The organism is Acetivibrio cellulolyticus CD2 (genome assembly GCF_000179595.2).
Classification (GTDB): Bacteria; Bacillota; Clostridia; order Acetivibrionales; family Acetivibrionaceae; genus Acetivibrio; species Acetivibrio cellulolyticus.
Window position 1 is genome coordinate 496 of record NZ_JH556651.1, and the last position, 57,671, is coordinate 58,166.

A 57,671-nucleotide genomic window follows, 5' to 3' on the forward strand; every position below is an offset into this window, starting at 1 on the left:
AATAATGATAAAATAAAAATTCAGTTACAATATGCATCACCTACGAAAGTTACAGAAACAGAAGTAAAACAGTTTTTACAATCAATCCTTGAGAGTAAAAACCTTCGTAATTACGCCTTGATGGTATTTCTTGCTTATACAGGTCTGCGAATATCAGAAGCATTAAATATAAAAATGGATGATTTCGATTTAGATGGTAAGGAATGCATTATCCGGACTGGAAAAGGAGACAAACAACGCTCAGTAATGCTCAATAGTAAAGTTATTACAGCGGTCAAAGAATATTTAAAAGTCAGAAGTAATATTTCTACGGCTAATGGTTCTAATTATTTATTTGTAAGTAGAAAAAACAAAAAGCTTGATAGAACTACCGTAAATAGAATCTTTAAAAAATATAGTAATAGTATTACACCTCACCAACTAAGACACTTTTTTTGTACTAATGCACTTGAAAAAGGTATGTTGGCTCATGAGGTTGCAAATCAGGCAGGACATTCAAATATTCATACCACTCTTCTATACACAAATCCAGATAAAAAGAAACTAATAGATAAAATGGAACGACTATGATTGTGAAATATTACCATTTACTTTGCCCCTGGTGACACGGATGCTCCCACTACCCCAACAAAGAAGGGTAAATACAAGGTTAGAGATGGACTGGATGCTTTAGAAGGCAGATTAGCGCCAAAATCCTTCTTCAGATGCCACAGAAGTTACCTGGTTAACTTAAATTACATAAGCAAAATAATGCCTTGGATAGGACAGAACAGTCACGTTTCTGTAATTGATGGTTTCCCTTATGAAATACCTATTAGTCGTAATAAGATCAAAGATATGAAAGATACTTTAGGAATATAGTTCACTCGGCACGTTTGGTACTTATGAAAAATCAAAGGGATGTATCAGATTGTGATTCTTCAACATCCCTCTGAATATGTTTTATGCAATTCGGGAATAATAAATTAACTCTCTACCGGATATTTTATTATTAAGCCTAATAACCGGCTTCTAAATAACGCAAAGTCAATAGAATTTATGGAATTATCACCATTTAAATCAGCAGCAGTTTTAAATTGCGCTGCTGTCTCTGGGTCTGAAGGGAAGTGTACCGTTCCAAGCAAATAACCTCTCATTAAAGCAAAGTCTATTGAATTTGCTTGACCGTCAAGATTTAAATCACCAAGTATTACTTCTGGTGTTGATGTTGGTGTTGGCGTAGGTGCCTTGGTGTTAGTTGGGGTTGGTGTTGTTTCAGGTTCACCAGGCTCTTTTCCAAAAACCTTGATATTGCCTTCATAAAGTGCAACATTTTCTGCTCTGACAGTTTTTGAACCAAGTCCTTGGGCAGACCAATCGTTAGTTGAGTCCATTTTATTGCTGGTGTCATTTATGGATAAATATATTGTTTTAGAATAGGAATTATATCCTCCGGGGCACAAAGGTACGCCCGTTAAGTCTATCAATATATAATACACATTTCCGGAATAGGGGAACGGACCTTTAATAGTTCCGCCAAAATCGCTATTGGAGGACTTAACTTGAATATTACTTATAGAGTCACTGTCTAGTGTAAAGAAATATTTTGCAGTAAGGTTTGAAGTTATACGAGGAGGCCATGAAGTTTTATTGACAATTGTAATTGTTGGCTGGTAACCCCAAGTTCCGCCAGTGCCAGTTACTCCTTCCACATATAACTCAAGGTCATCCCTTTTTTCAGGCTGTGGAAATACACTATCGTCTAAAGGTGTTCCTCCAAAATCCATTGTAAGTCGAGCTAAGTCTCCTGTAAAAGCAGCGTTGTAATCACATGCTACTTCGCTAGTTACATAGTCCTCGCGAGAATCTGTATACGCATCGTCAGAACCAGGTCCGCCAACCAATGCGCCGGTTAATGTATGACGGCTTGCAGCAGGAATTTGTATTGAAGCTGTCCATGAGCCGTGTGCACCTCTATGGTGAGGACTTTGAGGCCACTTGTTCCCAAATCCGATAAGATAGCTCATTTTCCCCGGGTTATCTCCAAGAATATAATTTATCTGGGATACTGCAAAACTATGATAACGTTCTTTTAACGTGGAATCACTTATATAGTCACTGTATACAAATGCCAAAAAAGATGCGGTTGCTGAATAACGCAAAGATCCCCATTTATCTAAAACTGCAAGACCGCCAGGACTATAGGTGATTTTTTCGCCATTAGTTCCAACTGACCACCAATCAAGGTTCTTTTGAGCATATTTATTATACAGGTCTTTACCTGTTTCTCTTGCAAGAAGTACAGAAAGCCCAAAATACTTATCATTCCAATTGTGTGTCCACTTATACTCACGGTGTTCAGGAGTTGTTCCGAGAAGTTTGATATATTCAGAGTAGAAAGCCTCAGATTTGGTTAAATATGATGAACCGCTTCCTGACTCTTTGTTTTCCAGTGCCTTATAAATCCAATATGCGCCCCAGCCCAGATCATCTATGTAACCGTTATAAGAGTGGTAGAATGCATTGGCATCGGTAATTGACTTGTCATATTCACCACGGTATTTGTCAGCAAAGTCATATAATATTTTTGCGTTAGTAAGCAAGGTGTTGGAATAATCTTCATCATACGGTTTGAAAACTATAGATGATGCAGCCATTGCAGCAGCTGTTTCTGCCGCCAATTCTGAACCGGGTTTCTCAGGTGAAATTGAATATGCAGGACGTGGCATAGTCATAACCTCGGGTGATCCCCAGAATGAATGGTCATCCGAACCTTTGCCGACTTGGCCGTAAAATTGTGCTGTTGCACCATTTTTAATAACGTGACATTTAATAAAATAGTCATTAACATAACGTAGGTTGTTAAGAAGGCTCTCCATCTGATTGCTTTTTACATAGCCATCCTTATATTCAATTGCTCCCCATGCAAGCATTGTAGTTGATGCAGCCATTGGAAATCCGAATTTAACATGGTCTCCTGCGTCAAACCATCCGCCTGTAAGGTCCAGTCCAACATCGGCACCATCTTCCAAAGCGGCATCTCCACGCCATTCAACTCTGTTCCATTCAGGCAGCTTGCCGGATTGTTGCGCTTCATAGAACATAATAGACTTTTGCAGTGCTTCCGCATAGTTATAGCTGGCCGAATATACCGGTATTTCAGGCATTACAAGAGCGGCCAACAAAACTGATGTCAAAATTGTACTTATAATTCTTTTCATACTTTGCCTCCCCTTTTGATTAAGTTACTGTTTTCTATTTATATTTATAATTATATCGCTTTTTATGGCAGCACGTCTATGATTATGTATTGTATAACTAAAAAAGTTGCAAGGGTAATTCTGGCTTGATATAGCAATCTATTTTGTACTAAGCAATAAGTATTACTATTCACATAAAATCTCCTATCTGCATATCTTAATAATAGGTTTTAAATATCGGTGAGGATATAGTCTCAATGGAGGGATTTTTATGTCAAAAGGTAAAATAAGACACATGTTTCCGGGTGGAAATACATCACAGGGTTTTTTCAGCTATTACGATTACATATTGAGTCAGGAAGAAGCAACCAGGATAATTTGTATTAAAGGTGGACCGGGTGTAGGTAAGTCTACATTTATGAAAAAAATTGGAGTAGAGATGCAAGATAGAGGTTATGATGTTGAATATATGCATTGTTCAAGTGATAATAACAGCCTTGATGGAGTAGTAATTCCGGCTATAAAGGTAGCTCTTTTAGATGGTACGGCTCCACATGAAGGGATTTCTTATAAACAATAAATCCATCAATACCTTGCAAAATATTATTGTGGAGTATTGTATTGAGATATTTTTAAATATATAATTAATTGGATTTTTATTTGAGGATTTTTACGGAGGGAAATAAAGTAGATATGCCCATAATGTATAATTTTATTGATATCATAATTGCATTTATAATTGACCTTATGGTAGGAGACCCATACTGGATGCCGCACCCGGTAAGATATATCGGTTGGGTTATCAAAAAAACCGAAAGTATCTTAAGACGAATTGTTCAAAAGGGACATCCCGAACATATGGGAAGAAACGAAAGAATTACAGGTGGAATTCTGACAATAGTTACCGTATCTGCGACTTTTCTACCGGTTTTCTTTTTACTGAAAATAGCTTATTTCATCAATCCGATATTGTTTCATATTTTAAATATTTACTTCATTTACTCGGCTTTTGCAACGAAATGTCTTGCAATTGAGGCAAATAAGGTTTACTCTTCGCTTGCCGGAGGTGATTTGCATGAATCGAGAAGGCGACTTTCAATGCTGGTGGGACGCCAGACTGAACATCTTAACAAAAAGGAAATTGTCAGGGGTGTTGTCGAAACAACTGCAGAAAATACAGTTGATGGGATTATATCACCGATGTTTTATGCAATTATCGGCTCTTTCTTCGGATTGGGTGCACCTCTGGTCTGGATTTTTAAAGCTATCAGTACAATGGACTCTATGGTAGGCTATATGAACGAAAAATATATCAACTTCGGCAAAATATCGGCAAGAACAGATGATGCAGCAAATTACCTGCCTGCAAGGCTTTCAGGTGTGATTATACCAACCGCAGCCTTTTTATTAGGGCTTGATTATATAAAGAGTTTTGTTATTATGATAAGAGACAGGCATAACCATAAAAGCCCTAACTGTGCATGGCCTGAAGCTGCATTTGCAGGTGCTATGGGAATAAAGATCGGAGGTAGTAATGTCTACTTCGGTCAGCTTGTAGAAAAACCGACAATTGGTGATTCGGTAAAGGAAATAAGTGAAGATGATATTTTGAAAGCTATCAGGTTGATGTATACAACAGCAGTTATTTCACTTGTATTGGGCCTGGGAATCGCTGCGACAATTCTTTTTATATGCTAGGAGAGTATTTATAGTGAGTATAGACATACACGGCGGCAATATTTATGAAACCGCCAGGCAATATGGTTTTGATCAAAGAGAACTTATTGATTTCAGCGCAAATATTAATCCGTTGGGAATATCACGGTATTTAAAGGAACTTCTGACTGCAGGTATTGAAGACTTGGTCAATTATCCCGATATGGAATGCAATGAACTTAGAAATGAATTATCAAGATATCTTGGAGTTCCGAAAGATCTGATTATAACCGGCAATGGAGCTGCTGAAATTATCCGGCTTTTATTTGAGGTTCTTAAGCCTGAAAAACTATTCATGCCTGCTCCTTGTTTTGCGGAATATGAAAGGGCAGCGGAAAGTTCTGATACCTTAATCATATATCATGAATTGCGTGAAGAGGATGAATTCAGACTGGATATAGACAGGTTTATCCGGGATATTCCGCATAATGTGGATACAATACTGATGTGCAACCCCAATAATCCAACATCAAAGTTGATTCCAAAATCTGATTTAAAGAAATTGATTGAGTATGCATGCAATAGAAACATCAACGTGATCATAGATGAAGCATTTATAGAGTTGACTGTTGGAGGAAATGATAATTCAGTTGTAGGTTGGCTTGAACAGTATAACAATCTGTTTGTAATAAGGTCGCTGACAAAAATATTGGCGGTGCCTGGTTTGAGAATTGGGTATGCATTAGGAGATTGCTCTATAATACAAAAAATGTTGCAATGCAAGATTCCGTGGTCTGTAAATTCTTTAGCGTGCAGTATGGGCAGGGCGCTTAATGAAGATAGGGCTTATTTTGAAGCAACTTCAGAGTGGCTGCTCTCGGAAAAAGAGTGGTTTTACAGCAAATTAGCTAATATTAATAGTTTTAAAGTGTTCAAGCCAGACACCAATTTCATATTGATAAAGATATTGGATGAAAGACTTTCAGCAGCTACGCTTAGGAAATTATTGATAAAGAAGGGCATTATGATAAGGGATGCAAGTAATTTCAGGTTCCTCAATGAGAAATTTATAAGATTAGCTATTAAAGACAGGGAAGCTAATTGCAAGATTTTATCGGCTTTATCAGAAATATTATGTTGAAATTTGCACTATCAAAAGACCTAATTTAGCAATGTTAATAAGCATTAGCCGTATTTAGAAATTGCAAATTCCAGAAATGCTTAAAGAGCTTACCTTAGTGGCAAGTTCTTTTTTTATAACTATTGTTAACATTTTGAAGATGTGCAGCATAAAATGAATCAAAAAAATATCGGAGTTGATTTTAGTGTTTGTAATAGAAGAAGTGTTTCAAAGTATGGATGAAAAATGCAAGAAAAAGCAGCTTGAGGACAAACTGATAAACATAATTAAGAACACACAAAATCAACGGAAACAAAATTGTACCTATTATGCTGTAAATTTAATGGGGCAAAATAGGTAGTTGTACTTTTTTTGGGGGGTGCGGCTATCATGAACATTGCAGCAATATATTGCAGATTATCCGACGAAGATAGAAATAAACTAAATAAAGCGGACGATTCAGAAAGCATTTTGAATCAAAAAATTCTTCTTACTAAATACGCAAAGGATAATGGATGGACTGTTTATAAAATTTATAGTGATGATGACTACTCCGGTCTTGATTCAGACCGACCCGGGTTTAATCAGCTAATTGCAGATGCAAAGGCAGGAAAATTCGATATAGTATTATGCAAGAGTCAGTCACGCTTTACAAGGGATATGGAAATGGTTGAAAAATATCTTCACAATAAGTTTATTGAGTGGGGTATTAGATTTGTTGGACTTACCGATAATGCTGACACTCTTGAAAAAGGAAATAAAAAATCAAGACAAATTAACGGTCTGGTTAATGAATGGTATTGTGAAGACATTTCGGAAAATATTAAAGCAGTTTTTGATGTAAAACGAAAAAGCGGTGAGTTTATTGGATCGTTTGCTCCTTATGGCTACAGAAAAGATCCTTCAAATAAAAATAAATTACTGGTTGATCAGGGTGCAGCGCAGGTAATTAAGATGATCTATGGTTGGTATCTTGAAGGCTATGGAGTACAGCATATAGCTTTTATGTTAAACGAAAAAGGTATTCCAAACCCAACCAAATATAAAGAGTGCAGCGGATTAAATTATAAGAATTCATTTAAAACAGACGATTATGGGCTTTGGAACAAAACCACGATTAAAAGAATTTTGAGTAACGAAACATATATAGGACATATGGTTCAGGCAAAACGAAAAAAAATAAGTTACAAATCAAAGAAGATGATAGCCACTCCAAGCGATAGATGGGTAAAGGTTGAAAATACTCATGATCCCATAATCGACCTTACTACTTTCATAGACGTGCAGCATAGAATTTCAGGCAGGGTTAAAACTGCAGGAGACGGTAAAACTCATTTGTTTGCGACAAAAGTAAAGTGCATGGATTGTGGAAATACTATGTTGAAAGTAACTTCCGGCAAATATACATATCTTCGATGTAAATTGTATGCTGCAGCCCCAGGTAAAAGCTTATGTACAAGTCATTCGACACGGCTGGACGAATTGACAGACTGCATATCAAGCAGAATAAAAGAGCTTCTAAACCGCTATATTGACGTTGATAGTGCTGCAATGAGATTAGAGCGTGAACAAGAGACAGAGTACGATCATAGGACATTTTACAAAGAACTTGAGAAGGTTAAGAAGGACATAATGGAAAAGGACTGTATAATCAGAAATCTATATGTTGATAAAACCAGAGGACTGATTAATGAAGAACAGTTCATTGAGCTTAACAACGGCTTTATAGATGAAAGGAGAAAGCTTGTTGATAGGCAAAATAGCCTCCAAAAGGAGATTGAATTAATAGAGTTAAATCAAGGAGCCAAGGAGAATTATAGTGATATAATAAAGGAGTCTCTCAACTTTAAAGAATTAACGCATACAATAGTAAATGGAATGATTGACTACATAGAAATCGGAGAAAAGACTGAAGAAGGGCAAAAAATAAAGATTCATTGGCTGTTTTAAAGGCAAAAAATAAAAACAGACTTGCTTTTAAGACAAATCTGCTTTTTGGAGATTTGCAAATTTTGTTATGCAGTCCAACCGATTGGAACTACCTTGTAGCTAATAACACTACTAACGGAGTCCGGGATGTTTTTGATAGTAAAGACAACTATTGCAAACGTCTGGCCAATGAACAATGGGGCTCCGGCGGCTCCGGACAAAATAAATTCTACTCCTTCACCTGCATCAGTATCAATCTCATGCCTGTGGCTTACTAGTAATTTTCTTACCTTGCCACCTTTTAATGATTTGTATAATTCATCTTTTCCGTTTTTATCCTCCATACCGTCTTTCCATTTATCTGTTTTTGGAGGGATATGAATACTTACAAAGCAATTACGGTGTGCATTTTGTAATGTATTGTTTAAAAAACTAATTTCATCTGGAAGTAAGGTTCTAAGAGTTGGCCATACATTATTTAACGAAATAAAGGTTAGATGGTAAGGGTCGTTAGCGACGTTGATTGCATACCGTAAATCCCCGATGATTTTTTTGTAGTTATCTACAAAATATTTTTTATTCTGGTTGTCGTACACATCATGATTTCCGATTGTCACGAAAACAGGTGTATCACCGGCGTAAGCCTGCACTGCAGTTTTAAAGCTTGTAAGTTGTTCTTCAGTACCGTTAAACACTGCATCGCCTCCGTGAATAATGCACAGTGGATTGTATTTTTTTGCTTCAGTCATGGCCACATGTAATATTTCAGATCCTGTTGTACTTGGGTTTGCAAGCTCTCTTTGTGGGCTTTGTCCTGCCCCTACGCCTGGACTAAACCAGCTATCTCCCATAAAAACTATATTGTATTCAGATGAAGGTATTTTTTGATTTTGAACTATATCAAGATAAAGATTAGTTGAGTCTTCTAATAACGTTGCCATAATAATTGACCTCCATTAATTAATTCAGATAAATTGGATCAAGTATGTGAATGCGGTTTTATAGTTGTTTCATGTTGTTTGATTTAATATATAAACATAGAGCGTACCATTCAATCTTGCTATCTTTTCATCTGAAGAAATGCTGATATCCTCTGCATTTTGGAAATATGCTACTAATCCGTAATTGATATCAGGAGTGCAATCAATTGTGGAATATGCGATAGTGCTATCAATACAAACTGAAGTCTCTCCACAAACGACAGTAGTGTCATCGTATGGATGATGGGCAGAAGGGTTGCCGTCGGGTCCTAATGGCCTGCCGGTAATAAACGTATACAATCTTATCAGCACACCTCCTTTGACTTTTATTTGCCTGATTTTTACCGGGTAAGACAAATTGCAGCCATTACAATTGCAGTCTTCAGGTACGCTTATTTTTGAATTTGGATTCCATATAACAGTTTTGACAAGAGAGGTACAATCTTTGAGAATTGTAGTATTTCCTCCTTCTTCTTCATAATCAAGTTCATACCCCCGTGGAATAGTAACAATACATGAGAATGGTATTGGAGCTACATTGCACTCTACATATTCTGATTCGGAGCAAGGGCAGTCTTTTCTTTTCTTATAAATATCAGCAGATTTTAGATTGGCGTTTGAATCCTTGTATTTCTTTTGAGTTCCCATAAACTCCCTACGCTTTAGGTCAACCTCATAAAAATCACACATGGCAGGTAACATCTCCCTAAGTTAACATAATTGGCAATGGATTAGTATATCTTATGATTAAGAAGTGTTTTATGTTACCTGAAAAATTGGAATAGTAGAAAATGCCATTCAGTCATAAGATTCTGATCCCATGCTCCAACTTGCTTTGAATCTGAAGCACAGGTAGTTGTATCTTCTCCCATATTTCCTGTAACCTGATTTTAAAAATATTATTTGCAACTCTAGTTATACCGCTTCTCAGATTGTCATTTCAAATAGTATATGATAAACTAAATTTTAGAAAGAATTACCTTAAATTTAAAAAAGAACAAATTATACAGAAGTGAGGGGAGTAAATTATGTATAATAACACTAATTTTATCAGATTTTATAAGAAGATGACGATCTTTGCGGTTGTTCTGGCGATGTGTTCGACCTTGATACAGGGAGTTACGGTGTCGGCAGAGGACATCTTGTTTAACTTATCTGGCGGAGCGATAAGAATTGAAAGTGGAACAAGCCCAAATACTATTAAGGTTATACAAGGCGACGTGACAAAAGATAACCTTTCTGAAGAAACACAAGTCACTATAACTGGAACCTATTCTGGCACTACAAGTAGCGAAGATGTGATTTATATCGCCCCGAATGTTACAACAAGTATCAAGCTAAATAATATAAATATTAGTTTTTACTACACCTGTTATTTCAGTTCCGCTTTCAATATAGACGGAGGAAATGTTACTCTTGAACTGATTGGTGAAAACGTCCTTCAAAGCGGTGTATATGCGGCTGGCTTGCGCGTTTCAGAAACCGCATCGTTGGTAATCAATGGCAGCGGTAGTCTTGTCGCTTCCGGAGGCGACGGCGGTGCCGCAGGTATTGGTGGCAATAGTTACAACCATAAAAGTCGTAGCGACAATTGCGGTACAATCACGATAAACAGCGGTACGATAACTGCACAAGGAGGTTCTCATAGCAGTGCAGGCATAGGCGGCGGTTATAGAGGTTCTGGCGGTAATATTATTATTAATGGCGGTACCGTCAAAGCACTGGGAAACAGCGGTAGCAACAGCAAAGGTATCGGTAACGGAGGTATCAGCGGAGATAATCTTAGTGGAGGCACTCTTACCATGAACGGAAATGCAGTTGTGTTCGCCACATCTATAAGCGATGATTCTCCAAAAACTCAGGGAATATTATTTAATGGTGATAACGGCGTGATGTACGGAAATGTTACGGTAGAACATGACGTAACTATATCGAACAACATGACGCTTGCGTTATACAAAGGAGATCTCACTATTGCCAAGGGAGCTGCCCTTACTAATAACGGAACTATAATTCTCGGAGAAGGCACTTCGGTTCTATACGGCGGTGATACATACGGAATATTAACTGGCAGCGGACAAACAGGAAACATGGTAACCATAGCAGAGATATTGGGCGTAGCGGCGCCAGTGGCAGGAGCGACTCCGGCTACTACTATTACGGAGACCTCGCAATACACAGGCACGGTGAAATGGTTGCCTGCTCACAATGTATTTCAGAAGGGAACCAGCTATACCGCAACCATAACCCTAACCGCAAAACCTGGCTTTGTATTAACCGGTGTACCGGCGAACTTCTTTACAGTTACAGGTGCTACTGCAGTCAATAGTGCGAGTTCAGGCGTAATAACGGCGGTATTTTCGGCGACTAATGTGAGTAACAGTATTTTTGATATAACAGGAGGGGCAATCAGAATCGAAAAAGGCACAAATACAGATACTTTTAAAGTTTTGTGCGGAGGTAGTTTAGTCAAGGACAACATCTCGAAAGAAACACAAGTCACTATAACAGGGAGCTGTTCAAACCTCTCTGGTGACGGAATATATGTTGCACCTGGAGTAACAGTGAATATTATGTTGTGCGATGCAAATATTAATTCTTCCTGTGCTTTTAATATGTCCGGAGCGATTGTAAATCTTGAATTGGCTGGTGAAAATACGCTTATAAGTAATGATTATGATTCAGCAGGGCTACGTGTGCCGGCAGGTGCGTCGATAACAACATTAGGAGAAGGAATCCTCACTACGAGAGGCGGTGCATGGGGGGCGGGCTTCGGTGGTAATAATGCTGAATCAGCTGGCAATATCACCATAAATGGCGGCACAATTATAGCATACAGCAGTTCCTTTGGAGCAGGTATCGGCGGTGGTGCTTACGGCGGGGCAGGTGGCAACATCACCATAAATAGCGGCAAAATTACCACATATGGCGATCAAGGCGCGGGAATTGGCGGGGGATTATCAGGTTTGCCCGGTAAAATAATCATAAACGGCGGCACAATTATAGCAAGCGGAGGGTCGTATGCAGCGGGTATCGGCGGTGGTTATAACAGTAGCACTAACATAGACGGCAGTATAACTATCAATGGCGGTACAATTACCGCCACAGGCAGCTATGGAGCAGCTATCGGAAGTGGAGGCTACGACGGACTAAGCTGCCCTATTGCTATAAATGGTGGAATGGTTAATGCAAACAGCATTGGTGGAACTGGATCCTATAGAAATTCCCCTGATAACGGTGCTTTTACAATGAATGGCAACGCTATAGTATTTGCCTCATCGGTCAGTGACAGCTCACCCAAAACCAAAGGAATACTTTTTAATGGTAATAACGGCGTGATGTACGGAAATGTTACGGTGGAACATGACGTAACTATATCGAATAACATGACGCTTGCGTTATACAAGGGAGATCTCACTATTGCCAAGGGAGTTGCCCTTACTAATAACGGAACTATAATTCTCGGAGAAGGCACTTCGGTTCTATACGGCGGCGATACATACGGAATATTAACTGGCATCGGACAAACACGAAACATGGTAACCATAGCAGAGATATTGGGCGTAGCGGCGCCAGTGGCAGGAGCGACTCCGGCTACTACTATTACGGAGACCTCGCAATACACAGGCACGGTGAAATGGTTGCCTGCTCACAATGTATTTCAGAAGGGAACCAGCTATACCGCAACCATAACCCTAACTGCAAAACCTGGCTTTGTATTAACCGGTGTACCGGCAAACTTCTTTACAGTTACAGGTGCTACTGCAGTCAATAGTGCGAGTTCAGGCGTAATAACGGCGGTATTTTCGGCGACTAATGTGAGTAACAGTATTTTTGATATAACAGGAGGGGCAATCAGAATCGAAAAAGGCACAAATACAGATACTTTTAAAGTTTTGTGCGGAGGTAGTTTAGTCAAGGACAACATCTCGAAAGAAACACAAGTGACTATAACAGGGAGCTGTTCAAACAACTCTGGTGACGGAATATATGTTGCACCTGGAGTAACAGCGAATATTATGTTGTGCAATGCAAATATTAATTCTTCCTGTGCTTTTAATATGTCTGGAGCGATTGTAAATCTTGAATTGGCTGGTGAAAATTCGCTTAGAAGTAATGATTCTGATTCAGCAGGGCTACGTGTGCCAGTAGGTGCATCGGTGACAGTCTACGGAGAAGGAAAACTCACAGTAAATGGAAGTGGTTGGGGCGCAGGTATCGGCGGTAATTCTGGCGAATCCGGCGGAAATATTACATTAAACAGCGGTATGATTACTGTGTACGGTGGTTCTTTTGGAGCAGGCATTGGCGGCGGCGATAATGGCTCGGGAGGTAATATAACGATAAACAACGGAACGATTTCCGCAACCAGTGGCAACACTGCTGCAGGCATTGGCGGTGGCGATGACGGCACAGCTGGGACTATAATCATAAACGGAGGAATTATCACAGCAAACGGCGGAAGTTACGGGCCTGGAATAGGTAACGATTTTTATGGAACTGGTAAGGATGTTGGCAGCGTCACTATAAATGGTGGTATGATTAGTGCAAATAGTATCGGTAATGGTGACTACAATGGACCGGTCTGTTCTATCGCTGTTAACGGTGGAACTGTTTCTGCATCGAGCATAGGTGGTGCTGGTGGGAGTGGCAGTTCCTCTGATAACGGCGCTTTTACAATGAATGGCAACGCGGTTGTAATTGCTTCTTCTGTTAGTGACAATTCACCAAAAGCTAAAGGAATACTCTTTATTGGCAACAGCGGAGTGATGTATGGGAATGTTACAGTTGAACAGGACTTAACTATACCCAATAATAGGATCCTTGCATTACGCGCTGGAACCCTTACCATAGCTAAGGGCGTCACCCTCACCAATAACGGGATTATCATCCTTGGCGAAGGTTCCTCAATTCTTAATGGTGGCGATATATACGGCACATTAACCGGTGCTGGAAAAACACAAAACATGGTTAGCATACCTGAAATAAATGGTGTCCCTGCTCCTGTGCCGGGGGAGGTTCCTGTTACGATTGTCAAGGAATCTTCACATTATACCGGCACAGTGCAATGGTCGCCTGCACACAAAGTGTTTCAAGCAGGCGTCGGCTACACAGCGACAATTACCCTTACTGCAAAACCTTACTTTGTATTTACTGGCGTACCAGCGAATTTCTTTACCCTCATGGGCGCAAGCTCTGTAAAAAATAACGCTGATTCAGGCGTTGTGACTGCAGTGTTTTCGGCAACAGATGCTAAAAATAATTGCTTTGACTTATCTGACGGACCCATCAGAGTTGAAAACGGCTCATCTTTTAATACTATGAAAATTAAATACGGCAGAGGGTTAGTCAAGGATTACCTTTCGCCAAATACGCTAATCACTATTACAGGCAATTATTTGGGCGATTCAAACAGCACTGTTGATGCTATTTACGTTTCTCAAGCAGCAAACATAAAAATGAACAATGTCAATATAAGCGTTAACGCCAGCAACCGCAGCGCGTTTAACATAGACGGCGGAAGCGTGACACTGGAATTGATAGGTGAAAACATTCTTAAAAGTGGGAGTAGCGCGGCAGGTTTACGTGTACCGGCGGAGTCATCACTAACAATCAACGGGAACGGAAGCCTTACTTCAACTGGGAATTCGGGTGGCGCTGGCATTGGAGGTAACTCATCAGAAGCTTGTGGAGCGGTCACAATCAACGGTGGTGTGATTACGACTAAAGGCGGCAGCAATGCTATGGGTATCGGCAGTGGCAGCGGAAGCAGCAACGGTGGAACACTTACCATGAACGGCGACGCTATAGTGTTTGCTTCATCGCTAAGCGATAATTCACCCAAAACAAAGGGAATACTTTTCAACGGCAACAGTGGAATGATGTACGGCGATGTTACGGTCGAACATGACGTAACTATATCGAATAACATGAGGCTTGTGTTAAATACGGGAACTCTTACTATTGCCGCGGGGAATACCATTACTAACAATGGAATAATACTTCTCGGAGAGGGCACTTCGGTTTTATTCGGCGGTGATAAATATGGCACATTAACTGGCAGTGGACAAACGCAAAATATGGTAACCATAGCAGAAATATTAGGAGTAGATGCACCCGTGCCAGGAGCGGTTCCGGTTACAACTATTACCGAAACCTCGCAATATACGGGTACGGTGAAATGGTTGCCTGCTCACAATGTATTTCAGAAGGGAACCAGCTATACCGCGACAATAACCCTGACACCTAAATCCGGTTTTGTATTTAACGCTGTACCGGCAAACTTCTTTAAAGTCACAGGTGCTACTGCACTCAATAGTGCGGGTTCAGGTGTAGTAACTGCTTTGTACTTAGCGACCGATGTACCAAATAATATTTTTGATATAACCGAGGGAGTAATTAAAGTAGAACATGGTACAAATGCTAATACGGTCAAAGTTACATACGGCAACGGAGCAACAAAAGACAATATACCAAGAAACTCGCAAATCATTATAACTGGGAATTATACAAGCATTTCAGGCTATGGGGATAACGCGGTTTATGTCGCTTCGGGTGTAACTGCAAATATTTGTTTGGTTAATGTAAATATTAATTTGTCCAATTCGTACAGTAGTGCATTCAATATAGACGGAGGACATGTTAATTTGGAATTATGCGGTGAAAATGTTATAAGATCCGGTTGGCCCGAAGTAGGCATGAGTGTTCCAGAAGGTGCATCTGTTACAATTTCGGGTAGTGGCAGTCTTGATATTGCCGGTAATGCAAGATCAGCTATTGGTACAGATAGAGGACAAAACGTTGGCAATATTACAATCAACAGCGGCACAATTATTGCAAGAGGCGGTACTAACAGTGCGGGCATTAGCAGCACAGGCGGAACTGTCACTATAAACGGTGGTATGGTTACGGCAACTAACGGCGGTGGCTCTCCTTCTGGTGCAGGTATTGGAGGAGACGCACATAATTCAGCCGGAAATCTTATCGTAACCGGCGGTATTGTAAACGCCACCGGCTCTGCAGGCATTGGCAGCTGCCAATATGCAGCAAGTATGGGTACATTTACACTCAACGGCAATGGAATTGTTTTTACAAATTCTGTAAGGACTGATATTGAAGGCATAAAAGGCATACTTTTTATCGGTAACAGCGGTACTGTATACGGCAATGTTACCCTTGAGGAAAATACAACGATACCAAGCAGCAAAACGTTGACAATACCAAATAGTGCATCTTTGCTCATACCCGAAGACGTAACGCTCACAAATAACGGAACAGTAACACCTTCAAATGGCTCCACAATGACAGTTTTCGGCTTGGTTTCAGGCAAAAAAATAGATGGCGTAAATGTAACTGCACTTTCAGCAAATAGAATAACCCATAATAGTGTTACGTTAAATGCGGTAGACCTGTTGGCGGCGACAGGTCAAAGCGTTGAATACGCTTTTAGCACGAGCAATTTCGTTCCTTCAAGTGGCTGGCAGAACACGCCATATTTTACTGCACTTAATCCGGGCACAACCTATTACTTCTTTGCCCGCTCAAGAGAAGACACTAATTTCCGTGCGGGAATGACTGGTAGCTTGCCAGTTATAGTAAATACAGATAAATTGCCTATTGGTGATGTTGATGGAAGTGGTACTGTGAACAGTGTTGATTTTGCGTATATGAGGATGCATTTGTTGGGAATGATAAAAGACTTTGAGCCAGACGATGATATTTGGGTATCAGATGTTAATGGTGATGGAACCTTCAACAGCATTGACTTTGGTTTTATGAGACAGTTCCTGCTTGGTAAAATAGAAAAGTTTCCAAAGTAAAAACCTCTTTATGTTGAGGAAAATGGAGACACTAAGGATTCTGCAATCGTAATAGAAGCAGGTGATAAAATCAGTGGTAAAATTGATCATGTAGGAGATTTTGATTATTTTAGCTTTACACCATCAAAAACTGCGATTTATGATTAAATTTTAAAAAGCCCTTCGTCTGAAAAACAGCTCTTATGGTCGGTTTCAGACGAAGGGCTTTTTATCTATCCCTTTACAGGTAACTCTTTTGTCATACCTAACACATATTTTCTTAAAATTGCAAAATCTATTGCATTAATGCTTCCATCAAGGTTTAAATCCACTACAGCTGCCTTGTCGTCTGTAAGCATATTAAATCCCAAAAGATGCATTCTCAACATTGCTAAGTCGATTGAATCGATACTTCTATCTCTGTTTAAATCCCCATAATTAATGGTATTAGGTATCAAATGCATCATGCGTAAACAGGTAAATATAATTTATAAGAAGATGCGAGATAAAACAGAATACCGGGATAAATGACTGTTTAAATATTGACACATTTCATAAAATTAGGCATGGTATAATGTGACTCGAAGCTCAAAATTATGAAAATATTGGAGAAATGTGTTTAATTGGTTAGAAAATGATATTTAATAAATTTGTAACAATTATGCTATTGTATATCATGGGAATAAGTGCTAAAATATCGCACATAATGCATAAAATTTATGTAAAAATAAGCAGCTAATGTTAAAGGAGGTATTTCTTTATGAAGTGTAAGGACTGTAAGAGTAAAATGGTCAAAAGGACTAATACAGTTAATTACGAGTTTAAAGGTCAGTTATTCACTGTATATAACACACCAGTTTTATTCTGTGAGCAATGTGGTACAGAGTTAATTGAAAAAGGTACAAAAGCAAATTTGGATAGATATTGTGCAGCTTCAAAAATAAATACTATTAATTATGCGAAGCTTAAAGAACAAGACGATGCTGCTTCGGTTGCTGCTTCTTCATCAATGCTGATGTAGCGTTTGATTTACTAATATCGGTAATATTTATCTCATTGTTGATTGCCTTTATCAGAAAGATTTTTTAAAAAAATCTAATGGCGCAATTCCTGAAACAAATATATTCTTGCATGATGGAAAAGAATACTTAATAGAAAGATTTCTGTGTCTTTTGGAGGAACCACAGTCAGATGATATCAACGGTTGGTACGATATAGAGGTAGTCTTGTCTCAGATAGACACACGTTTAACTGATAATGAAGATTTAGTAGGTGCCAATGTTATACCATTTGCAGCATTATTTACAGGTGATTTTGTTTGTCTGGATTTTAGTAATGGTAACAATTCTTCTGTCATTGTATGGTTCCATGAAGAGTCAGACGATTTTAACCCTGTAACAGTAAAAGTAGCCAACAATTTAAATGATTTTTTTGGTATGCTTAAAGATTAATTGTTGCATAAAATTACTTACTTAGGAATGCTAAAATATAACTTCGGCTAGGATATCACTTCAGGCCTTATTTGACCCAAATAGACCACATGAAAAATACTAAGTAATATTTCAGCTATTACTTAGTATTGAAGGTTAATGCGATTTATAGCTTTTTTATTCTCTTATTACTATATAACGACTTGTCAGCTTGTATCATCAGCTGTTCGAGGGTAATATCAGAATGATTATTATACATAGATACTCCTAAACTAATGGAAAGTTTATACTGTTTGTTTGAGCTATTATTGAATAAATCACAAAAATAATTAATTCTGTTTTGGACAGTTTCTATTAATTCCTCATCGGTATCTGAAGTAAAAACTGCAAATTCGTCCCCACCGATTCTTGCCACGATATCTCCCTTTCTAAAAGAATATTTTAAGATTTTTGCCATTTCTTTAATAGCAATATCACCTTCGTCATGACCAAATATATCATTTATTTTTTTTAGCCCATCCATATCAGCAAAGAAAATAACTCCAGGTTTATCCCCTTATTTTGTGAGTTTAAGTAATTGCTGAGATAAATTCAAGAATCCTTTCCTATTATACAGTTCTGTTATTGATTCGAAATATAAACTTTTTTATGTTGGGAATTCAAAAAATTATGAAAACTTTTTTTATTCATCAAACTCCCAACTTAAAAAAATTTAAAACTACGAATTGATAGTTTAGAAAACATACATATCACTATAGAAACATTTTTTATTTTAACAAAAGAAAAAGTGAATATAATTTGTAGTCAACCAATAAGAAAATCAGGGGGGTTAAGTATGGTGAATATAAGAAAACAAAAAAGAGGCTTTGGATCAAAAAAAGTTCTGGTTGTTCTGCTGGTTTTGTGTATGCTCTTTTCCCAAATGGGTTTGGTACATGCCTGGCAATCGGATAATGGAGACGGTACATTTAATAATCCGCCTTTGTTTGCTGATTATCCGGATCCAAGTATGATTAGGGTTGGCAACTATTTTTATCTTGCTTCATCCACTTTTGCTGGTGTGCCAGGTCTTGTAATCTGCAGATCTGAAGATATGGTTAATTGGGAAATAGCAGGTCATTGCATAGCATCATATACAGGTAACAATGCTTATAACCTGCAAGGAGGCACAAAATATGGTAACGGCTGTTTTGCACCTTCCATAGCTTATAAGGATGGTACGTTTTATGTAGCGGTTACTCTTAATGGTGAAAGAACCCGCATTTATTACGCTAAAGACGTTGCTGGTCCATGGAATTACAGTCTTTTAGGAGGTAGCTATTTTGATCCTTGTTTGTTTATAGAGGATAATGGTACTGCTTATTTGGCCTATGGCGGGGCTTGGCAGAATGAAATTAGCATGATCCAGTTGAATTCTAGCTTAAGTGCTACAACAGGTTCTTCACAAGTTATTCTTAAATATAACAATGTTGAAGGTACACATTTAACTAAAGCTAATGGCAAATATTATTTGTTTAACGCTGTTCCGGCTCGAAGCTTAGTGTGTTCTCGTGCGAATAATGTCTGGGGACCTTATGGCGAAACTACTACACTTTGCACTGCTGGAAAAGGCGGACATCAAGGTGGTATTGTCGATTTGCCTGATGGTAGTTACTGGGGCTATCTTCACCAAGATGAGGGTGCAATCGGGCGTCCGACCAAAATTTGTCCAATTACTTGGGAGAATGGCTGGCCTAGATTTGGCAGATCGGGATTTTTAGGACAGGTAGAATCAAAATATACCAAGCCGATTCAGAATAAGTCTATAAAAGTACCAGCAGCTTCAGATGAATTTAACGGTAGTTCTTTAGGACTTCAGTGGATGTGGAATCATAATCCGGATAATACAAAATGGTCGTTGACTGGGTCAGCTTTGAGGTTAAAATCTACTACAGCAAAGGATTTCTGGAATGCGAGAAACAGTCTGACGCAAAAAGGTCAGGGCTTAATAAGTACGGGAACCATTAAAATTGATTGCAGTGCCATGCAGCCTGGGGATATATGTGGGTTAGGAATGTTGGGTGATCCACGTGGTTATATAGCTGTAACAAAGGATCCGAAGCGAATAATAATGACAGAAGAAGAAACAGTAAAGGCGACAGTTGATAATATAACTTCAAATATTTTATACTTCAGGATCGAAATGAATTTTAGTAATAAGCAGGCCAAGTTCTATTGGAAAGATGACAGCAGGGATTGGCAGCAACTCGGAACCTATATAACCATGGGCTTTGATTGGCAGTACGGCACCTTCCAAGGTGAGCAGTATGCTATTTTGAATTTTAATCCTTCAGAAAGTTCCGGATATATGGATGTTGACTGGTTCCGCTTGAATGATGTACCGGGTGACAACGTAAATCAGACACCAGCACCAAGCCCGACATCTACTGGAATTAAAGGTGATTTGAATGGTGATGGAAATATAAATTCAATAGACTTTGCAGCCTTAAGATTACATTTGCTTGGCAACGCACCGCTTACAGGGACAAGTCTTTCCAATGCTGATGTTAATGGAGACGGCAATACAAACTCTATTGACTTTGCATTGATGAGACAGTATTTATTGGGTATGGTATCCAGTTTTAGTTGATTTCAAGGTGGACTATTTATCAAATATATAGAAAATAGTATTAGGGTGGGGGATTTTAAGTGAATTTAATTGGGACATGGGTATTACGTTTTGCATTTGGATGTGGTCTTATATCATTATTACTATTAGTATTTAAAAGGGAAACAGAAGTGAGAAAGAACCTGGGAATTTTGACAGGTCTCGTATCTTGTGTGGGAGTATTGATCTCTTCAATTCTTTTGATTTATTCACTGGTAATGGGAGTATTCTCAGTTGAATATGTTTATAACAATACTGAAAAAACACTTCCGCTAATATACAAGATTTCGGCATTTTGGTCGGGAAGCTCAGGATCGATGTTATTTTGGACTTCGGTATTTGCAGTTTTACTTATTGTAGTTTATTTCAAAAACATCAACAAGGGATCTACTAGAACAGTATTTGGTGTAATTATTTTTGTTATGATACTTTTTATGTTTGTTGTTAGCTTTATTAACAATCCATTTAAACACGTATCGCAGCAAACTGATGGTTTTGGTCTTAATCCCTCACTTCAAAGCCTTGGAATGGTAATCCATCCTCCGATTGTTATAGTGGCATTTTCATTTTTCTTTTTAGCCTTTTGTTATCAGCTTTTTGATTTTAGAGAAAAAACCTCATCTAATAGTTTGGTTATATGGAAATGGGCAATATGGGGCTGGATACTGCTAACTGCCGGAATTGTTACAGGAGGTTTATGGGCATATACTGAGCTTGGCTGGGGAGGTTATTGGGCATGGGATCCTATTGAGAATTCATCTTTGGTTAATTGGCTGTTTGCTACAGCTTTTTTGCATAGCATAAGTAGCAAAAATCCTGGGTTTAGTAGAAAAAGAGTAAATTTCATACTGATAACCATGACAGTGTTTACTATACTTGTGGGAACATTTTTTGCAAGGAGTGGATTGCTAGAATCGGTACATGCGTATAGCAGTAAAAGTGTAACTGTGGTTTTCGGGATAGTTCTTATAATTATGATTGTATTAATTATATTAACATATTACAGGATTAAAAAGTTATATAAAGATGACCTTAGAAATGAAACTGGGGAGAAGAGATTATTTAGAAAAGAAATATTTCAGACATTGTTTAAGCCCGAAAATTTGCTCATAGCCCTATATGTAATTACAGCTGTTCTGATTTTTGGAGGAACTACTTATCCTTTGTTTGGAGGGATGCTTTTCAAGGGGGCTTCGGTGACAACGGTTGCGTTTTATGAGTATGTATTTGGAATATTTGGACTAATTATGCTTTTAGTCCTGGCATTTTGTCCGGTCTTGTTTACGTGCAGGAAGATGCTAATGATCCCAGGTGCGGTTTCAGGATTGATTACTTTAATAATAATGCTCGTGTTTTTTAATTACGGATATCTTACAAAGTTGGCTTTATCTATTTGTGTAATGCTTGTGGTAAACCTTGCTATTTTAATTATAACAAATCATAAAAAAATTCTATCTAGTCCCATGTATATATCATTTCTAATTTTACATATTTCACTAATCCTTATAACTATGGGATTTGCAGGGTCTCGAGGAATGGCTTACAGCACTGAAACAATGCTTAAGAAAGGTAATGAAATGAGCATCAATGCTTATAACATAAAATACAGGAATTTGTACTGGAAAGAGGAAGAAGGAAAGACATCAGCTGTTGCAGTAATCGGTATCAGTGGACCTAAAGATAAACTTCAACTAAAGCCTGAGCTTACATATTATGAAAAAAGGAAGATAACTCATTCTCGAGCAGTTGTTAAAGCAGGGTTGCGGGAAGATCTTTATATAATTTTCCAAGGTATAGATGAAAATGACAATATCTCTATAAAAGTTATGGTTTTAAGGTGGGTTAGTCTTGTGTGGATTGGAAGCCTTTTAATGATTGTAGGTGTAATACTTCAGTATATTTTTAAGCAGCAAGAAAACAAGTTACAAATTTAATAGAATGTTGTTGAAATATTATAAGATAGGAGTGTTATGTATGAGAAAAGTATCAAAAGTACTCTCTAAGGTTGTTGCTTTATTACTGATAGTTGGAGTTTCTATGACTGCTCTTACTTTTTCAGCTATGTCTGCAAGTGTTGATTTTACTAAATCTGAATTTGCATTTGACAAAATACTTTTTACAAAGCATCAGCCGTATACAGGTCCTGAGAATCACATGATTGATGGAAACTTTGGATTTCTAGGAGTAAAAGGTGGTGGATTGTATATACTGAATGATGCGTTTTCCGGCAGACCAACAGTAACGGATGTTTTGCAGAATTCAGTTTGTACAAATGGGCGTTACGCAGGAAGGAAGCTTGTTGGAGGAGCTTTTTATTCCTTTGATTTAAGCTACGACGCAAAGCAGATAGTATTTGCTTATACAGATGCACAAAATTCGTATGACGTATGGAACCAGAATACTACATATCATATTTTTAAGGTGAATGTAGATGGGACAAATCTTACTCAGTTGACAGACGGAAATTATAACGATTTTGATCCCCGCTGGTTACCTGACGGAAGAATCGTTTTCATATCGGAAAGAAGGGGTGGATATGGACGTTGTCACCAGAGAGTTGTTCCTACCTTTAATCTTCATACAATGAATGCTGATGGCAGCGATATAAGATGCATTAGTTACCATGAAACAAATGAATGGAGTCCGAGTGTTGACAACAACGGTATGATTATATACACCCGTTGGGACTATGTGGATAGAGGTGCTAATCACCCGCACTCTGCATGGATCACTACTCCTGATGGTCTTGATGCAAGAGCTGTTGTTTTGAATTATCCAAACTCGGGTTCGGAATGGTGGAGAAATGTGCCGCTCATGCAGAATTCATTAAGAGCTATCCCAAATTCCAACAAGTATGTGGCAACTGCGGCTCCCCATCACGCTCAGAATTACGGACCTCTGATTGTTATAGACCCCGATGTTGAAGATGATGACAACCTGTCTACCATTACGAAAATTACACCCGATGCCAAGTACCCGGAATCTGAAGTTGGTACAACCACCGACCAAAAATATGGAACTCCATATCCTCTTAGTGAGGACTATTTCTTGTGTGTATATGATCCAAATGCCAATACAAATGGTGCTAACAAACGCTATGGCATATATGCAATAGACACAAAGGGAAACAAATCGTTATTATATAGTGATCCGAATTTTTCCTGCTATGGACCTATGCCGCTCTGTCCTCGTCGGGTGCCAAATGCTATCCCAGGCTCAAAAAAGCCAACCGAACCTGCTCAAGATGGTGTCGTATCGGTAATGGATGTTTACAATACACTCCTTCCCTTCCCAGCGGGTACAAAGATAAAAGAGCTGCGTATATGGCAGGTTTATCCGAAGACCACAACCCTTGCAACCGATCCTATGGTAAGTTATGAAAGCACAGAGAGTGTATGGGCAGGAAGAAACACCCGTGGTCTTTTAGGTACGGTACCTGTTGAGGAAGACGGAAGTGCGTCGTTTTACCTGCCAGCTGGAAGACCTGTCTTCATGCAAGCTATTGACCAGGATGGTACAGCTGTTCAGACTATGAGATCAGATACCTATATTGTACCTGGGCAAACACGCTTACTTTGTCAGGGGTGTCATGAACCAGCCCGTCAGGCTGCACCAAATCCTGAAAGTGTTCCACTTGCACTAAGAAGAGAACCCTCCGAGATAACACCTGATCCTTCACAGGGGGCACGGCCTATGAGTTTTCCAAGACTTATACAGCCGATACTAGACAAAAAATGTATTTCATGTCATAACGGTTCTCAGCAACCTGACCTTAGAAAGGGTGCTACAGATCCACAGTCGAAATGGTTTGCCTCATATAAAAACTTGAGACCTTATGTTGCTTTATTTGACTCTATATACCCGGGAGCAGACTGGAATAAAGTCTATCCAAGATCAGAACCCGGAAAATTTGGAGCAAGAGCATCGAAACTTTATCAAAAATTGAAGACCGGACATGGAAATCTTTCAGAGAGTGAGCTTCACTCCTTTATAATCTGGCTGGATTCTGGAGTCGCACCATTCTTCGGAGACTACAAAAATATTGATGCTCAGTTAAGTGGAGAACAGGTAGAGCCGTCTCTGAATTAACTTAAGATGCTTAAATAAATGTAAAGTTAGGGGTGTTTATAATGAGACAAAACGTTTTTATAAAGTTGATATTGATGGTTCTTTGTATTGCTATAATTGTAACTTTGGGGAGTTTCGTATTTCCGGAAAGCATGAGTGGATATTCGGCTGATAATGAGTACTTTTCGCCGTTTGATACTGCGTATTCGCCTGATGGCAGCATGATTGCAGTGTCTGATACTACAAAGTCCCAATTGGAAATAATTAAAGCAGCAGATGGTCAAATACAAAAGATTATTCCCTTGGATGGTCAGCCGAAAGCTCTTGCTTGGAACGGGAACCAATATGTGTATGTTTGTGAGTACGGAGCTGGGACTGTTGCGGAGGTGGATCCTGTTGGAGGATCTGTAACAAGAAGATTTACAACTGGTTCAAAGCCGGTGGGAGTTGCAGTGGTAGAAGATAAACTTGTTGTATCCGATTTTGGCTTGAAAAAAGTATCTGTTGTTGATTTGTCCTCAGGTAATGTGGAAGAGGACATTTCAGTCCGGGACTACCCGTATTTATTGGACGGTACGGTAGATGGAAAATATGCGATAGTTGGGCATGCATTACCATCGGGAGATGCATTTGTTCCAAAGTATGCTGCATCAGTTACGTTTGTTGATATGAGCACAATGCAGGAGGATGTTAATATCTTGCTTCCTCAGGGTTCATCCAATGTCAGGGGAGTAAAATGTTCTCCAGACGGGAAGTGGGCATATGTCCTTCACACTTTTGGAAAGACCTCACTTCCTACAACTCAGATAACAAGAGGCTGGGTTATGACAAATGCTGTTACAATAATTGATATAGCAAAGAAAAATATATATACTACTTTTATTCTGGACAGAATGATGGAAGGGGCTGCAGATCCATGGGGGCTGACAATATCTTCTGATAGTAAAACAATGTGGGTAAGTGTATCAGGTGCTCATCAGGTGCTTAAAATCGATCTATATACTCTGCATCAGCTTTTAATAGGAAATATAAACGGTGCATCGGGTGGAGATGATACAAAAATCGACCCCAACGTCTATTATAAGATCATAAACAGTAAAAGCGGAAAAGCAGTAGATGTACCGGGCGGTAATACTGCAAACAACGTACAATTGGTACAATGGAATGATGTGGGTAATAATAACCAACAGTTTCAAATCATTGCTAATAGTGATGGTTATTATACCATAGTCAACAGAGGTACAAATAAGGCAATGGATAATGCCGGTTCAACTGCTGACAATTCTCGTGTAGTTCAATGGGATCTATCTTCTTCTGATAATCAGAAATGGAAAATAATAGATGCGGGAGACGGCAACTACAAGCTTCAGGTAAAATCCAGTCAGAAATATATGGATGTGCAGGATGCTTCAAATAATAACGATGCTGGTATTGTGACCAATAGCAGCAGCACAAGCCTGAGCCAACAATGGAAAATATTAAAGGGAGGAGCTTCTGGTACATCAGGCAATTATTCTTTGCTATTCCGTTCAAAAGCAGGTTTTGACAAGCCTTATTCCGACATATGGTTTCAGATAAAAGCAGACCCTTCTAAAAAGGATATGTTGAAATATGACCTTGGGGCATTGTGGGGAGCAGGCATTCTTAAAAAGATGGATTTACCAGGACAAGGTCCAAGAGGAATTTCTATTTCTCCTGATGGTAAAAAGATAGCAGTAGGAGCATATTTTGCCGGGGAAGTTTATTTTATAGATGCAGTAGGAGATACACTTAAAAGTACAGTGAAACTTGGAAATCAGCCTCAGGAAGATCAGTTAAGAAGGGGTGAACGCATATTCTACGATGCATCAACCACCACTCAGAAGTGGCTGAGCTGTGCTTCCTGCCATCCTGAGGGAAGATCAGACGGTCTTGATTGGGATATGCCTAATGACGGTATAGGTAACACCAAAAATACAAAATCAATGCTAAAAGTTTTTGATACACCTCCAGCTATGTGGCGTGGTATAAGAGACAATGCACATGTTGGAATAGTAGCCGGCTTTAGGTATATTAAGTTTAGAGAACCTACTCAACAGGAACTTGATGATGTTGCGGCGTATGTTAAAAATTTGGAACCTGAACAGGATCCCTATTCAAACAAGGATGGAACAATGACAGCAGATGCTGTTGCAGGAAAGGCGATTTTCGAAAGCAGTGAAACTCGTTGTGCATACTGCCATTCAGGTCCATTGTATACCAATTTGAAAGCACACGATGTGGGGACAAAAGACATTCTTGATAAAGACGGAATGTATTATACTCCAACACTTCTTGAAATTTGGAGGACAGCTCCTTATCTGCATGACGGATCTGCAGCAACACTTCATGATGTACTAACAACAAAAAACGTAGGTGACAAGCATGGAAAGACATCTCATCTTACCAGCAAACAGTTAGACCAATTGGAGGCATATGTGCTTCAAATCGGTGCTACAGATGGAAGTAACGGTGATGAAAAAAAAGGTGATGCGAATGGCGATGGAAATGTCAATTCGTTAGACTTTGCATTATTAAGACTTCATTTACTTGGAGTTAGTCCGCTTACAGGAAAGAATTATTCAAATGCTGACGTTAATGGTGATGGAAATGTAAACTCTATTGATTTTGCATTGGTGAGACAGTATTTACTTGGTATTATTTCTTCTTTTTCTGAGTAAGGCTAAGTACCAACGCTTAGATCCACAGTAGTAAATATACCGGGAAGTTTGCTAGGTTATGGAAATTCTTTGATTTATGATAACAATAATAATCCAAGGTACAGGATGGGCACAACATAGTGCCAATGACCAGAAAAAACCAAATCCAGAGGGGGATAATGAAAATGAGAAAAAAAGTATTTTTTATGTTGTTAATTATGTTGAATATAGTTTTTGAAAGTGCAATATGTTTTGCGGACAATCCAGTCGTACAGACTATTTATACTGCTGATCCGGCTCCTATGGTGCATGAAGGGATTTGTTACCTTTATACTACCCATGATGAGGACACAGTAGTTAATAACTTTTATACTATGAATGAATGGAGATGCTATTCCTCCAAAGATATGGTAAATTGGACAGACCATGGTTCCCCGTTGGCATACAATACATTCAGTTGGGCACAAGGCGATGCTTGGGCCGGTCAAGTTGTTTACAGGGACGGGAAGTTTTATTTCTATGTTCCAATGACCAGAAAAAATGCCGGAGGTGCAAGAGTAATCGGTGTAGCGGTATCTGATAGCCCGACTGGACCCTTTAAAGATGCTATTGGAAAGCCTTTAATAACAAATAACGGAGCCCAGGATATCGATCCTACAGTATTCATCGATGATAATGGGCAGGCATATCTCTATTGGGGAAACAGTGAGCTTTATTATGTGAAGTTAAATGAGGATATGATTTCTTATTCAGGAAGCGTTGTCAAGGTATCTCCAAAACCTACGAACTTTGTTGAAGGTCCATGGTTCTACAAGCGTAATAATTTATATTACATGGTGTATGCGGGGATGGGTTCAGCAGGCGAAGATATACGCTATGCTACAAGCACTAGTCCTACAGGACCCTGGAACTTTAAGGGTGTTATTATGCCTTCTCAAAACAGCTATACAAACCATCCGGGAGTTATTGATTATGAGGGTAATTCCTACATGTTTTATCATACAGGTAATTTACAGGGTGGCGGAAGTTATCACCGTTCAGTTGGCTTAGAACAATTTAATTACAGTTCCGATGGTTCAATTCCTAGTATTCCAATTACCAAAAGCGGTCCTTCCCAGATTGGAAAAATGGATCCATATATCCAAACTGAGGCAGAAACTATCTGTTGGGAATCAGGTGTTGAAACAGAAAAATGTAGTGAAGGCGGAATGAATGTAGGCAATATAGAAAACGGAGATTATATAAAGGTAAAGGGTGTTGATTTCGGTTCGGGTGCCGTATCCTTTGATGCAAGAGTAGCATCAGCAACAAGTGGAGGAAACATTGAGCTAAGGCTTGACAGTCCGACAGGCACTCTTGTTGGAACATGCGCTGTTTCTGGTACGGGTGGCTGGCAAACATGGACGACCAAATCCTGTGAAATAAGTGGTGCAACCGGAATACATGACTTGTATTTAAAATTTACAGGCGGAAGCGGATACCTGTTAAATGTGAATTGGTGGAAGTTTGAAGGAGGAACTATATTGCCGGTAGGAACCTTGGGCGATCTAAATAGTGATGGATTAATTAACTCTTTAGACTTCGCAAAATTTAGAATGCACTTACTTGGTATAACTACGCTTGAAGAGACCGTTCTTTCAAATGCTGATGTAAATAAAGATGGAAATGTAAACTCTATTGACTTTGCATTGATGAGACAGTATTTACTTGGTATTATAAAATCTTTTGATTGATAAAGAAAGCTCAGCTCAATTTGTGCTAGACAAATTGAAGCTGTAGTTAAAACCAATTATTATTAAGGAGTGAGGTTATGCTAAAAAGAACTGCTTTTAAAAGGCACATAATTATTCTGATGGCGATACTTTTCATGATATCCTTATTTGCAACTGACACATTATTCATACCTACAGTAGAGGCAGCTACCCAAGCGACCTATTATGTATCACCTACAGGAAGCGACAGCAATCCAGGTACTTTAAATGAGCCTTTTAAGACAATTACTAAGGCTAGGGATGTAGTACGCACCATAAACAGCGACATGACAGGGGATATATGTGTATTTCTCAGAGGTGGTACCTATAATATTACCGATACCATTACTTTTGACCCGCAAGATTCGGGAACAAATGGATACAGAATTTATTATCAGTCGTATCAGGATGAAACACCAGTATTAAATGGTGCAACAAAAGTTACAGGATGGACGCAACATAGTGGCAATATTTATAAAGCTACTTTGAATCGTTCGACCAAATTAAGGAACCTATATGTAAATGATGCAAGGGCTTCGATGACCAGCAAAAGAGTTACAGCCAGAGGAGGGTATGGGACTTATTCAGTTACTGCGGGACAGGCGTCTTGGGCTTGGACAAGCGGCAGTAAGAGTGATGGTGTTCAGTATTATCTAGAAGATGTACCTGCTATTACTAGTAACAAGGATGATCTTGAGATAGTAAACGGCACTACATGGAACGAGAATATTGTTTGTACCAGAGATGTGATTACATCTGGAAATTACAGGGTGCTTCTATTACAGCAACCTTATGGAGCTATAGCGCAGACACCGGGTTGGGGTGCAGCTTTTTCTCCTTCCGGGACGCATACCATTTATAATGCTTTTGAATTCTTGAATTCCCCGGGACAATTCTATTTTGACAAAACCACAAAAACCCTTTACTACTATATCCGCTCTGGTGAAAATATGGATACTGCCGATGTTCAGGCTCCCGTAGTTGAAAAACTGATTGACATCTCAGGAATGTCGACTTCAAACAGAGTTAAGAATATAACCTTCCAAGGCATCACCTTTGCAAATACAGATTATAACCTTGTAAATATTGCAGGCTCACATGGCAAATCAACATGTCAGGCTTCACAGGCATTTATAGCTTTTTATAATGACAATTGGCATAACACAAAGTATGATCTTGTTGATACCTTGCCTGGAATGATAAACTTAAACAATAGTGATTCCATTGATTTTATAAAAAATATAGTAAAGCACAGCGGCAGTGATGGAATTTCAATGGTAAACGATGTCATAAACTCCAATATTATTGGAAACTATATAACTGATATCACATCAAGCGGAATAACGGTAGGTCATCCACAGCATGTTTATATTGGAGACGGTGGAAGTCGTGCAAAATATGCCATTGGTGTTGAGGGTATCTGTAAGAGCAATACCATTTCTAATAACATGTTGTACGATATTAGTACTGCACCTGGGTTTGGCGGATGTGCTGCAATAACAGCGTATTTTGCAGATACTCTTAAAATTACCTATAATCATGTTCAGAAGACAGCTTATAATGGGATACATTTGGGTTGGGGATGGTGTAATTTCACAAACTCAACTACGTGTAAGAACAACACGATAAGTTATAACAGAGTTATTGATACCTTAACCAGGCTTCATGACAGCGGAGCAATATATACGATAGGTCAGATGCCCGGTACGAACATTAATAATAACTATGTAAGGGGTATTCCTCCGGCAACATCCGGGCCTACTTATGGTCTGCATAATGATGAAGGAACTGCATATATAAATGAAAATGATAATGTGCTCGATATTGATCCTGGGGTAAAATATACCATCAACTGCGAAGATTTTGGAGCAAAACACGATCTAACAATCCTAAGGACTTATGCAACAGTGAATAAAATGGGTAAGAATCCTCCAAACAGCATAATTGATACCCCGGTTGTAGTTTCAGACAATGTATGGCCTTTAGAACAGTATAATACATGTTTAAATTCAGGAATACAGGAAGAGTATAGAAGTATTATACCTAGTAAATTGCTTTCCCCACAGGATTATGTATTCCCAGCAAGTTGTGCTATATCAGCTGGAACCAGTGTAAGTATAAGGAGTAGCGGAAACGCATCAAATACTGTATGGTTTGCTCCTTCAGGAACAACAAATTTTGTTGAAGGACTCACAATGATAAAGGCAGCAGGGAATGCAACATCTATTTCTGCTCCGTATACGGAAGGTACATACAAGTTGTTTGTAGTAAATTCACAAGGTGATAAGGTGGGTGAATCAGTTGCAAAGCTACGAGTAAGCGGATCTGCAGTTCCTACACCTACTGCCGGTCCTCGATCCGCTTTCAAGCAGAACGAAGCAGAAAGCTTCAATAGCCAGTTTGGAGTTCAGACTGAAGATTGCAGCGAAGGCGGCGAAAATGTCGGATACATTGAAGATGGAGACTATGCTGTCTACAATAAGGTCGATTTTGGAAGTGGAGCTTCTAGTTTTCAAGTCAGAGTAGCCAGTGGGACAAGCGGAGGTAACATTGAGCTAAGGCTTGACAGTATTACCGCCCCTTTAATAGGCACATGCGAGGTTACAGGGACAAGTGGTTGGCAGACATGGACTACTGTAAAGTGTGATATAAGCGAGGCAAAAGGTACTCATGATCTTTATTTGAAATTTACAGGCGGTAGCGGTTATCTATACAATGTGAACTGGTGGGAGTTTAGTGCTGCTTCGAGTACAACTACCCCAAACCCTACTGGAATTAAAGGTGATTTAAATGGTGATGGAAATGTAAATTCAATTGATTTTGCATTATTAAGACTACATTTACTAGGTACAACTCCTCTTACCGGGAGCAATCTCTCTAATGCGGATGTTAATAGTGATGGCAATACAAACTCCATAGACTTTGCATTTATGAGACAATACTTATTAAGTATCATAACAGCTTTCCCGGTTTAAGGAAGCTAATTTTCCTGGAGTATAGTTGCTCACTGTAGTAAAAAAATTTCTTTTTGACTACAGTGAGCAATTTTCTTAAGATATTCTTTATTTCCCAACTTAAAAATATATTTATTGCGAATTAATAAATTGAATTAGAAAATGAACAACTAAGAGTGTTAGAAAATATAATTGAATTTATTGGGGGATGGGAATTGATGAAAGATATTGTGAAAAGAAGTTTGGTATTTATTATTGTATTGGTTTTATTGCCGACATTTTCAGGGGTAGTATATGCTGCAGCGTTCATTGATTATTTTACAGATACACCAATTTTAGAGCCATTGTCCTCGTCTTGTTGGGGTGTACCGGAAGTGGGCCCTCGAGATCAATCAAATGGTTTGGAAGACAAAACCATGACAAAGTATTGTTACTGGGATGGTGGGATCATTAAAGGTTCAGATGGTAAGTATCATATGTTTGCAAGTCGCTGGGACCAGAATGCTGGGCACAACGGATGGTTTGGCTCAGTGGCTGTTCATGCAACAAGCTCCAACCTCTATGGACCTTATGTTGACGAGGGAGTCTGCTGGCCAAATAATCAGGGTGGTAAAGGGCACAATGTTTTTCCATTTCAACTAAAGGATGGACGTTATGCTATTATTGTGAGCGATACCAGGCCAGGGGATATATTTGTTTCAGATTCCTTGGATGGGCCGTGGGAATATATGGGGAAATTATCGGTCACAGGTGCTTATGCAACAAGCTTTACAATGTATAATGTTTGTATTATGCTTCGGCCAGATGGACGTTATGAGGCAATTCAAAGAAATGGCGTAATTGGTATTTCCGATAACGTCCTTGGTCCTTACACCGTATCAAAACCTGCTGTTTGGCCGCAAGTCTACGGCTTGCCAAAAGACTGGCTAGAAGATCCGGTTATGTGGTACAGTGGTGATCTTTATCATGTTGTTGTCAATAAGTGGGATACACGTAAGGCTTATCACCTCACTTCCAAAGACGGTATCAACAATTGGCAGTTAGAACCAGGGCTTGCCTATGACCCAACAGCGAACTTTATACGCTATACGAACGGTACAGTTAATCATTGGAATAAATTGGAGCGCCCCAATGTTTATATGGAGAACGGACACGTAGTTGCTATGTTACTTTCAGCGATCAACGTTGCTAAAGATAAGGATCTTGGGAATGATAGGCATGGCAGCAAGGTTATTGTTATTCCGTTTGATGGTGCCAGACTTGATGCTGCCGGTGCTCCGCCAACTCCAGCTCCTCGCTCAGCTTATACACAGATTGAAGCTGAAAACTTTTACACCCAGTTTGGGATACAGAGTGAGGAATGCACAGAAGGTGGAGAGGATGTCGGATATATTGAAAATGGGGACTATACGGTCTACAAGGGGATTGAATTCGGAAGCGGTGCGGGAAGCTTTCAGGCCAGAGTAGCCAGTGCATCCAGTGGAGGTAATATTGAGCTAAGGCTTGACAGTATTGATGGTGAATTAATTGGGACTTGTCCGGTTACTGCAACCGGTGACTGGCAGACTTGGGTTACTTCAACGTGTAGTGTCAGCGGCGTAAGCGGTACTCATGACCTTTATATAAAATTTACCGGTGGTAGCGGTTACCTCTTTAATCTGAATTGGTGGAAGTTTATCACTGCTCCTGTTACGCCTACTCTAACGCCTTCTCCAACCTCTACTGGAACTAAGGGTGATTTGAATGGCGATGGAAATGTAAATTCAATAGACTTTGCAGTATTAAGATTGCATTTACTAGGATCGACTCCGCTAACAGGAACATATCTTTCCAATGCGGATGTCAATAGAGACGGCAGTGTGAATTCTATAGACTTTGCATTTATGAGACAGTATTTATTAGGTATGATATTTTCCTTCAACTAATTACAGTATGTTTTTCAAATATGGCCTTAACCATTGGAGCAGGCGATATTTGAATGATTTGAACTTTTGTTTGGTATGTTCATATAATTCAACAAGAATTATAAAAGGGGATTAAAAATGAGAAGAGTAAAAAGGGGTTTATCAATTCTTATTGCAATTACCATGGTTGTGGCTTTATTTACAGTCACATCGTTAAATACAGCTGTAGCTGCAGATGTGAATATTACTTTAGATGGAAACTATATAAAAGCTAGCAACATTAATGGTCTTACATTTAAGGGGTTTGGCGTGCTGAGTGCCAACAGTACCAGTGCACTTCTTATGGATTATAAGTCCGAGCATCCAGATAAATATGCACAAATGCTTAAGATCCTGTTTGGCGGAGAAAATCCCATTATGACTCATGTAAAAATTGAGATGGGCAATGATCGCAATAACTCCACCGGTCCGGACCCGGCTACTATGCGCTGGCAAAATGAAGCGGCTAATGTTAGGAGGCAACCTGGTTTTCAGCTTGCAGCTGATGCCAAAAAGGTTAATCCCAATCTTAAGGTGAGTATCCTTCGGTGGAATTCTCCGGGCTGGGTAGACACCAATGATAAAGTTTATATCTGGTATAAAAACACCATTTTAGCCGCTTATCGTCAATATGGGTATATGGTCGATTATGTAAATCCTGGGGTTAACGAACAAGCAGCGGATTTGACGTGGACAAAACAATACGCTGACCGTGTCAGAACGGACAGTGCAGGTTTTAATAGCACTGAAGAGCAAAGGTTGTATAATAGCATAAAGATCATAATTTCCGATGAATCACATTTACCCACTTTCGGTGGTCAAATGTTGAGCGATACATCTCTTCGAAACGTTGTTTCGGTTGGCGGATACCATTATTACACCGATGACGACAGTGGAGGTAATTTTAAAAAGCTTGCAGAACAATTTGATAAAGAGGTTTGGAATAGTGAAGCTCAGGCTACGTTCAGCAACTCGTCCTTCCGTCCTAACAACAATATGAAAGATCCTTCGGTGTCAGGAACCGGTATAGGAGGTATCAATGGCCCGTTGGAAATGGGAAACACTGCTATTAAGGGTTTTGTCAATTCCCGCCGTACGCATTTTATCTATCAGCCGGCCATCGGTTCCTTTTACGAAGGCGGACAATATTCCTTTAAAGAATTACTTAGTGCACGTGACCCTTGGTCAGGCTGGATTCACTATGACGCAGGTCTTGTCATTCTGCGCCATTTCAGTTGGTTTGCAAAGTTGGGATGGGAAAACCAGACCAATACTGCGGGTATCTGGAGAGCGGTGCCTCAGGCGAGCTATACCGGTGCAACAGGTACGAACCCCGTTAGCGGCCGCAATGGTACTCCAAGTTATTTGACGCTTGCTGCTCCTGATAAGCGCAATTTTTCAACTATTATCATTAACGACAGTGAGTATTCTAAAACCTACACAATCAGTACAGTTAATATGGGCTATACTGGTACCCCGGATCTGGAATTGTGGGAAACAAGGGCAGCCGATAAGGGGGCAGCCTTTAACAGCAATTACATGAAATATCTTGGAAAAGTTTCGGCAAATAACGGTGTTTACACTATAAACATTAAGCCTTATTCTATTGTAACAGTTACCACATTAGAGAACAGTGGGAAGGAGGAGTACAAAACATCGCTGCCGGTGGAGGGCGAGCGTACCGTACTCGATACAGATGAGACTGGTTCTGTACAGAATACAAAGGATAATATCCTGTATGCTGACAATTTTGATTATTCCGGTAAAACAGTCCCAGTTATTGGAGCAGGAGGCAAAATCATCGGAACGGAAAGCTATATAGATTCCCGAGGAGGATCTAAAAGCGTGATCCCACGTTATACTTGTGATCGTAACGGTGCGTTTGAGGTGTATCTTCCAGATGGGTCGAGTAATTATGTCCTTCGCCAACAGGTGGATCAAGCCACTATGGGGCTTGGAGGTACATGGAATAACGGTAGTCCCATTACAGGTATTGGAGATTTCCGATGGCTCAACTACAAAGCTAGTGTTGACGTTTCTTTTGAGCTCAATAGTACTGAGAGCGGTAACAATTATGCTGCTATCGGTGCCCGTCAGCAGGGTGGAGGCAATTCACATTACACAGCTGGTACACCTTATTTACTGAAATTCTGGTTTGACGGGGGTTGGTCACTGCATGTTAGCGGAACTTCCGTAGCAAGCGGTAATGTAGTGAGTGGTACCGGTGGAGCAAAAATTAATGGATTTAACACCTCGTATAATGCATGGCATAATATTGCAATTAAAGTTGTAGAAAACAAAGTGACTGCTTATATAGACGATGTAAAACTTTATGAGTACACAGATTCCAGCCCTAGATTATCAGGTCGTGTAGATTTGGCCAGCGGTTATTATAATACCCGTTTTGATAATTTGAAGGTGGAAAAGGTTGACGGCTATGTACCTTACTATTCTGAATTGCTTGATAATCTTGAAATGAATGACCTGTCTTCCGTTCCGGCTACCAAGCTTATTTACAGTGGCTCGTGGGCACATGAAAATGGCAAATCCATGTATAACTACCAGCGCTCATTTTCCACAAGTAAAGCATCGGGTGCTACCATTCAGTATAAATTTATCGGCACAGGGTTAGATATTCTAGGACCGAACAACGGGTATGCAAAGCTTGAGGTAACAGTTGACGGAAAGGTTGTTAACTCATCAGCCAGTACAATGGCATCCGGAGAACTTTATCAAACTTTCACGCTACGGGATCTTAATTATGGATTGCATACCGTTCAGTTAAAGGTATTAAGCGGTACCTTGGTTGTGGATGCCGTGGCAGTCGTTTCGGACGTGATATACAACCCAACTGAACCAAGATCGGCTTTTACACAGATCGAAGCTGAGACCTTTGACACCCAGTTGGGAATAGAGACTGAGGTCTGCACAGAAGGTGGGGAGAATGTTGGATTTATTGAGAATGAGGATTATGCTGTATACAAGAAAATTGATTTTGGAAGTGGCGCGGGAAGCTTCCAAGCTAGGGTAGCCAGTGCAACTAGTGGAGGTAATATAGAGCTAAGGATTGACAGTATTGACGGCAAATTAGTTGGGACTTGTCCGGTTAACGGAACAGATGATTGGCAGACTTGGGTTACTTCAACGTGTGGTGTGAGCAGAGTAAGCGGTACCCATGATCTCTATTTAAAATTTACAGGTGGCAGCAGTTACCTTTTTAATCTGAACTGGTGGAAATTCGGTACTGCCTCAGTTACCCCTGTTACGAATCCTACCCCAAGCCCTACTGGAATTAAAGGTGATTTGAATGATGATGGAAATGTCAATTCGATAGACTTTGCATTATTAAGACTACATTTGTTAGGTGGAGCTAAGCTTTCAGGGGAGAACCTTTTCAATGCGGATGTAAATGGAGACAGCAGTGTGAATTCTATAGACTTTGCATTGGTAAGGCAATATTTATTGGGGAGCTCATAACATTAATCTTGCCGAAGCTGTTTTTTACCAACAGTTTCCCTTCCTGAAAATTCAATTTTCTTTCCTACAAAAAAAGTAGAACACATCTTGATATAATAACATTGAAAATCTTTAGTACAAACTATTGCTATGTTCTTTGTTATGGTTAATACAATTCCTTGATATTTCATTTTACCACTCCTAAATGTTCAGATTGTTGTATAGCATAGCTGTACAACAATCTGAGTAATACCAAAATGAGAGTTCCTGGAAAGTCAATTAGAAGGAAGATAACTTTCCTACAGAATTTATGGGCACTTTACTGGTAAACGTAAACACTTCTGATTTAGTTAAGCTCATTTTACATCTATGTGTACTTCCTATATTACTAATTCGAAATATAAACTTTTTTATGTTGGGGATTTGAATAGATCTTTTAAAAAATAAAGTATACTCTTTTTTGAAAATACCTCCGAAAAATCCGAATTAATTATTGAAATTCCCAACTTAAAAATAGAATTACTCACGAAATAATATTTAAACAAATAAATACCGATTTTTTGTTAGGTTATGATAATTTGATTTATTTCGAATGCAATTAATACTTTCAATAAATATTCCGAAATTAGATTATATAGAAATAGAAAATTATTTTACTAATATTATTGATGAGGGAAGAGATTTATGCTATTTATTTCAACTATTATAAATTATGCAGGCAAAACTGCAACTCAAGTTATCGAAAAAATCAAGAATGGAGACAAGCAGCTAAAGGAAAAATTCATTGAAGACTATATTCCATTTATACTAAAAGTTGTCTCAAGCTTCTATACCTCAAAAATGGTTGATTTGAAAAGCAGTGATGAATACAGCATTGGGCTAATGGCATTTGATGAGGCTATTGAAAAATATGATAGTAGCAAAAGCAGAAATTTTTTTAAATTTGCAGAATTGGTAATAAAAAGAAGGGTGATAGATTATTTTAAAAAGACATCGTCTATCAGCAAAAATGAAATACCCTTATCATGTTTTGATAGTAATATCGAAAGCGAGATTGAGGAGAAACTAAGTATTTCTGACATTGGTTGGGAAACTGATGGATATGAATTTATTTATGAATTAAAGGATTTTTCAAAACAATTAGAAACCTTCGGACTAAATATAAATAATTTACCTGATTATGTTCCGAAACATAAAGATTCAAGGCGTATGTGTGTAGGCATAGCAAAGAAGATTATTGAAAATAAGAATATTTATGAAAAATTAAAAACTAAAAAATATATCCATATGAAAGAACTCATTAAAGTAATAGATGTACATCCGAAGACTGTTGAAAGAAACAGGGCGTTTATTATATGCTTATATATTATTCTTGATAATGATTATGAGAATTTTAAAAAATATTTAAACGAAATATTTTAGTATACTTCAAACTGCATAACAAGGTCCTTAAAACTGAAGTTTTTAAATATGGATGCATACAATTCTAAATTATAATTTATATGATCTGCACTTTAGGAGGGTAGAAATGAAATATCAAGGTATTGTAATAAAACTTACAAAAAACAAGGCAATAGTTACTGCAAATGATTTTCAATGTTTCTATATTAAGAGAAATCCTACAATTCACGTAGGTAAGCAAATTGAATTTACTGAAAAGGAAATCATTAGAAAAAGGTCAGTTATGACAAAACTGGCGTTAAGTGCTGCGTGTATTCTAATTGTTATAACTTGCTTATCAGCCTATTCTGGTATAATCAATAAATTATCTGAGCCAAAAGTTTTTGCATTCGTAGATGTTGACATTAATCCGAGCTTGGAATTAGGAATTGATGATGTTGGAAAAGTTTTAAGTTTGGTTCCATTGAATGAAGATGCAAAAATTCTTACTGATAAATTAAAGATAGGTAGGATAGGTGTCTCTGAAGCTGTTGATATTATAATAGATGGAGTAAAAAAGGATTACGCATTGAGTGAAGCCAAAAAGGATTATGTATTAATCTCAAGTACTTTAAACAACAAAAAAGATGAAAATGATAAGGAGTATCAAACTGATAAGAAAAAACTTAATATTATAATGAACTCAGTTAAAGATAATATACAAGAGAATAAAAATGTAAATGTCTTTCTTGTGCAAACAACCATATACGAAAGAAAAGATGCTCAAAGTAAAGGAATATCCACTGGCAGATATGCACTATATACTAAATATAAAGATCGGAATAAAGATTTTTCAATTGAAGATGCAAAAAGTCTAAAAATCAATGAGTTATTAGAAGGTGTGTTAAACGAGGATAAATTGACACCAGCACCAACACTAATACCGACTGCTACATCAATAGTATCAGCTATGCCAACATCAATACCAACATTAATACCGACCCCGACAAAAACACCAGCTGCTATACCGACTCTAATACCTATACGCACTAATACACATACTCTAATACCAATACCAACTCAAATACCTTCAAAAAAGGCAACACCAATACCAACTACCACGCAAGTGTCAACACCAACGGCAACTATTAAAATAATAAATTCACCGTTTATGCGGCTTGAATCACATAATTATCGTGGATATTATATAAGGCATCAATCAACCAGAGCTCGTATTTCGTCATATGTGACACCTGTTGAAGATTCCATATTCAAGATGGTTCCAGGTCTTGCTGACCCCAATTGTATTTCCTTTGAGTCAAAGAATAATCCAGGATATTACCTCAAGCATGAGAACTTTGAACTTATTCTCAAACAATATGATGGTACAGCAAACTTTAATGGAGATGCAACCTTTAGAAAGGTACCTGGTTTAGCAGATGAAAATCAAATATCTTTTCAATCCTATAATTTTCCCAATAGATATATAAGGCATAGAGATTATTATCTTTGGATTGAAGAAATTGTTGACGAACTAGGAAGGGAAGATGCGACATACGAAACGATTGAAGCTCAGTAGAACATTACTTTTGTAAATCAATTTTCGTCAGACGAAATAAAAGCTCTTATAAAAGAATTTGGATATTATATTGAAACAACCATTTAACAAGAAGCAAACAGCTGCATACCTCACAGGTAGCATTTATTTACGTGAAAATAATATTGATAAAAATGGATATTTTATTTATAGTAGTATTATATGAAATGATAGCCGTTTAAATATTATTTAATTTGTGAGGGTGAGTAGCGTGAAAAAGCTAGTAACATTTATAACTGCCACAGCACTATTAATGAATGTAAATGGACCGGCAAGCTTTAAAGTTTTTGCGAGCGCAGACAAAACCATATTTATAAACGAGATTATGGCAGCTAATACATCAACTTTGAGAGACGGAGATACTGATGATGCGGTGCATGGCAAAGAAGGCGGCGCTTATTCCGATTGGATAGAGCTCTATAACGCAGGTGAGCAGGCAATTGATTTGACAGGGTATACTCTCTCTGATGATGGAGCGACCTGGGTTTTCCCTGAAGGAGTTATACCTGCAAAAGGGTATTTGGTAGTTTGGGCGTCAGACAAAAATAAGGTTGCAGCAGATGGTCAGCTTCATACTAATTTCAAAATAAGTTCAAGTGGCGAGACTATTACTCTTAAGATGCCTGATAAAACAGTTGCTGATACTGTTACAACTGTTTCTCTTGGGGATGATCAATCTTATGGACGAAAAAACGATGGTGCTTTGGAATTTATGGTGTTTTCTGAAGCAACACCTAAAGCTTCAAATATATACACTTCAGCAACAACAGCAGTTAAAATGCCTGTTTTTTCTCATCAAGGCGGATTCTATGAGAGTGCATTTAATCTGAAGATTTCAACAGATGAATTGAAAGTAAAAATATATTACACTCTTGATGGATCAGACCCCGTCCCCGGAGTTGCAGGTACATATGAATACATAGGTGGAATAGATATTAAAAGCAGAGCTGGGGAACCAAATGTACTTTCTATGATTGAAAACATATCGGCAGATACTGTGTGGAATCCATGGAAGGAGCCCAACGGTACGGTTTTCAAATGCTCAATTGTAAAGGCCGTTGCCATTAGGGAAGATGGTGTAAAAAGCAAAATTGTCACAAATACATACTTTGTTGATCCAAATATGAAGACACGGTACAGCATTCCGGTTATCTCACTTGTTACTGACTCAGACAACCTCTTTGACAGTACCACCGGAATCTATATAAATACTAATTGTGAGAAAAAAGGGTCTGAGTGGGAAAGACCCATGCATATAGAGTTTTTTGAACCAGATGGAAGTCTTGGATTTTCGCAATATATCGGAGCAAGACTCAATGGCGAATGGTCAAGGAAATTTCCTCAAAAATCCTTCCGTTTATATGCTGACGGAGGCTATGACGATACCGATAAATTCAAATATGATGTATTTTCCGGACTTACTAAAAAAGTTAATGGCGAAAAGCTGGATAGTTTTGCACGTTTAATTCTAAGTAACGGAGCAAATGATAACTCAACACTTATGCTTCGCGATGAAGTTTTACAAAGTCTTGTATCCCATCTCAAAATTGATACGCAAGCCTATAGGCCTTCTGTAGTATTCCTGGATGGAGAATACTGGGGAATATATAATATCAGGGAGCGCTATGATAAGAAATATCTTAAAGCTCATTACAACCTTAATAAGGATAAGGTTGCTATTCTTGATATTTGGGAAGAACCTGTGATTCAGGAAGGTACTGCTGCTGATGTGTTGGCATATACAAAGGATATAATTGACTACTTAAAATCAAATCCAATAACCAAGCAGAGTACATATGAATACATTAAAACAAAAATGGACATAGAAAGCTTCATAAACACGAGTATAGCACAAATCTACTATGACAATACCGATTGGCTTTACGGTAATGTAACTATATGGAAGTATAAAACTGATGACGGCCAATATCATCCTGAGGCACCATATGGACAGGATGGAAGATGGAGATGGCTTCTTAGGGACACTGCCATGAGTTTTGGTATATATGATACAACTCCTGATTTTGATACCTTATCGTTTTTTCTTGGTGATACCACAATTCCAGATTTGGAATATGCCAACGAAGAGTGGGAGATATTTCTGTTAAAGACATTAATGAAAAATACTGAATTCAGAAATGAGTTTATAAACCGTTTTGCAGATCAAATAAATACTTCCTTTGAGCCACAAAGGGTAAATCAAAAAATAGATGAAGCAAAGTCTGCTATTGAGGCTGCAATGCCTGAACACTGCGACCGCTGGCAAAATATCCAAATGACTTCCACTAGTCCATATAAGAAATCCTGGAGTGAAAATGTCCAGGTTATGAAAAACTTTGCCGACGGACGTCCGGGTTATGTGAGACAGCACATAGTAAGTAATTTTACTAAATATGGAGTGAAAGGTACTGCATCTATTAAGCTTAATTCAGATGCAAGTCAAGGATATATCAAGATAAACTCCATTGATATAAACAATACTACCCCTGGAGTTATAAATCCGAGTGAATGGACTGGTATTTACTTTAAGGGAGTTCCATTGACAATAAAAGCAGTACCTATGAAAGGCTTTGAGTTTGATCATTGGGAAGGTGTAACTGCAGCTACAGGGACATCTGACACCATATCCCTTACTCCTACCGGGGATATGAATATTAAAGCTGTTTATAAGGAAGCATTAAATGAAGTGCTCGTTGGAGATATTAATGATGATAAAAGCATAAATTCAATAGACTTTGCAGTGCTGAGAGGTTATTTGTTGGGAATAATTAAAGAATTGCCAGTTTCAGATGAAAATGCTGATTTGAATGGCGATGGCAGTGTTAACTCTATTGATTTTGCTCTACTTAGGGGATATTTATTAGGATTTATCAAGGAGTTTTAAAATGAAAGAATTTGAGATAGTAACAAAAAAGTGGGTACGCTTGGTAAGTGTTGCAGCGCTTACTGGTTACCTTGCATATCTTTTTTACCTGACTTTCTTTAGTTCATACTTTGGAAGGGATTTTACAAGACGTGAGATAAAGTTTCTGCCATTTGTGACGATAATTCATTTTTTCACATCATCAGATGTAAATAGCTTTATTGTAAACATTTTTGGTAATATTGCTGCTTTTGTTCCAATGGGTTTTTTGCTGCCCATAGTCGTGAGTAGGGTAAATAATTTGAAAAGAGTGGCTCTGGCCGCATTTTTTGCAAGCCTGTTTATTGAGATTACTCAGTATATTGGATGGGTAGGAACCTCTGATGTGGATGATTTAATCTTAAATGTATTGGGTGGAGTGTTGGGATATGGTATATATCGAATGATACGAAGAATAGTTATTAGATGAAATATGTATCGGTCGCAATATAAAAGGGGGCGTTGCACTATGACGATTAATCGTTAGGTGCAATAGCCCCTAGTTTATTTAATCTTAAAAAATAAGGCTGTTGTTGTATTCTCTGCCTTTATTTCAATACGTTTCCGCTTATTACCATATTATTGCCGGAGTAAATAATAAATATTAGAATATTGACGAGCTTAATTTTGGGTATAAATAATATATAATTTAGATATAGGAAGTGATGAGGATGGATAGAAAGGAATCGTTTAAAATATCAGGAATGTCCTGTTCTGCCTGTGCGGCAAGAATTGAGAAGGGCTTAAATAAATTGGAAGGTATAAAGAATGCTAATGTGAATTATGCTGTAGAGAAGGCTACGGTGGAGTTTGAAGATGGTTTTGTCAACTTGGGTCAGATTCGTGAAGCTGTTAAAAAGCTAGGTTATGAAGCTGTTGAAGAAGAGGATGGCAAACAAACCAAAATAGAGCTTAAAATAACAGGAATGTCTTGTGCAGCATGTAGTGCAAAAATTGAAAAAAAGCTTAATAAAGTTGAAGGAGTAGTTAAGGCGGCTGTAAATCTTGCAACGGAAAGAGCCAATATTGAGTATGATTTTTCAAAAGTTAAGAGTGTAGATTTGATTAATACAGTAGAATCACTTGGTTATAAAGCTGATAAGATTGAAAATGTTACACAGGACAAGGAAAAGGAGCAAAGGGAAAAGGAAATCAAACGGCTTAGAAGGGAACTTATAACCTCAGCAATTTTGAGTTCTCCTCTAATAATGGCTATGCTGCTTACACTTGTACGTTTGGATGTTGCTTTCTTGCATAATGAGTATTTTCAGCTTATTGTAGCAACTCCTGTTCAATTTATTATCGGATTCAGGTTTTATAAAAATGCATACCATGCCTTAAAGGCAAAGAGTGCAAATATGGACGTATTGATAGCTATGGGTACGTCAGCTGCATACTTTTTCAGCGTATATAATGCTTTCTTCGCACCTCAAAAGGCAACGGGCATGATAATGAAAGAGCTGTATTTTGAAGCGAGTGCAGTAATTATAACTCTGATTCTGCTTGGAAAGTATCTGGAAGCTGTGGCAAAGGGTAAAACTTCAGAAGCAATTAAGAAGCTTATGGGTCTCCAGGCAAAAACTGCAAGAGTTATAAGAAATGGTATTGAGGAGGACATTCCGGTTGAAGATGTGGAAGTTAGTGACATTATTGTAGTTCGACCCGGGGAAAAGGTTCCTGTTGACGGAAAAATAATTGACGGAAATTCTTCAATTGATGAATCCATGCTTACTGGCGAAAGCCTGCCAGTTGAGAAAAAGGCTGGAGATTTGGTAATTGGTGCCACTATAAATAAATTTGGAACTTTTAAGTTTGAAGCCACCAAAGTAGGAAAGGACACGGCGCTTTCACAGATTATTAAAATGGTTGAAGACGCACAGGGATCAAAGGCGCCTATCCAAAAAATTGCTGACCAGGTATCAGGTATATTTGTTCCAGCTGTAATTGGAATAGCCTTTGTAACTTTTATAATATGGTACTTTGCAGTCGGCAGCTTTACTTCTGCAATCGTTAGTGCCGTATCGGTACTGGTTATTGCATGCCCATGTGCACTTGGACTTGCAACGCCTACGGCGATTATGGTGGGGACTGGTAAGGGGGCAGAAAACGGAATATTAATTAAGGGTGGAGAGCACCTTGAAATGGCTTATAAACTTAATGCAGTTGTGCTGGACAAAACCGGGACAATAACAAAAGGTCAGCCTGAGGTTACCGATATTGTACCTTTAGGAAATATGGATAAATCAGAAATTTTAAAGATATCTGCTGTTTCTGAAAAATTATCTGAACATCCTTTAGGGGTTGCCATTTACGAAAAGGGCAAAAACGAATTGGGAAACTTGCCAGACCCCGATAAATTTGAAGCAATTCCGGGCAGGGGTATACTTTCGGTAATTGGAGACAAGTCCTTATATATAGGCACAAGGAAGCTTATGACTGAAAAGGGGATTGACATTTCCAAAACCGAAGAAACTATTGTAAAACTTGAAGATGAAGGTAAAACTGCGATGCTTGTAGCCGTCAATAATCAGATTGAAGCAGTTGTAGCTGTTGCAGATACTGTAAAGGAGCATTCAAAAGAGGCAATAGAAGAATTGCAGAATATGGGTATTGAAGTTTATATGATAACAGGGGATAATAAGAGGACAGCAGAGCAAATAGCGAAACAAGTTGGAATAACCAAAGTGTTGGCAGAGGTGCTTCCTGAGAATAAAGCGGAGGAAGTTGAGAAGCTTAAAAAACAGGGTAAGATTGTTGGTATGGCAGGTGATGGGATTAATGATGCACCTGCGCTTGCAACAGCAGATATTGGTATGGCTATAGGCACAGGAACGGATGTTGCTATAGAAGCTGCCGATATAACTCTCATGAGGGGAGATTTAAGGTCCATACCAACAGCTATAAAGCTTTCACGAAGAACAATGAGGAAGATCAAACAGAATCTTTTCTGGGCATTTATATATAATATTATTGGTATTCCATTTGCTGCTTTTGGAATGTTAAACCCTATCATAGCAGGTGGGGCGATGGCATTTAGTTCTGTATCGGTTGTAACAAATTCGCTTAGTTTAAGAGGTTATAATCCCGGAAAGCCGACTGTTCAGTTAAACAGCACAGAAGAATGGGCAAAACAAGAGTGGGAATTAAATAAAAAATAAGGTTAGTTAATATCAAGGAGGCATTTTTATGGCAAAAGAAGTAAAAACATTAAATGTGGAAGGTATGTCTTGCAGTCACTGCGAGAATAGTGTTAAAAAAGCGGTAGGAGCTTTGGGAGGTGTTGAAAGCGTAGCTGTTGACCTGAAAGGTAAAAAGGTTACTATTGAGTTCGACGCTGAAAAAGTAAGTGTTGGCGATATAAAGGATGCAATAGAAGATCAAGGATATGATGTCAAATAGTAAGTTATTATAATTGTAGTTTCAACATGTAAATAAAAACCAAAATCTTTGGCGGGCTTTTTGACCCGCCTTTTTTGGAGATTTGTGCCAGCAAGTAAAACTGACTTGCATAAACAAAAATCTCCTCTGCACCAAGCACTTGTTGTATTATCTTAATGAAGTTTATACATAATACTATAGATTTACCAACAAAAACTTTTCCCATATTTACACAACAGCACAATTATCTGAAAAATTATATTGTTGATAATTAACGACAATTATTTTATAATTATAATGATAGTGTTTTTTTAATACTTAGTCTTTATTTTTCTTAAATTATATTATTATAATCTGCATTTGACCAGTTTTTTTTGCTTCTTCAAAATCAAAACCTGCAAAAGGGGGAAAACTTAATGAAGAACTTCAAGGTAATATTGGCTTTATTGTCTGTCGTATCATTAATGCTCTCATTCACTGCATGTGCATCAAAAAGTACTGAAGAAGAACCTGCTTCTGAAACAAAGGGTGTCTCTTCTGCCGATAAAGTGTCTTATGGTTTTGAAGGCTCATTGGAGAATTGGTGTATATCAACATGGGAAAGCGAAACTGAAAGTGAACTCGGTTGTACAAACGTTGCTATCAGTACTGACCAAAAAGCTTCCGGCTCATCATCTGCTGCAGTTACCTGTGATTTCAAAGAAAATAATGAAAGTGCCAAAACTACTAAAGGTGCATTCAAAATTAACTATGATAATCCTATTAATTTGAAGGGTAAACTTCTTACAGCAAAGGTATTTATTCCTGAGGAATTGGTTAGTGAAAAATTCAAATCCGCTCCGATAGGTGTCAAACTTTATATTAAAACAACAAAAAACTATTCATGGAGTGATGGTGGCTCTATTGACATAGCCAATACTCTGAAACCGGGTTGGAATGAAATTTCTTTCGCTCCGATTGATGTAAATGAAAGCGATACGCGTGAAATAGGTATCCAGATAACAAAAGCTGGTGGCTCTCCGGGCTGGAATGGCACCATATATATAGACGACGTTTCTTATTGAGAACTAATTCCTAAGCAGTTCTTCTTATATTGATCTAATTTTATACTGTCCTGCTTAATAGCAGAAGTTACCTATCTTAAAAGGTTTTACAACCTTGCTCTCAATTTATCTGATCATCTCCAAATCCTTGAAATGAACATTACGAATGTAACATGAACCTAACATATGCCATTTCATACAAAATTCCTATACCTATAGGAGCTCTCTTTTCATAATTAAAGCAACTATGGGCACTGTCAAAGAATTGATGGAACATCATCCCTTGATAAAATAAAGAGGATTCCAAATTTAGCGTGGTTTTGTTATAATTGTATAAAGCTTCCGGTTTGGAGCCTGAGAAAATATAGAGATTACCTATCGCTATCGAAAGTCTGGCTAGGGTAAGGTTTTGGATTTATTTATATTATAGAAAAATGGGGGAGAAGTTAAATGTTTAAAAAGAAAAAATTAATATTTATAATGGTTGCAATTTGTTTGCTTTTTTTATGTGGGTTTCAATATTTCACAAATAGCGCCAAAAGCAATGAGAATAATCAAGCTTACAAAAATTCGATTTTAAGGGCTTCAGAAAACTTTGGGCATAATTTTGAAAGCGATAAATCAAAGTCCCAAAATGAATATAGTTATAGAGAAGCAATTTCATACACTAAATCGAGTTCAGAATTAATAATGACAACTGGTTTAATGAATAAAAACGAAAGACTTCAGGCAAAAGAAGTACTTAATAAATTTCATAAATTTTTATTAATTGATTCATATGATGAAACAGTACAAGGCATGTACATAAAGGTAAGTCAATGCTTTAAAAATATTTATGAAAGACCAGATAAAATGGATTCATATTACCAACTTGAAGAAGTAATGAAAGATATACAAGAGGCATATTCAAAGCATCAGTGAGGAAGTACTGTTCCTTGATGCATTCTAGCTTCGCAGGTCGTGTCGCTAGGAATGCCTTTGAAGATTTAGTTAATTCATATATGTTTTATTTGCGAATAATATAAAAAAGCGAGGAATAAATCGTGAAAAAAAGTTTGAAAAGTTTGTGTATTCTCATTATTCCACTTGTTATCTGCGCGGTTCTATACCCGTTCCTACCAGACCAGATTCCAAGGCAGTTTCATTCAGATGGAACTAAATCCTATATGGCGAAAGAGTTCATTTTTCTTCTTGGATTGATACCTTATATCATCTATCTCAGTAGGAAGAAAAAGAGATAACACAAAATCAGGTGAATTAACTAGGGAAGATTAAGGTAAAGGATGGGGTATGATGTCAGACTATGATAAGTTATTTATTAGCGCCATTGAGAATAGAGATATACAAACTTTAAAATTAATTCCTAAAGCAGACTTACATAACCATTTTTTCCTCGGTGGAAATAGAGAATATATTAATAAGCGTTTAGGTATTACAATACCTCACCTAAGTGATAAATTGCATAGCATGGATGAAATGCACACATGGGTTGGGCAAAATATTGGTGACATTTTTGGTACTGCTGATAAAAGAAGATTAGCGATCGAGGCTACTTTTGTTCAAGCAAATGATGATGGTGTCACCATTTTGGAAATTGGTGATGATGTTTGGGCAAATGGACATTTTTATGGAGGTAACGTAAATCTGTTGATAGAAACATTTCAGGAAATGCATAAAAGATTTGCTCCTAAGATAGAATTTCGATTTCAAATTGGTCTATCTAGGCATTGTCCGGTAAACATGCTTGAAGAATGGATTGCACCATTTCTCGAAAAGGATTGTTTCTTTTCAATTGATTTGTATGGAGATGAAATGGCTCAGCCAATCAAAAATTTTAAACCAATTTACCGAAAAGCTAAAGAAAAAGGGCTTTTGCTGAAAGCGCACGTAGGTGAATGGGGTTGTGCAGATTCTGTTAAAGAAGCGGTTGAAGAGCTGGAGTTAAATGAAGTACAACATGGCATTTCTGCTTACAAGTCTCCAGCAATAATGAACTGGCTTGCAGATAATAAAATTCAGTTAAATATATGTCCTACAAGTAATGTTATGTTAAATCGAGTGGAAAGTATAAAAGTTCATCCAATAAGAACTTTGTTTGATCATGGTATAAAAGTTACAGTTAATTCTGATGATATTTTAGTTTTTGGTCAAAGTGTTTCACAAGAATTTATTAATTTGTACGATGCAGGATTATTTAATGCTAAAGAATTAAATATTATACGGAAATATGGCTTAGGAATTCAATAGAAGAAATTAGGCACTTTAGGTTATAAGTATTCATTGAAAGGAAAGTATCAATGGAAAGACATAGAATTCAGAAACAACTTGTTAATTTGTGTTTAGGGGAATTGGCAGCCTCAATCACATTTGTTATAGTTTTTTTGTATACCCTAAGAATAACATTAAGGTTAAGTATAGACGTTGTTATGGTATATCCATTCAGTATGTTAATTTTTATATTATTACAAGGTAGTTTTTATTGGTTCTACAGTATTAGAAAGATTAATGATAAGATAAAAAACCGTGGAATGTTTATTAAGACGTATAGGTTTCTTAGGCTTTTGGATTTGATTTTAATAGCTGCATATCCATTTATTATTGTATATTTGTTCGTTAGTGGGATTGTTCCAATACTCAGGATAGAAAACTTTATAGCGATTTTTATGTATTTCTTTTGTGTTGGTGAATACGTAAATTATTTTTATATAAGACTATCATATGGCAAACTGGATGATATTATAAAATTGATAAAGTTGAAGAATTTGAGGAGTGCCAGTTTGTATAAAGAGCTTAACAAAAAGGATATATAAGCAGTAAGTTTTTTTAATGGGCGGACATCTATCTGCGCCTCTAGCTCCGTGGGGTGTCTGACACCAGCTTTGAATAAACTATTGCCGAGGGGAGAGTTGGGTATTTGTGATGGAAATAGTTCTCGGATCAATAATAGGTACCGCTGTTGGAGATTCATTAGGATTATTATATGAAGGGTTATCAGCATCCCGACAAAAAAAGCTTTATAGAAAGATTTGCAGGCAAAGGTTCTTTATGGGTAAAGGTCTTATTTCGGACGATACAGAGCATACGCTAATGGTTGCACATGCGTTGTACCGTTCCTCTGGAGATGAGATGTTGTTTTCAAAATATTTGGCCAAGTCCTTGAGAAATTGGATAATATCAATGCCTTTAGGGGTTGGGTTTGCATCGTTAAGGGCATGTATTAAATTGCTTGTTGGTTTTTCACCCAAAAAGAGCGGAGTTTTTTCAGCAGGAAATGGTCCTGCCATGAGAAGTGCATTGATAGGAATTCTTTATGGAAATGATACAGATAAAATGAAAAGTCTGGTGGGGATTTCTACAAGGATTACCCATACCGACCCAAAAGCTGAAATTGGTGCTCTAACTATTGCATATGCTGCTTTTGTAGCTAGTAATCAAAAGACAGTAGATCCATCTAATTTTCATGAAGGATTAAAAAAGGTATTAATGGGTTATGAAAGTACTGAGTTTCTTAAGCTTATTGAAGATGTTGTAAAGAGTGTGTCCAATAAAGAAAGCTCTAAGGAGTACGCGTTACGGATAGGACTAGAAAAAGGAATTAGCGGATATATATATCATACTGTTCCTGTTGTTATTCATGCCTGGCTCAGTTATAAGGGGGATTTTAAAGGAAGTATTATAGAAATGATTAGATGTGGTGGTGATACCGATACTACAGCAGCCATTTTAGGTAGTATTTTAGGAGCAAGTGTAACAGTGGCAGGAATTCCGGAAGACTTGCGAAAAGATATCTATCTTTTCCCGTATTCTATGAAGTATATTGAAGACATAAGTCAAGTACTTGGTAATAGAAACAAGGCAATCTCAGAAATCAAGATTAAAGAACCTTTTTGGGGTCTGAGTCTATGCCGAAACCTTATTTTTATGCCTGTAATTATATTTTATGTTATCAGGAGAATGCTTCCTCCATATTGAAATAAGTATTGCCATGCATCTGAAATTTCAGGTGGCATTGACCGTTAGGTCGATGCCACCTCTTATGCTGCTTTACATCAGCCTATTTTGATATTTCAAATCCATTATGCAATGTGGATCCATTTAACCCAGTTTAGATAAGTTGTCGGAACTTCCATTCCCGAAATTGCAGGATAAAGGAATACAAACAACGCAAGTGTTATTACAAGATAACTGTATATAAATGCTGTTGAAACTTTATAGGTAGTTTCCGCTGCTGCCTTGCTGCCAAAATCCCTTCCCACAATTTTTGGAAAATCCTCCCTCAGGAAATTTAATACATACACAGTGCACAGTATCATAAATGGCACTGATGTGAAGAAGTGATATATAAATATGCAGCGGCTTATCCTGAACCATGGGAGGTATTGAAATGCAAACGCCACTAAAATAGGGAACACTCTCTTATCTTTCTTCATTATACCTATTAATATTGCAGCAAATACACAAACAATTCCAAACCAAAAGACTGCCGGATTTCCCACAACATACATCAATGATGTTCTATCTCCAGGAAGACTCAAATTCCTGTATTCAAGCAAAGGCTTTTGGATCAAAGGCCATGAGTAAGCCGGTGATGCCCATATATGCTCATCGTCTAATTTCGAATGGTACTCATACATATTAACCTGGTATCTCCCAACTTCTCCAAGGTTATGTCCCTCGCCCGGAAGCGTTATGATGGGCAGGTATGAAGCAGTGTATAGTATTACTGGTATCACTACAAAAAATATTACACAAGCCAAGGATATACGCACAAAGTTTTTAGAAAACCACTCACGTATTTTCGATTGTCTTGCACCGCCTGATAATGCCTTTTTCCTCAACAACTTTTCATAACTCTTATATTCGAGGAACTTCGAAGTGAAGTAAAGAACTGCAAGACCGCCACCTGCGTATACCGCAGTCCATTTGCTCGCAGAACCAAGCCCCCAGAATATTCCGGCAAGCATCAGCGGCAATAAACTCTTTTTGAATCCCACTTCATAGGACTTGTTCATAAAGCTATCATACATAAAATAATACGCCAGAATTACAAAGAACCCTGCATATGAATCAATTGTACCAATTCTTGTCTGAGCAAAATGCATACACTCGAACATTATTAGGAATGCACTGATAAATCCGTATATTCTCTTGCGGAATATCTTCTTACCAAACAGATACATGGCCGGAATCATAGCAACTCCAAACAAAGTTCCCATTATACGCCATCCAAATGGGTTTACACCAAAAATAAGCAAGCCCAAAGCCATAATATCCTTTCCAAGAGGCGGATGTGTAGTCTCGTATGGTTCCATACGGTTTATATTCTCGAATGCTGTCCTTGGAAAATATATTTCATCAAAATAGGTTGAATTCATGTAGTTGTTTTCATAATCCCCAACATCCAGTTCATCGAAAAGGTTTTGAACTGTACCCTTATCGTTTTGGCTCACTTTTCCAGTTTCCACAGTGAAATTCTTTATAGGTTCTTTGCTTCCCTGCTCAAAGAAGACTATTTCATTTAATGTACCTCCGATTTTCTGCACCTTAAATCTAAGTGTCTTAGCCTTAAACTGTGTAACTACGGAATCCCACATAAATGCTTTAGACACATCCTGCTTTATTGTAGCAACAGGTTCGTAATTACCATCCTGTCTAAGATATTCGATCCTTAAATTTAGGTCTCCAGCTCCATTATAGAAGGCTATTTTTGAAAGGTCATATTCACGGTCAAAATTTACAGTAAAAGTAGTACCCAATGCAGACGGTTTCCAGTAAGTCTCCGGCACATTTGTAGAGCCCAGGTTATAAATTGCAATTACTGCATATACAAGAGTCATAACTGACATAATAATCATATCTTTTTTGTCTATCTTAAACGGCTTTGTATTTGAAATACCTTCAAAATTGCTCTTGTCAGTACCATTTTGTTGATTATCTGCTGCTTCAGTATTCTTGTCATCAGCTTTTCCTGACATTCTGAACACAAAAAATATAATTGCACCTATAGCAACTGCCAATGCAACTATCAAAGCTGTTATCCAGCCCTTATTGTCTGATTGTTCTGTGTTGCCCGTCCCCTGATTGCCTTGCTGTGGTGTATAAAGGTTCTCTATAGCTGCACCCTCAGGAACATTCAATGTCTCCTCAACTGATAAGTCATCAAAATATGCAGTTCCTGTACTCTCACCACTATGACCGCCTACTCCTGCAGTAAATTCCAGGGCCTGTTGGTCCGGTCCTGTTCGTCCATACAATTCCACATAGGTCCAATCATTTGTACCTTTAAGTTCTTTTGTAGAAATCATCATCATGTACACTGAAAGGATTGCACCCTTTCCTTCATTGCCCACATTTTCAGTCTTTACCCAGCCTGAAATTTTATACAGTGTACTTGGCTTTACCAGTATAACCTGAACAACCCTTGAATCATTTCCTACACTGTTTGTAATCCTGATGCAATTGTTTCCTGAATGCGCTTGTGCAGTTTGCACACTTATTTCTCCGGCACCTGGTGAAGTGTTATAAATCCTGTTTTCCCAAAAAGTAGCTTCAGAACCACTTTCCTCAAACCCCGGATTCAAAACCTCGTTGACTCCTTCTGCATAAGCGGCCCCAAATTGCAAAAACACAAAGCATAGAACAAATATGGTTGCTACTAGCTTTTTAAACATCCCTTTGACCTCCTAGATTAAATAATAAAAATGTTAAACCTTAAAAGGCTTAAAAACAAATTCAACAGTTTTATTTTGCATTTACGGATTTTATTACTGATTGGGCATATTTTTTTGCTTCATCACGGGAACTGAAATCACCAGATTCCATATAAAGCTTATAATATATTCCGCCATCCTTCCAGGCGATGAAATGAGATTCTGTATTGACCTTATAATCTGGAAAGGTATTCTCATCTAAAGATGCTGTGAAATCCTTGTCACTTTGCTTTCCATAGTAGGCGGTAACTTTTTTAAGAGATATCTTCTCTGATGTTTCCCAATCACTTACAATGGAACTCCTATCGGAAATTACAAGGTTAACAATGGGGGTATTTGAGCTGCTGCTACCGTAAGAAGCACCTATCAAATTCCATACATCTTCAGTATATTGAGTTTTGAAGTTTTCGGGCAGCTTACATATAAATCCTTTCTTTATCAAAGGATAACTATCTGCCAGCTTTTCAGGAATTTTGAAGGAGAATTTCACGCGATCTTCTATACAATACAATCTTTCCATTTTCGGAGTGTTATACATATATGGATTCCAGGTTAAATAATTTATGTAGACTTGGGGGATTTCATAAGGTGTATCTTTGGCATTTATTACGGATTTTGCAAAATCTAAAACTTTTTCCTTTGGCAATTGTTTGTTAGATGGCTGTTCTGATGAAATTACAAAATTATAAACACCATCTTTAACCCAATATAAGTAGTGATAGATATCAATACCTGTTGGTTCATAGTGATAGTCATCGCCAGGATATATTGGATTAGGTGATTCGCACCAATACCCATCTATATCTCCTATTTTAACGGGCTCTACATTATAGTAATTACTCAAATGAATACTGGATTTGAACTGTTCAAGAAGGTAATACTCACCACCTCCCATCATGTTACCATCCTTTATATAGGTTGAATAAGCCAGAGTGTCATTAGGATTCTTATAACTGTACCATGCTTTGCTATACAGGGTAGTTCCACCTTCAAGCTGGGCTGGAAAATTTACCTTGAATCCAACTGCTTTTGAAAATTCTGAATCAGGCATAATAGTTTCATTAAGGATAGGTTTTTCTAAAGGTTTCTCATCTTCTTCCGCTACTTGTACAGGTTTATATCCATCATCTGTATATATAAGCTTGTATATCATTGAAGTTGCGTTTCCGAGTTTTTCCTTTGCCCATACACGAGCACTGCCTGAAAAAGTAAAAATCCCTCCGCACATCACTATAGCACAACATAGCGACGCTATTGCTACTTTTTTAAAATTAAACATTGAAAAAACAGAGCTGTTATGCACGGTATTCATTTCTTCTCCGAATCTTATTTTTTCTTCAATTCTTTCAAATGTATCAGGGCTGCAATCCATATTATCTGTACTTTCATTATAATAAGACTTTATCAAAGTTTCAAAGTTCTTTATTTTACTCATATTTTTCACACTCCTTTTACTTCCTGAAAATAAATTTCGCTCATAAATTCATCTTTTTCTAATTCTTTTTGTAAAGTTTTTCTTGCATTATGAAGCCTGGATTTTACTGTGCCTTCAAAGCAGTTCAATACCTTGGATATCTCTTTGATGGATAGTTCGTTAAAGTAGTAAAGAACCATGACTGTTCTAAGTGGAGTACTAAGCTTTGATACAGCATCATGAAGTACCTTTTTTGTTTCGAATCTTACTATTAGTTCCGGTGCATGCATAGTATCAGATTTAGCCTTAAAATCAATATCATCAAAGGATATCTTACCTTTTTCTTTACTTGAATAATGCCAGCTTTGTCTTACAAGTATCCTATAAAACCATGGCCTGAATTTTTGAGCATCTTTAAGTTGCTTTATTTGACTATTGGACTGTATGAAAGCATCCTGTACAGCATCTTCAGCAATATCCATTCTACCCGTGATCAGAAAAGCAGTACGCAGGGCGCGGTTACTGTATTGCTCATATAAAGTCCTGAATGCTTCAATATTTCCGTCCTGCCAACACTTTACCAAATTTGCCTCATCCATTTCTCTTTCTCCTTTCATTGGTGCACCACAAATAAGAGGTAATATTTTCGAAAAAGGTTCACTCTATTTATAAAAAATTTACATTATTACTTTCATATGTGATTTTGCTAATTTGCCGTTTAATCAACAAGTTCCAAACTTGTCCTTCTTTATGGAGGAAGTAGATGGAATCAAATCCAGATTATACTTAACCCTATTTGTTTATTATAGCACTAATATTAGGAATATGAATGAGGTTTCAATCCAGCATTTGCTCAATCCAGAAGTTAATGAATAAGAGATGTTGCTCCATAATTATAATTTACTTTATGCGCATACTAGAGGCAGAATAATTTCAATAATAACCTAGCAGGAGGTAAAAAATGACCAAAGTACTGTACATTAAAGCAAATGCAAAACCAGAAGGCGAGTCAAGGACATTTAAGATTTCTGACAGTTTTGTTGAAACATATAAGGTGAGCCATCCTGAAGATGAAATAATAACTTTGGATTTGTATAAGGAAGGAATAAATTTCTTACCTGTGGGTCAACTAAATGAACTGCATAGCCCAGAACCAGGGACTGGAAAAAATCATCCTATATTAAAATATGCATATCAGTTTTTAGAAGCTGATAAATATGTAATCGCAGAGCCGCTTTGGAATTTAAGCATACCAGCTGTTCTGAAGGCTTATATTGATTATATAACTGTTACAGGTATAACATTTAAGTATACTGCAGAGGGTCCTGTAGGTTTGTGTCAGGGGAAAAAAGCAGTGAATATTACTGCTAGGGGTGGAGCATACGTTGATGGACCCGGAGCTGCATTTGAAATGGGTGACAGGTACTTAAGAACATTGTTTGCTTTCCTTGGTATCAGGGATTTTACTACAATATCAGCAGAGGCATTAGATGTCATTGGTAACGATGTAAATACAATTGTAGCAAATGCAATTAAAGAGGCACAGAAAATAGCTAAGACTTTTTAATTAGTTTGATAATTGAACGCGTTAATAAATACTAGGAGAATATCAAAAACGGAGGTATGTTATATGATTAATAAAATCGGAAAGATTACG

At 37.9% G+C, this 57,671-nt stretch carries 39 protein-coding genes and 2 pseudogenes (1 of these 41 running past the window's edge); 31 read left to right on the forward strand and 10 right to left on the reverse strand.

What is annotated here, in order from left to right; genetic code table 11:
- Positions 1-570, forward strand: a 570-nt coding sequence (locus ACECE_RS0200015; protein WP_010242970.1) for a tyrosine-type recombinase/integrase, incomplete at its 5' end; no start/stop codon positions are given.
- A gap of 15 nt (positions 571-585) precedes the next feature.
- The gene (locus tag ACECE_RS32215) at positions 586-861 is read left to right on the forward strand and encodes a LytTR family DNA-binding domain-containing protein (RefSeq protein ID WP_407636639.1); all 276 of its coding nucleotides are present in this window, start codon (positions 586-588) and stop codon (positions 859-861) included.
- A 104-nt stretch (positions 862-965) separates the two neighbouring features.
- Here the strand turns inward: ACECE_RS32215 and ACECE_RS0200020 are convergent, their stop codons facing one another.
- On the reverse strand, positions 966-3,200 hold the full coding sequence (locus tag ACECE_RS0200020) for a glycoside hydrolase family 9 protein (protein WP_010242977.1): 2,235 nt from the start codon (positions 3,198-3,200) through the stop codon (positions 966-968).
- Positions 3,201-3,450: 250 nt separating this feature from the next.
- On the opposite strand from ACECE_RS0200020, the pseudogene ACECE_RS0200025 reads away from it, so the two are divergent.
- From ACECE_RS0200025 to ACECE_RS0200045, 4 genes and pseudogenes are all read left to right on the forward strand, one after another.
- Positions 3,451-3,735 (forward strand): annotated as a pseudogene (locus tag ACECE_RS0200025) (P-loop domain-containing protein); the annotation flags it as partial.
- 146 nt (positions 3,736-3,881) lie between these two features.
- Complete coding sequence (gene cbiB, locus ACECE_RS0200030) at positions 3,882-4,877, forward strand: adenosylcobinamide-phosphate synthase CbiB (protein ID WP_040427855.1); 996 nt, start codon at positions 3,882-3,884, stop codon at positions 4,875-4,877.
- 13 nt (positions 4,878-4,890) lie between these two features.
- Complete coding sequence (cobD, locus tag ACECE_RS0200035; protein WP_010242987.1) at positions 4,891-5,976, forward strand: threonine-phosphate decarboxylase CobD; 1,086 nt, start codon at positions 4,891-4,893, stop codon at positions 5,974-5,976.
- 369 nt (positions 5,977-6,345) lie between these two features.
- Positions 6,346-7,905, forward strand: coding sequence for a recombinase family protein (locus ACECE_RS0200045; protein WP_010243003.1), 1,560 nt, complete (start codon positions 6,346-6,348; stop codon positions 7,903-7,905).
- A gap of 65 nt (positions 7,906-7,970) precedes the next feature.
- On the opposite strand, the gene ACECE_RS0200050 is transcribed toward ACECE_RS0200045, so the two are convergent.
- The 3 genes and pseudogenes from ACECE_RS0200050 to ACECE_RS32220 all read right to left on the reverse strand — a co-directional run.
- Positions 7,971-8,825, reverse strand: coding sequence for a metallophosphoesterase family protein (locus tag ACECE_RS0200050; protein WP_010243005.1), 855 nt, complete (start codon positions 8,823-8,825; stop codon positions 7,971-7,973).
- 69 nt (positions 8,826-8,894) lie between these two features.
- Entirely contained in the window at positions 8,895-9,554 is a 660-nt protein-coding gene (locus ACECE_RS0200055; RefSeq protein ID WP_010243007.1) for a hypothetical protein, read from the reverse strand.
- Between the two features lie 101 nt (positions 9,555-9,655).
- Positions 9,656-9,801 (reverse strand): annotated as a pseudogene (locus tag ACECE_RS32220) (Tn3 family transposase); the annotation flags it as partial.
- Positions 9,802-9,892: 91 nt separating this feature from the next.
- Between ACECE_RS32220 and ACECE_RS31565 the strand changes: the two are divergent.
- Complete coding sequence (locus tag ACECE_RS31565) at positions 9,893-16,684, forward strand: dockerin type I repeat-containing protein (protein ID WP_010243014.1); 6,792 nt, start codon at positions 9,893-9,895, stop codon at positions 16,682-16,684.
- A 212-nt stretch (positions 16,685-16,896) separates the two neighbouring features.
- Here the strand turns inward: ACECE_RS31565 and ACECE_RS32025 are convergent, their stop codons facing one another.
- Positions 16,897-17,130: a dockerin type I repeat-containing protein gene (locus ACECE_RS32025; protein ID WP_083878361.1), complete on the reverse strand. Its 234-nt coding sequence runs from the start codon at positions 17,128-17,130 to the stop codon at positions 16,897-16,899.
- Positions 17,131-17,423: 293 nt separating this feature from the next.
- Here ACECE_RS32025 and ACECE_RS0200070 point away from each other — a divergent pair, with 293 nt between their 5' ends.
- Positions 17,424-17,684, forward strand: coding sequence for a YgiT-type zinc finger protein (locus ACECE_RS0200070; RefSeq protein ID WP_010243018.1), 261 nt, complete (start codon positions 17,424-17,426; stop codon positions 17,682-17,684).
- Between the two features lie 34 nt (positions 17,685-17,718).
- A complete protein-coding gene (locus ACECE_RS0200075; RefSeq protein WP_026073628.1) occupies positions 17,719-18,114 on the forward strand; it encodes an SMI1/KNR4 family protein in 396 nt (131 codons plus the stop codon).
- 145 nt (positions 18,115-18,259) lie between these two features.
- Here ACECE_RS0200075 and ACECE_RS26140 read toward each other — a convergent pair whose 3' ends face one another.
- Positions 18,260-18,631, reverse strand: a complete 372-nt coding sequence (locus ACECE_RS26140) for a GGDEF domain-containing protein (protein WP_268870999.1) — start codon at positions 18,629-18,631, stop codon at positions 18,260-18,262.
- A gap of 297 nt (positions 18,632-18,928) precedes the next feature.
- Between ACECE_RS26140 and ACECE_RS0200085 the strand changes: the two genes are divergently transcribed.
- From ACECE_RS0200085 to ACECE_RS0200125, 8 genes are all read left to right on the forward strand, one after another.
- Complete coding sequence (locus tag ACECE_RS0200085; protein ID WP_010243028.1) at positions 18,929-20,722, forward strand: family 43 glycosylhydrolase; 1,794 nt, start codon at positions 18,929-18,931, stop codon at positions 20,720-20,722.
- Positions 20,723-20,781: 59 nt separating this feature from the next.
- The gene (gene ccsA, locus ACECE_RS0200090) at positions 20,782-22,674 is read left to right on the forward strand and encodes a cytochrome c biogenesis protein CcsA (RefSeq protein ID WP_010243037.1); all 1,893 of its coding nucleotides are present in this window, start codon (positions 20,782-20,784) and stop codon (positions 22,672-22,674) included.
- Positions 22,675-22,714: 40 nt separating this feature from the next.
- Complete coding sequence (locus ACECE_RS0200095) at positions 22,715-24,829, forward strand: HzsA-related protein (protein ID WP_010243039.1); 2,115 nt, start codon at positions 22,715-22,717, stop codon at positions 24,827-24,829.
- 41 nt (positions 24,830-24,870) lie between these two features.
- Complete coding sequence (locus tag ACECE_RS0200100; RefSeq protein ID WP_010243041.1) at positions 24,871-27,507, forward strand: RICIN domain-containing protein; 2,637 nt, start codon at positions 24,871-24,873, stop codon at positions 27,505-27,507.
- A 164-nt stretch (positions 27,508-27,671) separates the two neighbouring features.
- Positions 27,672-29,219 (forward strand): family 43 glycosylhydrolase, encoded by a 1,548-nt coding sequence (locus ACECE_RS0200110; RefSeq protein WP_010243043.1) that lies wholly within the window; start codon positions 27,672-27,674, stop codon positions 29,217-29,219.
- Positions 29,220-29,296: 77 nt separating this feature from the next.
- Positions 29,297-32,212 (forward strand): carbohydrate-binding protein, encoded by a 2,916-nt coding sequence (locus tag ACECE_RS0200115; protein WP_010243045.1) that lies wholly within the window; start codon positions 29,297-29,299, stop codon positions 32,210-32,212.
- Between the two features lie 197 nt (positions 32,213-32,409).
- Positions 32,410-34,116 (forward strand): carbohydrate-binding protein, encoded by a 1,707-nt coding sequence (locus ACECE_RS0200120; RefSeq protein ID WP_010243049.1) that lies wholly within the window; start codon positions 32,410-32,412, stop codon positions 34,114-34,116.
- 117 nt (positions 34,117-34,233) lie between these two features.
- The gene (locus ACECE_RS0200125; RefSeq protein WP_010243052.1) at positions 34,234-37,611 is read left to right on the forward strand and encodes a carbohydrate-binding protein; all 3,378 of its coding nucleotides are present in this window, start codon (positions 34,234-34,236) and stop codon (positions 37,609-37,611) included.
- 2 nt (positions 37,612-37,613) lie between these two features.
- Here the strand turns inward: ACECE_RS0200125 and ACECE_RS29905 are convergent, their stop codons facing one another.
- On the reverse strand, positions 37,614-37,781 hold the full coding sequence (locus ACECE_RS29905; RefSeq protein WP_010243055.1) for an anti-sigma factor domain-containing protein: 168 nt from the start codon (positions 37,779-37,781) through the stop codon (positions 37,614-37,616).
- Positions 37,782-38,274: 493 nt separating this feature from the next.
- Here ACECE_RS29905 and ACECE_RS0200135 point away from each other — a divergent pair, with 493 nt between their 5' ends.
- The 12 genes from ACECE_RS0200135 to ACECE_RS0200185 all read left to right on the forward strand — a co-directional run bounded on the left by ACECE_RS0200135 (position 38,275) and on the right by ACECE_RS0200185 (position 51,862).
- On the forward strand, positions 38,275-39,012 hold the full coding sequence (locus ACECE_RS0200135; RefSeq protein ID WP_010243057.1) for a sigma-70 family RNA polymerase sigma factor: 738 nt from the start codon (positions 38,275-38,277) through the stop codon (positions 39,010-39,012).
- Positions 39,013-39,118: 106 nt separating this feature from the next.
- Positions 39,119-40,549: an AbfB domain-containing protein gene (locus tag ACECE_RS0200140; protein ID WP_010243060.1), complete on the forward strand. Its 1,431-nt coding sequence runs from the start codon at positions 39,119-39,121 to the stop codon at positions 40,547-40,549.
- A 229-nt stretch (positions 40,550-40,778) separates the two neighbouring features.
- Positions 40,779-43,451, forward strand: a complete 2,673-nt coding sequence (locus ACECE_RS0200145) for a CotH kinase family protein (RefSeq protein WP_010243061.1) — start codon at positions 40,779-40,781, stop codon at positions 43,449-43,451.
- A 1-nt stretch (position 43,452) separates the two neighbouring features.
- Positions 43,453-43,899, forward strand: a complete 447-nt coding sequence (locus ACECE_RS0200150; RefSeq protein WP_010243062.1) for a VanZ family protein — start codon at positions 43,453-43,455, stop codon at positions 43,897-43,899.
- A 241-nt stretch (positions 43,900-44,140) separates the two neighbouring features.
- Entirely contained in the window at positions 44,141-46,627 is a 2,487-nt protein-coding gene (locus ACECE_RS0200155; RefSeq protein WP_010243063.1) for a heavy metal translocating P-type ATPase, read from the forward strand.
- A 28-nt stretch (positions 46,628-46,655) separates the two neighbouring features.
- A complete protein-coding gene (copZ, locus tag ACECE_RS0200160) occupies positions 46,656-46,868 on the forward strand; it encodes a copper chaperone CopZ (RefSeq protein WP_010243064.1) in 213 nt (70 codons plus the stop codon).
- Between the two features lie 395 nt (positions 46,869-47,263).
- Positions 47,264-47,911: a hypothetical protein gene (locus ACECE_RS0200165; RefSeq protein WP_010243065.1), complete on the forward strand. Its 648-nt coding sequence runs from the start codon at positions 47,264-47,266 to the stop codon at positions 47,909-47,911.
- Positions 47,912-48,340: 429 nt separating this feature from the next.
- On the forward strand, positions 48,341-48,811 hold the full coding sequence (locus ACECE_RS0200170) for a hypothetical protein (protein ID WP_010243066.1): 471 nt from the start codon (positions 48,341-48,343) through the stop codon (positions 48,809-48,811).
- A 122-nt stretch (positions 48,812-48,933) separates the two neighbouring features.
- Positions 48,934-49,131 (forward strand): DUF1648 domain-containing protein, encoded by a 198-nt coding sequence (locus tag ACECE_RS32225; protein WP_162862439.1) that lies wholly within the window; start codon positions 48,934-48,936, stop codon positions 49,129-49,131.
- A gap of 52 nt (positions 49,132-49,183) precedes the next feature.
- Entirely contained in the window at positions 49,184-50,137 is a 954-nt protein-coding gene (locus ACECE_RS0200175; RefSeq protein WP_010243067.1) for an amidohydrolase family protein, read from the forward strand.
- Between the two features lie 50 nt (positions 50,138-50,187).
- Positions 50,188-50,700, forward strand: coding sequence for a hypothetical protein (locus ACECE_RS0200180; protein ID WP_010243070.1), 513 nt, complete (start codon positions 50,188-50,190; stop codon positions 50,698-50,700).
- A 109-nt stretch (positions 50,701-50,809) separates the two neighbouring features.
- Positions 50,810-51,862: an ADP-ribosylglycohydrolase family protein gene (locus tag ACECE_RS0200185; RefSeq protein WP_010243072.1), complete on the forward strand. Its 1,053-nt coding sequence runs from the start codon at positions 50,810-50,812 to the stop codon at positions 51,860-51,862.
- A gap of 104 nt (positions 51,863-51,966) precedes the next feature.
- On the opposite strand, the gene ACECE_RS0200190 is transcribed toward ACECE_RS0200185, so the two are convergent.
- The 3 genes from ACECE_RS0200190 to ACECE_RS0200200 all read right to left on the reverse strand — a co-directional run bounded on the left by ACECE_RS0200190 (position 51,967) and on the right by ACECE_RS0200200 (position 56,613).
- The gene (locus ACECE_RS0200190) at positions 51,967-54,561 is read right to left on the reverse strand and encodes a phospholipid carrier-dependent glycosyltransferase (protein WP_010243074.1); all 2,595 of its coding nucleotides are present in this window, start codon (positions 54,559-54,561) and stop codon (positions 51,967-51,969) included.
- Positions 54,562-54,631: 70 nt separating this feature from the next.
- Positions 54,632-56,035, reverse strand: a complete 1,404-nt coding sequence (locus ACECE_RS0200195) for a hypothetical protein (protein ID WP_010243076.1) — start codon at positions 56,033-56,035, stop codon at positions 54,632-54,634.
- A gap of 5 nt (positions 56,036-56,040) precedes the next feature.
- Positions 56,041-56,613, reverse strand: coding sequence for an RNA polymerase sigma factor (locus tag ACECE_RS0200200; protein ID WP_010243086.1), 573 nt, complete (start codon positions 56,611-56,613; stop codon positions 56,041-56,043).
- Positions 56,614-56,975: 362 nt separating this feature from the next.
- Here ACECE_RS0200200 and ACECE_RS0200205 point away from each other — a divergent pair, with 362 nt between their 5' ends.
- The gene (locus tag ACECE_RS0200205; protein ID WP_010243088.1) at positions 56,976-57,581 is read left to right on the forward strand and encodes an FMN-dependent NADH-azoreductase; all 606 of its coding nucleotides are present in this window, start codon (positions 56,976-56,978) and stop codon (positions 57,579-57,581) included.
- 63 nt (positions 57,582-57,644) lie between these two features.
- Positions 57,645-57,671 carry the 5' end (the start) of a VOC family protein gene (locus tag ACECE_RS0200210; RefSeq protein ID WP_010243089.1) on the forward strand. 354 nt of this gene lie beyond the right edge of the window, so 27 of the gene's 381 nt are visible here — the first part of the coding sequence; the start codon lies at positions 57,645-57,647; its stop codon lies beyond the right edge, outside the window.

What these genes read in the sequence shown, in the direction of transcription:
- ACECE_RS0200020 (WP_010242977.1), bottom strand. Translation starts at nt 3,200, where the DNA reads ATGAAAAGAATTATAAGTACAATTTTGACATCAGTTTTGTTGGCCGCT.
- cbiB (WP_040427855.1), top strand. Translation starts at nt 3,882, where the DNA reads ATGTATAATTTTATTGATATCATAATTGCATTTATAATTGACCTTATG.
- ACECE_RS0200045 (WP_010243003.1), top strand. Translation starts at nt 6,346, where the DNA reads ATGAACATTGCAGCAATATATTGCAGATTATCCGACGAAGATAGAAAT.
- ACECE_RS0200050 (WP_010243005.1), bottom strand. Translation starts at nt 8,825, where the DNA reads ATGGCAACGTTATTAGAAGACTCAACTAATCTTTATCTTGATATAGTT.
- ACECE_RS0200055 (WP_010243007.1), bottom strand. Translation starts at nt 9,554, where the DNA reads ATGTGTGATTTTTATGAGGTTGACCTAAAGCGTAGGGAGTTTATGGGA.
- ACECE_RS31565 (WP_010243014.1), top strand. Translation starts at nt 9,893, where the DNA reads ATGTATAATAACACTAATTTTATCAGATTTTATAAGAAGATGACGATC.
- ACECE_RS32025 (WP_083878361.1), bottom strand. Translation starts at nt 17,130, where the DNA reads ATGATGCATTTGATACCTAATACCATTAATTATGGGGATTTAAACAGA.
- ACECE_RS0200070 (WP_010243018.1), top strand. Translation starts at nt 17,424, where the DNA reads ATGAAGTGTAAGGACTGTAAGAGTAAAATGGTCAAAAGGACTAATACA.
- ACECE_RS0200085 (WP_010243028.1), top strand. Translation starts at nt 18,929, where the DNA reads ATGGTGAATATAAGAAAACAAAAAAGAGGCTTTGGATCAAAAAAAGTT.
- ACECE_RS0200095 (WP_010243039.1), top strand. Translation starts at nt 22,715, where the DNA reads ATGAGAAAAGTATCAAAAGTACTCTCTAAGGTTGTTGCTTTATTACTG.
- ACECE_RS0200100 (WP_010243041.1), top strand. Translation starts at nt 24,871, where the DNA reads ATGAGACAAAACGTTTTTATAAAGTTGATATTGATGGTTCTTTGTATT.
- ACECE_RS0200110 (WP_010243043.1), top strand. Translation starts at nt 27,672, where the DNA reads ATGAGAAAAAAAGTATTTTTTATGTTGTTAATTATGTTGAATATAGTT.
- ACECE_RS0200115 (WP_010243045.1), top strand. Translation starts at nt 29,297, where the DNA reads ATGCTAAAAAGAACTGCTTTTAAAAGGCACATAATTATTCTGATGGCG.
- ACECE_RS0200120 (WP_010243049.1), top strand. Translation starts at nt 32,410, where the DNA reads ATGAAAGATATTGTGAAAAGAAGTTTGGTATTTATTATTGTATTGGTT.
- ACECE_RS0200125 (WP_010243052.1), top strand. Translation starts at nt 34,234, where the DNA reads ATGAGAAGAGTAAAAAGGGGTTTATCAATTCTTATTGCAATTACCATG.
- ACECE_RS29905 (WP_010243055.1), bottom strand. Translation starts at nt 37,781, where the DNA reads ATGAAATATCAAGGAATTGTATTAACCATAACAAAGAACATAGCAATA.
- ACECE_RS0200135 (WP_010243057.1), top strand. Translation starts at nt 38,275, where the DNA reads ATGCTATTTATTTCAACTATTATAAATTATGCAGGCAAAACTGCAACT.
- ACECE_RS0200140 (WP_010243060.1), top strand. Translation starts at nt 39,119, where the DNA reads ATGAAATATCAAGGTATTGTAATAAAACTTACAAAAAACAAGGCAATA.
- ACECE_RS0200150 (WP_010243062.1), top strand. Translation starts at nt 43,453, where the DNA reads ATGAAAGAATTTGAGATAGTAACAAAAAAGTGGGTACGCTTGGTAAGT.
- ACECE_RS0200155 (WP_010243063.1), top strand. Translation starts at nt 44,141, where the DNA reads ATGGATAGAAAGGAATCGTTTAAAATATCAGGAATGTCCTGTTCTGCC.
- copZ (WP_010243064.1), top strand. Translation starts at nt 46,656, where the DNA reads ATGGCAAAAGAAGTAAAAACATTAAATGTGGAAGGTATGTCTTGCAGT.
- ACECE_RS0200165 (WP_010243065.1), top strand. Translation starts at nt 47,264, where the DNA reads ATGAAGAACTTCAAGGTAATATTGGCTTTATTGTCTGTCGTATCATTA.
- ACECE_RS0200170 (WP_010243066.1), top strand. Translation starts at nt 48,341, where the DNA reads ATGTTTAAAAAGAAAAAATTAATATTTATAATGGTTGCAATTTGTTTG.
- ACECE_RS0200175 (WP_010243067.1), top strand. Translation starts at nt 49,184, where the DNA reads ATGTCAGACTATGATAAGTTATTTATTAGCGCCATTGAGAATAGAGAT.
- ACECE_RS0200180 (WP_010243070.1), top strand. Translation starts at nt 50,188, where the DNA reads ATGGAAAGACATAGAATTCAGAAACAACTTGTTAATTTGTGTTTAGGG.
- ACECE_RS0200185 (WP_010243072.1), top strand. Translation starts at nt 50,810, where the DNA reads ATGGAAATAGTTCTCGGATCAATAATAGGTACCGCTGTTGGAGATTCA.
- ACECE_RS0200190 (WP_010243074.1), bottom strand. Translation starts at nt 54,561, where the DNA reads ATGTTTAAAAAGCTAGTAGCAACCATATTTGTTCTATGCTTTGTGTTT.
- ACECE_RS0200195 (WP_010243076.1), bottom strand. Translation starts at nt 56,035, where the DNA reads ATGAGTAAAATAAAGAACTTTGAAACTTTGATAAAGTCTTATTATAAT.
- ACECE_RS0200200 (WP_010243086.1), bottom strand. Translation starts at nt 56,613, where the DNA reads ATGGATGAGGCAAATTTGGTAAAGTGTTGGCAGGACGGAAATATTGAA.
- ACECE_RS0200205 (WP_010243088.1), top strand. Translation starts at nt 56,976, where the DNA reads ATGACCAAAGTACTGTACATTAAAGCAAATGCAAAACCAGAAGGCGAG.